Raw genomic sequence first — 57,671 nt, forward strand, 5'->3', positions numbered from 1 at the left:
GAGAACCATTCCAAATCAAGGTCTACAAAACCTTTAGGTGTATATTCCTTCTGGTGCTTATAGGTAGGTATATCCACAATCGCAGTGTTCTTGTTGTCAACGAAAAATCTTCCTTCACCTGATATGTATGCAAGTTGATTGGCTGAGGGAGCCCACTTAAACCAGTCTTTATGCCAAAGCATTTTCCCTATCTCTTGGAATTTTTCTCCTTGTGATGAAAGAACACATAATGTGTTACTATCCATTGCAAAAGAAGCGGTAGGAATCGCTATAAAACTAACCCATTTCCCATCGAAACTCCACTTAAAATAATCCGCATCAATTGCAAACAGATCTGATGTATTCGTTTGTATCGTATAAAATGGCTTCATTTTATCAGCATTGAGATTTGCATCGACCGGAACTTTAAAAAGTGGAATCGGCCCCCATCCCGTAGGGCGTAATGCAGATAGTGAAGAAACAATAAAATCTTTTCCGTTTGGAAACCACTCAAAGCCGCTAACCCCTAATGCAACATTTTCAAATCCATGTGGGCGATCGTTCTTCATTTTCGTGACATTTAATAATCCTTGATCGTTGTAAGCCAATTGATTTTTTATTGGAGACCATTTAAAATCCGACGTTTCCACTCTTATATAAGGCTGGTAGCTTTCATTTTCCTTCGTATCATAAATGAATAAACTTGATTTTTCCCCTTGCTCATCACCATCAATATAAGCAATGAAGCGCCCGTCATAGGACCATTTCGGAGAATAAACATATCGGTTCTTTGTGATTTGTATTTCTTGATCTCCCTTCTTGATCCATAGCTGGTGATCACGGATAAAAGCAGCTGTGAGTGGAACTTCTGCACTAGCCAATGTTGGCAAAAGAAGATAGATAAAGACAAGCAGTAAAAAAATACGAATTCCCACGATTAATCCCTCCTACTTTTAGGTTGTCCTGATTAATCGTGGGAATTCGCTACAATAATTAGTGCTTAACTTTTTTAATTTTTTGTGGAATCCACTGTTTTTTTATATTCTTCGCTGTTGCTTTTCCCGGCTTGGAGTCCTCTATTTTTCCTTTTATTGTTGCTTGAATTTTATCGCCTATCTTATACTTCTCTGACTGTACATTTTCCAAGATGATAAAGTTGAAAATATAAGCATCAAAGTCTATCTCATCTATTTCATCTTTTAGCCATTCATAATCTATTATATTAAGATCTTCACCGATTAACAGAGTATTATCTTTCACTTGAAGCACATATCCTTGAACCGTCACTTCGGGATTTTCATTATGCTTTTTTTCAGATTGTTGAATTATATATTCTGCTATTTCCGTAAATTTGATCCCATCAGAACTTCGATCACAAGTAGACCAACTAAATTCACGGTCGCCTCCGTTTATATAAACCATTAAATTATAGTTCTTCACTTCCTTAGAGGGACACGACGTATTAAAATCTATTTCAGCCAAGTAGTTCGCAAAAACCAATTTTTTATACACTTCTTGTTTAACACTTGCTGGTAGGTTCAAGTCATTTTCCTTTGAGTCCTTTTTTACCGTATTAGTTTTCGTATTAATTTCGTTTTCCTTGTCCATCCCATATTGCAGTTGAAATTCAAATAAATCCTGTTGACTCATGTTGTAACTAATTTTCAAGATCTCGTCCATTCCTTTAAATCCTTTTTTACAGTCGACCGCGATATAGGAGGTGTTGGTAGGATTTACTTCCTCAATCATATTACCACAGCGATCGGTTGTTATTTCCCCGCTTCCAAATGCATCCCGAGTGCTATCATATTTCACTTCAAGATATTCTCCATTATATGCTAGATCTTTAACAATTGGGTCCCCCTCAATTGTGTAATGAACAATTCGCAAATCAGAAGAAACACCATTCTGAATATTGTCATAGAAACCCTTCATTCTTTCCAATCCCTCAATGCTTCCATGGCTATTCAGGACATCTACATTCTTTACTCCTTTGACAGATAGCTTGGTACTATCTTTAAATCCACTCGCTGTACTAGCACTATTCATCTTTTCACCTTTGCTTGTATTACATGCGGCTAAAGTAAAAATTAATAAGATTAGTAGATTAATAAACATCAGATTTTTCATCAATATTTTCACACCATTCAGAGGATATGTACGCTTAAACCCATAGGCTCATACTAAAGCTAGGGTTCGGGTTCTATGTTACAATGCATCTGGCAGATTATATTTATACATTTCAATAGCATTTGTGTTCTTTTCCAAAACAGCAATAGTTTTAGGATTTGGTTCTGTATAAATAATGGGATAATCTTGTTCGTCGAAATTCTTTTGGACCGAAAATGCCAAAATCTCTTCATCGATTGAGAATTCAGCTTGAACTCCGGGCTTATTTCCACGAGCATCTAACCGAACCCATCTATTCAATGAACTAAGAAATACTCCATTTAATGTATGAAGCGAATATCCCTTATCTGGTGTATCGAAAATCATTAATCGTTGATAACAAAAACCTGTAGGTATTCCATGCGACCTTAGTAAAGCAGCCAATAAATTTGATTTTGCGTAACATATACCTTCTCTGTATTTAAGTACGTCGAAGGATTTGCACGTAACTCTTGTACTTTGTATATCCCAGGAATGTGATATTTCGTCTCTTACAAATGTGTAAGCAATCTTAACCTTTTCCATTTCCGACTGTTCCTCGTTAAATAATTCGGTAATAATTTCTTTAATTAGTGGATGAGAAAAGTTAATAATATTTGTTTCTTTCAAATAGTCATTTAGATCTGTTGATTCAGCTAAAAGTTCCAAATAATTGCTCCTTCCTATTCGAAATTGTCATTCGGACTTTTTTATCTTCATCTTTTTAAGGCACTACACCTCATTTTGTCGATTAGGATATTCTCGCATCAAAATCAAGATAAACGCCGCACTCACTCCGGCTAGAATGGCTACTCCATGAATATCACGAAATACTAAAAGGATCAATGCACCCACTAAACAAACTAAACTAGAAATGAAGCTCAACCGGTTATTTCTCCTTGCGAAAATTGAGATTAGGAAAGCTGTGGCTACGTACAGACTTACTGTTACGTATATTTGTCCACTTGCATAACCAACTAAACCAACTACAATGTACAGACCTGCAATAGCAAAGATCGGATGTACGCGCCTTTTCCGGCGAAGCATCGCTACGACCAGACCTCCTAAAAGCCCGCAAAAGCCTACAGATGCTCCGGCCCCATAAGGATCCCAACCAGCATAGCCTATGATTTCCCCCATAACCCCGCCTGCTAGATAAAGCGTAAGAAACTGAATTTTGCCGTATAACCTCTCTACTACAATTCCTAAAAATGCAATGCACACTATATTAAATAAATACTGTATCCATCCATCAGAATGGACTAGCAATGGTGTTATGATTCTCCACCACTCCCCATTTGCAAAATTAATGGGATCGCGACGAAGACTAAATAAAATTTCGGGAAAAACAAACTGAAGAATCGTCATTACAGAAGTAACTGCAATGACACCACTCGTCATTGGAAAGAAATACTTATTGGGTCTAAACATCAAAAATACCTTCTTCCGCATTCAGTTTATGCTGGCCATAAAAAATGCAGCTTGTCCGCATATTCTACTAGCTTCCCGAACTTGTATGTTTACCAAAATGATTTTATGTTCTCCTACATTAATTTAAATAGTTCCAATAATACATTCTGCATATTTGTTCTGATGCCCTCTCTAGCAAAATTCCCGCTTCTCTCAGGGCCATTTCTAGAGACATTGGTTGATTAATAATGCTAAAAACACCTACGACGCCGTATTGATATAGATTTTGTATATTCTCCCCAACTGAACCCGCGAGTATAATAGTAGGTATATTCTCCTTCTGGGATGCCTGAGCAACTCCCATTGGCGTTTTTCCATACACCGTTTGAAAGTCCACTTTTCCTTCGCCTGTGATCACTAAATCTGCTCCATTCAGCGCTTCATCAAATTTAGCATACTCCAAAACAACTTCTATTCCTCTTTTCATATTGGAAGAAAAAAATGCTAAAAAAGCTCCACCTATTCCTCCCGCTGCTCCCGCACCTGGCATGTCATGCAACCTTACTCCAGCTGCTTTTTCTACAAGATTGGCATAGTGTAAAAGATTCTTGTCTAAGATTTTTACCATCTCATCTGTTGCGCCTTTTTGTGGACCAAAAACATAAGAAGCACCTTTTTCACCTACTAAAGGGTTTTCAACATCCGAGGCAATTAGAAATCTGCTTTCTTTTATTCTTTGATCGAAATATTCAGTTGAAATATCGTGAATTTTTCCTAATTCACCGCCGCCAAAACCTATTTCATTTCCATCCTTATCATTAAACCTCATCCCAAGTGCTTGAAGCATGCCTACTCCGCCATCATTCGTTGCCGAACCGCCTATCGCAAGAACAAAATTGCGATAACCTTTATCCAATGCTGATTTAATTAATTCTCCTGTTCCATATGTAGTCGCTAACATTGGATTTCTTTCACAATCTGCAATCAAATTAAGGCCGGAAGCAACAGCCATTTCGATCACACACGTCGTTTGGTCTCCAAGTACTCCGAAATAGGCATCCACCTCTTTTCCATGGGGACCCGTTACTTTTTTATATACCTTTTGACCACTTGTTGAAGTTATTAACGTTTCTAGTGTACCTTCCCCTCCATCTGCTACTGGAATTAACACCGTTTCGGCATTTGGGAAAGCATTTTTTATTCCTTTTTCAATCGCTAAAGCAGCATCCTTCGCGGATAAACTGCCTTTAAACGAATCTGGTGCAATAACAATTTTTATGATGATCATCTCCTTATTTATTTAGGAAGGATTCTTCCTTTAATTAAATTTCATTCAATTATAATCATATTGATTAAAAATTACTTTATCAGTACAATACAATTTAACAAGAAGAAAACACCAAATATTTGTACATATTGACCAAAAATCCGCCTATCTATTCTGTATAATAAGTCGAAAAATGTCACTTTTGCACAAAGGAGAATCAAAATGATTACCCATGAAATGGCTGAAATGCTCGTAAAAGAGACTTCAAAAGTCCTAGACTTAAACATTAACATTATGAACGAAAAAGGAATTATTATCGCCTCTGGAGATTCATCACGACTATATAGTATTCATGAGGGTGCATTAGAGGTCATTAAAAGTGGACAGACATTTGAAATAACTCTAAAAAATAAAAAGCAATTAAGAGGTACAAAGCCGGGAATTAATTTACCTATTACTTTTCAAAATCAAATCGTAGCCGTTATCGGCATAACGGGAAATCCTGAAACAATTGGAAACAGAGCCGGCCTCGTTAAAATGATGGCTGAACTATTGGTGAAGCAATCATACATTGCCTCCCAAACGGAATGGCGACAAAGAATGAAAGAGATGACGATTGAAGAGCTATTAAAACAAGACCCAAATTACGAATACGTGAATCGATGGCTAGGTCTTCTAAACATTCATCTCGAAGGTCCATTCATAATCTCATTGATAGATATTTCCGATCACTCATTTTCCAGCCAAACACTTATAAATGATGCGGAAGATATTATCAAAAAAGGAATGACAGGCTTCATTAATACTAATAAAATGATATTAATCCTCACCGATGGCACATTTACTCAAGGAGAAGAAAAGCTTTCCACGCTATATAAAGATTTGATAAAAAAGAACCTAGGAATTAGGCTTGCTTATAGTTCACAAATTCATAATCTAGAAAATATTGCTAGAGGTTATAAAGAATGTGAGATGGCCCTTTCAATAAGTGATGACTCAACTAAAATCGTTTCCTATACAGACATTGAACCAAAGGCACTTATACATCAAATTGATCGCAAACTTGGTGAACCCTTTTCTAATAGAATCCTACAGGGCAGTATTAAAAATCACCTCGAAACATTACAAGCTTTTTTTGACTGCAATTTTAACATTAAAGAAACAGCGGAAAAACTATTCATTCATCGAAACACATTGATTTATAGACTCAATAAAATAAAAGAGGAAAGCGGCTATGATCCACAAAACTTTAAAGACGCTTTTGCCTTACAAATGGGAATGTGGTTAAGTGATACATAAAAAAATAAAAGGAGGCAACACAAAATGAAATCAGCATTAGTATTAGGAGGAACTCGTTTTTTCGGTAAGGAGCTTGTCCATTCCTTGCTTTCTAAAGGTGTCAATGTGACGATTGCTACTAGAGGTAAAAGTGGAAACCCATTTGGAGATAAAGTAAAACATATTATTGCTGACCGATATGACATGAAATCTTTGCAAACAGCCTGTGAGGGATTATACTTTGATGTTGTTTATGACCAAATTGGATACTCATCAGAAGATATCAATATTGCGTATGAAGCGTTGAAAGATAAAGTAGGTAAGTTTGTTTTCACCTCTTCCATGTCCGTTTATGAATATGGGTATAATCTTTCTGAAGACGCATTCAATCCATATAGATATCCGCTAAATGTCGTTAAAAGCCAAGATGTATCGTATGGAGAAGGAAAAAAGCTTGCCGAAACTTCCCTATTTTCCAAGAAAGAACTTCCCGCTGTAGCAGTGCGCATCCCGATTGTTTTAGGTGAAGAAGATTATACCGAGCGTCTGCTTTTTCATGTAAGGAAAATAAAAAACGGAGAAGAAATCGGGATGCCCAATCCCAACGCCCATCTCAACTTTATTTCTGCCCGCGAAGCTGGTGAGTTTCTTGCATGGATAGGAATACAAGATTTTACAGGACCAGTCAATGCATGTGCAAATGGAGACATTCAATTGGCCGATTTAATGAAGCTAATTGAATCCAAAACAGGAAAAAATGCTGTATTGACGACAAATCTGGTGGATGAAAACCGTTCACCTTATGGAATTGAAAAAACTTGGACAATGGATAATTCAAAAGCCACCGAACTAGGCTACGAGTTTAGTAACTTATCTGACTGGCTTCCTGGATTAATTGAACATTGCAATAAAATAGTTTGAATGAAAAAATACCGTTTTAACAATAAGTAGATCCGTTTTCTTGGAGAAAAATAGTAATACTGCTTTATTGTTCTTAAAGAAAATACACCTAGAATAGAATCGCAAATAGCACCCGAAATAACATTTTGATAATATCTATTGTCATCGTGATAATTCAGGTGCTATTTCAATTGTAACTTTATCTAAAAAGGAAAAAGGATATGGATAAAAATGTTAAAACTATTAAGAATCACTTAAATTACCTTAATTAGAAAGGGCGGTAACATTGAATAAAGTGCTCCTGAAATATATGTCTGATTTTACTTTAATCAGCGAAGATGAACAGCGCGCAATCTCTGAAAGTTTACGAATCGATGAATATAAAAAAGGAAAATACCTTCTTAGACAAGGAGAACTTTCCACCGTTAAATGTTATTTCGTATTAATGGGATGTGTTAAGCAGTTTTTTATAGATGAATTAGGTAATGAGGTTACATCAAATTTTTTTACTGAAGAACAAGCTATTCCAATTATCAATGACCAGACCCATGGTGAATTGTCAAAGTATTCATTAGTGTGTGTCGAAGACTGCCTATTAGTTGTTGGCGATGTTGATTCTGAAAAAACGATGTTTAATAAATACCCACAACTGGAAACAATGATACGCAAAATGATGGAGATAAACCTTGGTGAAATACAAGAGCAATTCGGAGAATTTATCAATTCTTCTCCAGAAGGACGCTACGAATCCGTTTTAAGGAAACGTCCCCAGTTAGTTGACCGTGTACCACAGCATCAATTGGCTAGTTATCTTGGAATTGCTCCCGAGTCATTAAGTAGAATAAAAAAGCGAATTAAAAAAAATAAATTTTAAAATAGATCTTATCCACATTTTGCAATCTTCTAGCCTCTTAGCAGCAACAATTTACCGAAGGCTAACTCACCAAACATCATTGAACTATATTCCACACTTACACTTTTGTAATAACCACCATACAAAAACTCTAAAGTCTCTAGAAATTAACTTAAGTCAATGAAAGGTTTTTATCACCTTGTTATGATTAAAATTAAATCTAGGAGTTGTGAATTTGGAGGGGTTTATATGAAAGCAATAATTTGTGATAAATATGGTTCACCCGATGTACTTGAATTAAAAGAGATCAAAAAACCCTTACCTACCGATAATCAAGTATTGGTAAAGGTTCATACAGCATCCTTAAACTTTGGTAATTTGGTACTTTTGAAGGGCAAACCTTTCTTAGCCCGTTTTGCCTTCGGACTAACGAGACCAAAATACTCTATTCCAGGAGGTGACATAGCTGGTACAGTTGAAGCTGTTGGTAAAGACATTAAGTTATTTCAAGTAGGTGATAAAGTATTTGGCGACCTCTCTTGTTGTGGTTGGGGCGGTTTAGCTGAATATGCAGCAGTTCCCGAACATGCTATAGCCTTAAAGCCAACCAATATCTCCTTTGAGGAAGCTGCCGCAACACCTATGGCAAGCGTGACTGCCTTACAGGGATTACGTGATAAAGGTAAGATTAAATCGGGACAAAAGGTATTAATTTATGGGGCATCTGGTGGTGTCGGTACTTTCGCGGTACAAATCGCCAAATCATTTGGCGCTGAAGTAACAGGTGTATGTAGTACAAGAAATATAAAGATATTACGTTCAATAGGAGTCGACCATATCATTGATTATACAAAAGATGATTTCACCAAAGATGAAGAGCGTTACGATTTGATTCTGGGTGTGAACGGTTCCAATTCCATATCAGCTTATAAACGTGTACTAAAACCAAATGGGCATTTTGTTCACGTAGGAGGTTCCGAATCCCAATATTTTCAAACATTATTTCTTGGACCTTTTATTTCAATAGCCGGAAACAAGAAAATAAGTAATCTGTTACAGAGAGCAAACCAAAAAGACTTAAATCATGTAAAAGAATTACTTGAGACTAGTAAAATAAAACCAATAATTGATAAACGGTATAAGTTAAGTGAAGTACCTGAAGCATTCAAATATTTTCAGGGAGGTCACGCTCAAGGTAAAGTTATAATTACTGTATAACGAAGTGCTTTGAATTAAAGTTTTACCACATTTAAGTCAAAAAGCTTGAAATTTTTCTCAAGCTTTTTTTTTATGTGCTAATTCATATGATTAAACCTGTAATTATAGATTTTTCTCCACGTTATCGAACTACATATCTAACAATCAGGATTTTTCTCACTAATTATTCAAAATTGCTTCTGCAAAAGCAACAGTCTTCACTAAACCCTCGTATTCCTCAGGAGTTGAGCCATCTTCCACACACCAGCAAATCCCCATTGCTGTTTCAACAAACAAGCATTTCCTTATTATTTCATTTGGTATGTCTAGACTTTTTTCTAAGAAATTGATGATATCGTTTATTGTCACATGCAGTTCCGGAGTTATGTCATCACCAAATTCATTTAATATAAAGCGCGGCACATCAAAAATCGGATCCCCTACTACTCCTTTTGGATCAATAATTTTATACTTACCATCTGAACATAGCAAAATATTATCATGGTGAAAATCACCATGAAGCAACATCTTTTGGGTGTATATACTGGACAATGAATGGCATGTATCTTGTGCTTTTTTCATATACACATATAGTTCATGAAAATCTTGACGCTGGCTCATGTAGGCCGCTATTTTATCAACCCACTCTACATAAGTAGGATATATTTCAGGTTTGATAGCTTTAATATGCAAATCTTTATAAAGAGACGAAAATACAGAAAGCCTTTTTTCGAGGGAATCCACATCCCTTAAAGGAATTCCCGGCTTTATCCATTCTTCTAATATGACACCCTTTTCAATATCAGCCTCAAAAACTCTACAAAATCTTTTCCCATCGTATTCATTTAATGCATTGAATTCAGTAAAAATTTCTCTTGCTTGTGGATTACCTAATTTCAATACAACATCTCCAAACTTTTCCGATCGACATGTAAAAACGATGTTCGCAGAGTAGGAAGGAATAAATTGAAAAGTAGTTAACGACCATCTCTTAGAATATACATCTATATTTCTCAAAACTTCTTCGTAAAAAGCTTTTCCAAAATGATTGATGATCTTTTCGATTTCTTCTTGTTTAAACCTATAACTTAACATTTTGCCCCCTAAAAGATTAACTCTACTCGTATTTTTGGTGCTGCTAATTGTATTCGTTATAGATTTTCTTCACTTATAGCCATTTCTCCTCTATTATTACTACATGAATGTGATATTATTTATTTTATTATAGGGGGGAGACGTTTGTTAAATATTAGATATAAAGAAGGTACAAATATTAACGCGGAGGAGCTCTCTCAATTATTTATTTCTTCGGGTATAAAAAGACCAACGAATGATTTAAACCGGCTACAACGGATGATAGATAATTCAGATATTATTTTAACGGCTTGGGATAAAGATAGACTTGTTGGGATTGCTAGAGCTATTACAGATTATAGTTATTGTTGCTATCTATCCGATTTAGCAGTGAGTCAGGATTATCAAAAAAGCGGAATAGGCAATGAGCTTATAAGATTGCTGAAGGAACATATTGGCGAAGAAGTATCCTTATTACTTTTATCCTCACCATCCGCAATGAAATACTATCCAAAAGTTGGTTTTGAAACAGTACAAAATGGATTTAAGATTTCTAGAATGAGATAAGATATTTAATCATTGCTTCAGTTTTTACCATAATTACGGAGTATATCCATTTGTATCATAACTTCGCGATTTGTCCAACAACAACCTTTTGTTGGACAAATGCACTTGCTTTTTCACAATTCTGTCTAACAACGAGTCTTTGATGGACAAAGGAATCTGACTTTTCCTAATTTTGTCCATCATCAATACTTTGTTGGCAAATGCACCTGTTTTTTCGCAATTTGTCACAACTGCAATGCGCATTGGATCCTTATGCTCAATACCCTCATCGGTTGGCACATTTCCTATTTGATCGAGAAGATTCGCTTCATAACTTCTTGAATTATTTAATATACATATTTTAAAATAACAATGATTCATCTCCTACCGACTTACAGTAAGGAAAGATATTTTCGTTGACTATTGTTAAAATTATCTACTTTTTGCAATGATTTTCTATATAATGGATGTAAGTAAGAGCTCTACAGTGTATCTGCTGCGCTCAATGTTTATTGGATAAAAGGATGGAGGAGAAACATTTAATGTCTAATGATCCTGAGGTTTTCTTAAATAAGGACAAAGAAGAAATTCCAAAGACGAAAATAGAAAGAAAAGAAGGAGAACCCACTTCAGCTTTCAAAGGGGCTTCATGGGCGGCGCTGGCGGTGGGTGTTACAGCTTACCTCATCGGATTGTTTAACGCTTCTATGCAACTTAATGAAAAAGGATATTATTTTGCGGTCTTAATATTCGGACTCTATTCAGCGGTATCTTTGCAAAAAGCAGTGAGGGATAAAGATGAGGGAATACCAGTTACTAGTATTTACTATGGGATTAGTTGGGTTGCACTTATTGTTTCTATTTCCTTAATGGCTATTGGTTTATACAATGCTGGAAGTATCATTTTAAGCGAAAAAGGATTTTATGCTATGTCCTTTGTTCTAAGTTTATTTGCAGCCATAACGGTACAGAAAAATATTAGAGATACACAGAGGGCTAGAGAAAAAGATTGAGCTTAGAACTTCAAATTTCTAATCACTTTATTGGGTATCTTATTATGTTAACCCCGTCTTTTAAGAACGGGGTTAACATGTTTTAAAGAAATATCAATAGCTACAGGACCTCTAATTCACTCGCATCCTTGTTCAATGCTTTTTCCCCTGCTTCTAATACTTCTATAATTCGATCTACGTCATAAATACTTCCACGCCAAGTGCCGCCGCTCACCTTTTGCAATGCTGCCCATAATCTTGTATCGTCTGGCAGCCCTTCTGCAGGCTTAATTTCATTGGATTTTCGTTTCGTTAAAATCCGAGCTCCTTCTTCAGGAGAAACCTGATGATCTTTTGTACCTAAAAAATTGACTCGCCCCTCTAAATTCACTGTATCAATTTTCACTTCAACAATATCGCCATCTCGAAGTTTTCCAATCGGTCCATCAGCCAAACCTTCAGGCCCAACATGCCCTATACAAGCACCCGTCGAAACACCTGAGAACCGAGCATCCGTAATCAACGTCACATGTTTTCCAAATGAAAGATGCTTTAACGCAGAAGTTAATTGATACGTCTCTTCCATTCCAGTTCCAAGCGGTCCGCATCCAGAAACGATCATGACATCACCCGCCACGATTTTCCCTTTCCTAATTGCCCTAATTCCATCTCTTTCACTCGTAAAGACTTTCGCTTCACCTTTATGATAAAAAATTCCGTTTTTATCTATTTTTTCTTTGTCAATCGAAGTTGATTTGATGACCGAGCCTTCAGGTGCAATATTTCCGGTTGGAAACGTGATGGTCGAGGTCATGCCTTTCTTTTCAGCTTGTTCCTTTGACATAATAACCTCAAAAGCATCAATACCGTCAGCGATTTTTAAGCGCTCTTTCATTAGCCTTCGGCGCTCAGATTGCTCCCACCAATCTAGGTTCTCTCGGAGAGTTTTCCCTGTTACAGTCATGACATCCTCGTTTAACAACCCTAAATTTCTTAAATGCAGCATTACTTCTGGTACACCGCCTGCAAGATAAGCTCGAATAGTCGGATGGTATTCTGGTCCATTCGGAAGGACGCTCACTAGCCTTGGTGTTTGTCTGTTTACTTTGATCCAATCCCCTACAGCTGGAATTGCACATCCTGCCGCATGCGCAATTGCGGGTATATGTAAAAGCAAATTCGTAGAGCCGCCAAATGCAGCATGTACCACCATTGCATTATGAATAGCTTCATCCGTTACAATATCCTTCGTCGTCATGCGTTTTTGTTCCATTTCAATGACGGCTCGAGCCGAGTTTCTTGCCATTTCCCTCCAAATTTCTTGGCCAGATGGGGCAAGTGCCGAATGGGGCAGAGATAATCCCAGCGCTTCACTCACTACTTGAGCAGTTGCGGCAGTTCCTAAAAATTGGCACCCTCCGCCAGGTGTTGCACATGCCCTGCAGCCTAGTTCCGCTGCTTCTTCAAGTGTAATTTCGTTAGCGGAGTAACGGGCACCAATTGTTTGAATCTTCCCAGCATCTTCGCCGTATTCTGGGGGCAACGTCACTCCCCCTGGAATGACAACGGTCGGAAGATCATGCATGGAAGCGAGTGCCAACATCATCGCCGGTAACCCTTTATCACATGTTCCAATACCAATAACAGCCTTACGTGTCGGAAGGGAACGAATCAACCTGCGATACACAATTGCTGCATCATTTCGGTATGGAAAAGAATCAAACATGCCCGTCGTCCCTTGGGATCTTCCATCACATGGATCACTTACATATGCTGCAAAGGGAATCCCTCCAGCACGATTGATTTCCATCGCCGCTTCCTTCATTAATTGATCAACTTCCCAGTGGCCCGTGTGATAGCCTAAAGCAATGGGAAATCCATCGCTATCTTTCATGCCGCCTTGTGTACTGAGCAATAATACTTCTTTTCCTCGAAGATTATTTGGCGACCAACCCATTCCAACATTTTGAGACAATCCAAATAAATCACCACTCGGTGAGTTCCGCAACATATAATCCGTCAATGGCAGCTTGCCTTCTGGCCCTTTCGCTTTCGTTTGGATATTTTCTATCGTTTCCCGTACTGTCGATAATAAATGATCCATTCCCATCCCCCCTTATTGCGCCGCCACTGGATTTCGCAACAGTCCAATGCCGGAAATCACAATTTCTACTACATCACCATCTTTTAACGTGAAATCATTTGGAGGAACGATACATGTGCCGGTTAATAATACAGTTCCGGGAAAAAGTTCATTATCCCTCTGTAAAAATTCAACTAATTCCTCATATTTTCTTTTTAATTGAGAGGTACTTGCTGCATCTTCAAAAATCTTTTCACCTTCCCGAAAAACGGTGCACTTAATATCAAAAGCATATGGATCCTCAACCGTCTCGGCTAGTAAAATCGCTGGCCCAATTGAACACGAATGTTTCCACATTTTTGCTTGCGGCAAATATAGCGGATTTTCGCCTTCAATATCTCGGCAGCTCATGTCATTTCCTATCGTGTATCCGACAATGTTTCCCAATCCATCTACCACTAACCCTAACTCTGGTTCAGGAATTTGCCATGTTGAATCGGATCGTAAATATAGTGATTCGTTCGGTCCAATCGTTCTTTTATCCGTCGATTTGAGAAAAAGCTCAGGCCGCTCCGCAACGTAAACCTTGTCATAAAATGAAACAGACGGCTCACTCCCTTGTGATTCATAGTTTCGCGCATCTTTGCTTCTTAAATATGTAACACCGCTTGCCCATACTTCTTGGGCATTGATAGGCAGCTCAAGATTCAATTCATCTAGTGATTTTTGAATAGGTTCAGTTCCATTTAACTCTTCATTCACCAAAGTGAGACAGCTCTTTTGTTGTTCATTACATGTTTCCAGTAATTCCTGAAAGTCTTGAAATGGCAATGGATAAATCTTTGAATCTCCTGTTACGGCAGCCAATTGTGTCTTATCTGATTCAGCATAACGAATGATTCTCATGATCTAATCTCCTCTTTTTTAAAATGGCTATATTCTAAACTTTGTTTTGTAAAAATCCAATAAGGAAGTTTAGTCGTTCATATTAAACTGGTAGCTCTTTTCACATTTAAAAATCTTTTTCTCAATATTTAGATTTACATCAAATAGCATCATTGTTTGAGAAAGAATCAATAAAATTAACCTTTCACAAACACTGTTTTAATAGATGTGTAAAATTCAATCGCTGCTTCTCCTTGCTCACGTGAATGGGAACTTGAACTTTTCATCCCTCCAAAAGGAGCTTGAAGTTCGACTCCTGCTGTTTCTGCATTGATTCTAACTAGGCCGGCATCCACTCTGTCAATAAACTTTAACATGGCGGAAACATTTTCCGTATATATCGATGCGCTTAGCCCAAACTGTGTATCATTGGCCAATGTAAAAGCTTCATCCAAATCATCAAATGGAATGATGGCAATGACTGGTCCAAATATTTCTTCCTGAGCAATTTGCATTTTGCTATCAACATCATCAAAAATCGTTGGCTCGACGTAAAATCCTTGATCATATTCTGAACCTGTCAATCGATTGCCGCCAAATAGAAGTTTTGCCCCTTCTTCCTTTCCTTTTTCAATATAAGAAAGGACTGTTTCCATTTGCGCCTCGGACGAACATGGTCCCATCCAAACTCCCTCCTCCAATCCATTTCCGATTTTGATAGATTCGGAGGCTGATAGAAGCTTGTCTACAAAGGCTTGTTTTATATTTCTATGTACGAGTACGCGACTAGTTGCTGTACATTTTTGTCCTGTCGAACGAAATGCACCACTAATCGTACCTTCGACTGCTTTTTCAAGGTCGGCATCTTCAGAGATAATGACAGGATTTTTTCCGCCCATTTCCAGCTGAAACTTCGCACCTCTTTCAACAGCGCCCCTTGCAATTTGTTTTCCGACTACGTCAGATCCAGTAAAAGAAATACCTGCAATTCCTGTATGATTCACGATTCCATTTCCTATGACACTACCGGAACCAGTGACCATGTTGATAACTCCTTTTGGAAGACCTGCTTCATGAAAACACTCTATTACTTTTGCGGCTGTAATAGCGGTTTCAGATGCTGGCTTAATAACAACCGTATTTCCGTAAATGAGAGCCGGGGCCATTTTCCAAATTGGAATCGCCACCGGGAAGTTCCACGGAGTAATGATGCCAACAACTCCTAATGGAACACGCTTCGTAAACATGAATGCTTCACTGTCAGTAGAAGGAATGACGTCTCCTACTTTCCGCATACCCTCGCCGGCATAATAACGTAAAATAGCCACTCCCCTTGCCGTTTCTCCCTTTGCTTCAGGGAATGTTTTTCCCATTTCTCTTGTCATTGTAACTGCGATATCACCCAAGCGAGACTCTAGTAAGTTGGCCACTTTAAATAAATAATCGCCCCTTGCCGCACCTGAAAGACCTGCCCAACTATCTTTTGCCTCGGATGCCGCTTGAACAGCAGCGTCTAAATCCTCTACTGTTGAAGCAGGTGTATGCCCCACGACTTCTTGCGTTGCCGGATTAATAACCTTTTTCGAATTTCCAGAAACTGAAGGTCTCCATTCACCGCTTATGTAATTAGTATACGCTTTCATTTTTGTGTCCTCCTTAGTGTGGTTTAGTATATATATTGATTTATATATTAATGTGAGACAAGATTAGAAGGTAGGCCCTATCCTCCAAATTCCAAAGTCATGTTGCTTCAATATCTCGGCCTTCGTTTTTTTACCCATAGAAACTGAGACGATTTCGTCTAAAATCCGATTCCCAACATCTTGTACTGTTTCTTTTCCCTCTATAATGGTTCCTGCGTTCATATCAATGTTTTCTTCCATTCTTTCAAATATACCTGTATTTGTCGCAATTTTAATAGTTGGTACAATTGGTGAGCCTGTTGGTGTCCCTCTTCCGGTAGTAAATAAAACAATTTGAGCTCCACCAGCAGCCATTCCTGTCAATTGCTCGATATCATGACCGGGAGTATCCATCCAAACTAACCCTTTTTTTGTCGGTGTTTCCGCATAATCAATCAGTTCTTGTAAAGGCCTCGTTCCCGCTTTTGTCGCGGCTCCTAACGATTTTTCTTCTAAAGAACTCAGGCCACCTTTAATATTCCCGGGGCTTGGATTTCCAGTTCTAATATCAACACCCATCTGTATAGCCCGATTTTCCATAACGGAAATCACTTGATACACTTTTTTAGCTACACTGTCATCTACAGCTCGATCAGCAAGTAAATGCTCGGCACCAATTAATTCTGTTGTTTCAGCTAAAATAGCGGTTCCACCTTGATCAACAATCATATCACTCACTGCCCCAACAGCTGGATTCGCAGAAATACCTGAACAAGCGTCAGAACCTCCACACTCCGTACCAATAATCAATTCATCGAATGAAAATGTCACTCTTTGCTGAGCGGAGGCATCCTGGACCATTTTTGCGGCAATTTTTGCACCTTCGGCGATTGCCGTTAATGTCCCACCATAATCTTGGATTGATACTGTTTCTACCGGTTTACCGGTTTTCTTAATTTCATCAGCCACACTTCGAGCTTGATGAGTTTCACATCCAAGTCCCAATACAACGACGCCGTATACGTTAGGATTGCACCCCATACCTACATACGTTCTAAATGTCTGGTCATAATCAATGCCTACTTGAGCGCAACCATGTTGATGTACAAAGGAAACGGTTCCATCTACCAACTGAGTGATTTGCTTTGCAACTTGGACTGCGCAAGTAATGGTAGGCAAAATAAGCACATGATTTCTAATTCCTATCTTTCCGTCCGGTCTTCTAAATCCCAGCAAATTATATTGTTTATCCAACTTGATCACCTCTCCCACGGGTTCCTTCCAGATTGTGCACATGAACATGTTCTCCTACTCCGATATCTCTTGTTGCAGCGCCGATGACCTCTCCATATTTCAAAATTTTCTCTCCCTTTTTTATCGGAACGATTGAAAACTTATGGCCAAAATCAATATCATCTAGCAGTACAACTTTGATCTTTCCATTCTTATGCATCAATTCTACAGTAGAGTTCTTTTCTATATTTTTTAAAGCAACTGCAACTTTATCATTTTCATTCATAGTTACGGCTTGGTAAATATTCATCTATAAAAACACCACCTTTCAAGACTATGTTTTTTGTGGTTCTCCGTTGTAAGTGCCCACAATATTTTTTTCAATATCTTTTTGTAATGATGATTTTCCGATAACCTTATTAGTGGCAAGATTAATTATTTTCCTTGTTTCCCGGCTAAAGACTCTTTCCACAAAAAAAGGAAACAATACTCTACCATGTTAGATTGTTTCTATATTGAAGACTAAAAATCCTTTATTAATCGTTATTAAAAAAGATATATAAAAAATAGGACGCGGCACAGCACGTGCACATGTCCTTTCCTAACCATTTTATTTATTATATTCTTGCAGTTCACGTGCAGTTTTCAACTCTATGTCTTGAAGCTTACTCACCCTTCTTCTAAAATGCTCCTCAATACTGAACTCGGCCTGTAAAAAAGTTGCCACTATTTCTTTTGCAAGGCGCTCCCCTATTATTTGCGCCCCTATACATAAAACATTCACATCATCATGTTCAACACATTGGTGAGCAGAATATGTATCATGTGTAACTGCTGCGCGAATTCCTGCAAATTTATTAGCAGCTATACTAGCACCAACCCCAGTCCCACATATCATCAGACCCCGTTCAACCTCTTTATTACGTACCGCATTGCACACTTTCTCTGCTATATCCGGAAAATCAACGGGCGTTTCGCTATTACTTCCAAAATAGAACACTTCCATATTTAGCTCTTTTAAAAGATTTAAAATATAGTCTTTTAATGGATACCCAGCATGATCATTTCCAACAGCTATCCTCAAAATTACCTTCCTCCCTACTTTTACTAGGAACTCGACTTTCCTTTTTTCAAAAGGGACCTAAGGATTAACCATATTATCATTTGTCTTTCCACTTAAAACATCTACTAAATTAGTTTCAGCGGGTATACTTCCAACGTGAGGAGTTACCACTGCATTGGGCAACTCCAATAATGGATGATATACCGGTAATAGCTCTTCTTCAAATACACCAAATTTGTATATTAACTACTGTTGAGCATGTGCCTCTCCATGACAATCCCACCTCTGGATGTATTGCCTAAGAAGTCTTCTTTATTCACCATTTCAAATCGTTTATCATCTATTGGTTCTTTGTTTCTTAGTTATACAGTGCCAAAATACTAATATATTTTTGGTTTCATCATGTTCAACCCTTGACTCCACCTGTTGTAATCCCCTCTATCAAATAACGTTGAAAAAAGATAAAGACTGCAAACAATGGAACTAGGGATAATGTAGACATAGCAAACATTGAACCCCATGCACTTTTCCCAGAAGAATCAAGAAACATTCTTAAACCAAGCGCAACCGTATATAAATCAATATTACTTATATAAAGAAGCTGTCCAAAAAAATCATTCCATGTCCAAATAAATGTAAAAATCATTGTCGTGACAATCGCAGGCAACGCGAGTGGCATCATTAAATACCAGTAAATTCTAATCGGTCCACAACCATCAATTTTCGCAGCCTGCTCCAGTTCGCTTGGGATCCCCCTCATAAATTGAACAAGAAGGAAGATAAAGAAACCTTCTACTGCAAAAAATCTCGGTAAAGTTAACGGGAGATATGTGTTCACCCATTCTAAATGGTTAAAGATAATGTATTGAGGAATAATCGTAACGTGAAATGGAAGCATTAAAGTCACAAGCATAATCGCAAACCATATTTTTTTCATTGAAAAATTTAGTCTAGCAAAAGCGTAAGCAGTCATGGAGCAGGATAATACATTTCCAATGATTCCTATAAATATGATAAAAAAAGTATTTATGAAAAACCTGCCAAATGTTATACCCGAAAGACCAGCCCAACCGTTTACGTAATTTTCAAATGTTACTTTTGTTGGAAAAAAAGATATACCAGTAAAAATCTCTGTTTGTACCTTAAAAGAACTGCTAACCATCCATAGCAAAGGGTAAAGCATAGCCACCCCAAGTAAAATAATAAAAATATGAATGAGCATATTCCTAAAGTTTTTTTTATTTTTATTGGTTGTTCTCCTCACTAGAGGTTGAGACCTTACTAACGAATCTGTAGTTTTTACGGTATTCAAGAATGTTCACCTCTATTCCTGGTAGTAGACCCATTTTTTTGATGACACAAAAACGAGTGCAGTTACGAAAGCAATAACAACTAATAAAAACCATGCCATTGCTGAAGCAAATCCCATTTGAAAATGTGTAAATCCTTTCTGATAAAGATATAAAGTATAGAAAAGCGTTGAATCTAAAGGTCCTCCACTACCACCACTTACAATGTATGCAGAGGTAAAAGCTTGAAATGCTCCAATAATCCCCATTACTAAATTGAAAAATACAACTGGAGTAATCAAAGGAAGAGTTATCGTAAAGAATTGTTTTACTGGTCCAGCTCCATCTATCGTTGAGGATTCATAAAGTTCAATCGGGACTTGCTTTAATCCCGCTAAAAAAATGACCATAGAAGAACCAAATTGCCATATCATTAAAATGATGAGTGTATATATAGCTGTGTCAGGATTTGAAATCCAATTCAAACCCTTAATTCCGATTGATCCTAATAAGTTGTTGACAAGTCCATCCCCACCGAATATTTGACGCCATAAGATTGCGACAGCCACACTTCCTCCAAATAATGAAGGTACATAATACATTGCTCGATATACGCCCACACCCCTAATTCCTCGTTTTAAAAGAAGGGCTACAGAGAGAGCAAATGTCAGTTGGAGCGGAACACCAAGAAAAACATACTTAAGGGTAACCAACACACTACTTTGCCATTTTTGATCTTTAAACATCGATAAATAGTTTTTTAACCCTATCCATTCTGGAGCAGTAAACATGTCGTATTTAGTGAATGATAGGTATAAAGAAGCCCCCATCGGTATGGCAGTAAATGCTAATATACCAAGCAGCCACGGAGTGAGAAAGAAATACCCCACCCAATTTTTATGCCACCAGGCCTTCATATAATTCATAAAAGCCAACTCCTTATTATAGATTTAACTTGGCAAAAAAATGATGCAATGATGTTTACTTAACTTAAAATCATTGCATCATTGAGTTCCAACTATTTTTTAGTATTTGTTATTGTAAAATAGATTCTGCCTGTTTCATAAAATCCTCAGCTGCTTGTTCCACGGTTTTTTGCCCGTATGCTATAGCTTCAGCATTATCTTCAAAAGCCGTTACTACTTCATTATTTCCAGCTGGTGCATAAGGGGCTGGTCTTCCTAGCGGAACTGTTTTTTGTATGAATTCAACTGCTCTTGCCTCCGCAGGATCAATTAAGTCCATAACTAAAGTAGACATTTTAGTACCTGCAGGAGGACCTTGCTGAACTTTAAATAATTCAACAGCCTTTTCCGAGTTTATGAAGAAGTCAATAAACATAGCTGCTTCTTCAGGGTGCTTGGATTTTTCAGAAATACTTAAATAGGCACCTTCTATATATTCCCCGTTCGGAGCCCCTGCCATTGTTGGAACCCTAACCATCTGAATTTCACCATTATCAAATTGTTCCTGATACAAATTAATTTGATTTGCTGGGAATTGCCCAATCGCAGTTACCCCTGTTACAAACATATTAGCTTCAAGAGGCGCGTTGGCAAATTCATTTCCAGTTGCCGCATCGGGAATTAAGTTCTTTTTGCGAAGATCATCCCACATACTCCACCACGCGACCACATCTTCTTTGTCGTAACCAACCTTTCCGTCTTCAGTGAAAAGATCCTTACCTCTTTGACGGGTAAAATACCGAAATATATTATTATAGGCCCCACTGGAATCGACTAATCCCCATTTTTTTTCGTCACCTATTGCTTGCTTAAGTTCAGCTGCTTTTTCAGCCATGTCTTCCCATGTCCAATCAAATTCTGGATAATCTATACCAAGTTCATCAAATAACGCAGTATTGAAGGCATATCCAGGCATCGTCAATCCTTGCGCCACCATGAAGATATTTCCATCAACTTTTCCACTGTCTACTGCAGATTCTGGAAAATCAGATAAATTAATATTTTGGGAATCTACTAACTGATTTAAATTGTACAAAGCATTTCTCCGTGCATAGTCGGAAACATAAAATTGATGCATGCTTACCACGTCTGGTGCATTTCCACCTGCAATTTGAGTTGCTAGCTTATCCCAATATTCTTCCCAACCTCCAAATTCTCTTTTCACTGTAATGTTAGGGTGTTCTTCTTCGAACCTATCAACAATTTCGTTATATACTTCGTTTCTACTTGTATCTCCCCACCAAGTAAAGCGGATTTCTACCTTTTCATCTTTTGAAGATCCATTTTTTGAGCCATCACTTGAACTACCGCTTGATCCTCCTGAACTATCCTTTGAACACGCTGCCATTATTACTAACATAAATACAGCAATAAGTAACAAAAACGGCTTTTTCAACAGTCTGCTCACCCTTTTTCCTCCTTCTTTTGTTTCGTATATTTTTTAACAGAGATACATCTTTCTTACGAAAGACCCCCTTTGTAAAGGGCAGTAAATATCATTAAGCCTTAACATAAATAGCTTTCGAAGATGTATAAAAATCTTGATTAGAATGACCGATCGAAAATGCACCAAAGCCGGAATTTTTCACACCGCCAAAAGGAATATGTGATTGACTTGCTGTTCCATGATTTACATGAACCATCCCTGCCTCAGCTCGTTCACTGAATTCATTTGAAATTGATAAGCTGTCTGTAAAAACTGATACCGCCAGTCCATATTCACTGCTATTAACTATCTCAATGGCCTCTTCTATGCTTTTCGCTTTTATAACAACTAATACAGGACCAAAAATTTCGTCACGGGCAATTCTCATATCTTTATGGACATTTATAAAAAGCGTTGGGGAAATATAAAATCCTTCTTTGTTATTCTCAATTTTTGCGACAGTTCCGCCTAGAATAATTTCGGCACCCTCACGTTTTCCTAACTCTATATATTCAAGAATATTTTCATGCTGATGCTGATTGATCACTGGCCCCATGCTTGCCTTTTCTTCCCACGCTGGACCAACCTGAATAGCCTCCATATTCGCCTTTAGATGATCTATAAGCCCGTTCGCCTGTTCTTCTAAAACAACCACTCTGCTTATTGCCGTACATCGTTGACCCGAACATGTGAAAGCAGCACTAACGATTTGCTTTGCAGCTGCTTCTAGATCATGATAATTAGCTACAACTGCAGCATTTTTCCCTCCCATTTCCAACTGGGTTTTTATTAATCTAGCAGCAGCTTCACTATTAATCTGAATACCAAGCTTCGTTGAACCTGTAAAACTGATTCCTTTTACTAATGGATGGGTTACTAACGAGTCCCCAACTTTATTTCCCGATCCGTTAATTAAGTTGACTACTCCTTGTGGCAAACCTGCCTCTTGTAGTAATTCTATTAATCTTACTGCAGACCAGGGGGTGTCAGATGATGGTTTTAAAACAACTGTACATCCATAGGCAATGGCAGGTGCAATTTTTCTAACTGGTGTGACTATAGGGAAATTCCAGGGAGATATTGCTGCAATTACACCTAATGGTGGAGATATTACCCGACATGTTATTCCAGGAATCTCTGAGGGAATGGTCATGCCAGTTACTCGATATGCCTCTCCCGCATTAAAACGTGCCTCAGCTGCCGCTCTTTTTACTTCACCTCGTGACTCACTAAGTACTTTTCCTTGTTCGGAAGATAAAATATATGCTAATTCTTCTTCATTACGTTCTAGTAAATTGGCAAAGTCATTTAAAATTTTGGCTCTCCGAGAGGCAGTTGTTTTTTTCCATAGATGAAAAGCATCATGTGCAGCTTGAATGGCATGTTCTACATCATTTTTATTTGATGATGGAAAATAACCTAGAACCTTCTCTGGAAAAGCGGATTCGTATAATGGGAACGTCTGACCACCTTTGCTTTCAACCCATTCACCATTAATAAAATTTTTATAGACTCTCCCTGAATGATCTTCAATCCAGCTCCGCATCGTATTTGCCATTTAGTGATCACCCTTTCATTCCCATGGCTGCCTTGCAAATATTCTTTAAATCATCCAACGAAGTAAGTCTAGGATTAACAGGAACATTTCCCGATTCCATTGCTTCTTTCGCGATTAAATCTAAATCTTGCTCCGTAACTCCAAAATCTGATAAGGTTTCGTGAATACCTATGTCTTGTTTTAATTGACGAACGGCAACAACAGATTGATATGCAGCATCCCTTGGAGACAATCCTTCAACTGGCATATCAAATAATTCAGCTATTTTACGGAACTTTCTGATATTTCCGATCAAGTTAAATTCCATTACTTCAGGTAATAATATTGCATTAACCGTGCCATGAGGTATATGAAAGTAGGCTCCTAAAGGCATCGCCAGTGCATGGGAGAGACCTAGTCTAGTAGAATTAAATGCCATCGCTGCCATTAAACTTGCTAGAAGCATATTATATCTGGCTTTTTTGTTATCTCCTTGTGCAACAGCTGTACGCAGATTTTCGTTTATTAACTTCATTGCTTGTAAAGACATCCCCTCGGAGATTGGCTGAGTCGCTTTGTTAACATATGATTCCAAGGCATGTGTCAAGGCATCCATTCCTGTTGCAGCTGTAACCTTTGCGGGTAATGACAGAGTCAATTCCGGATCACAAAGAGCAAGCTCCGGGCAATTAAACGAACTGCCCACACTCAATTTAACTTTTTGATGCTTATCTGATAACACTGACCATATCGTTAGTTCGCTTCCCGTCCCTGCAGTAGTCGGAATCGCAATTACAGGCCTTCCTTTATTCGGCACCTTGTTAATTCCGACGTAATCCCTAATATGGCCCTCATTCCCTAGCATTAAACCAATAGCTTTTGCTGTATCTAATGAACTGCCACCCCCAAGTCCCAAAATAACATCACAATTCATTTCCAAGGCGAGTTCCTTGCCTTTCATTACTCCTTCGATATTTGGGTCTGGCTCGATTTCATTAAATATGTCATATGGGATTCTTGCTTTTTCTAACACATCACATACAATGCGAGTCACTCCTGCCTTTTCAACTCCTGGATCTGTAACAATTAATGCTCTAGTGCCATTTAAATCCTTTATATGATTTTGCAGAAAGTTTACTGCTCCGTTTCCAAATTCAATTGCCGTTGGGATTTCGTATCTAAATACCCTGTCCATAATCAAATCTGCCACCTTCTTATTCGAATACTTCCTCTGGCTTCAATAAATAATCATTTATATTTACATGGTAAGCTTCTCCCCATTTTCTTAACTCTTCTTCTACCTTAATAGGAAGTTCAATACCATATTGCTTTCGTTCTTCAACATGTCTTTGCTCTATCTCACCGGGAATATAGATTTCTTTAATTCCCGGAGCTTTTGGCTCAGACTTAATTTCCTTAAAATACTGGTCTATTCTCTTTTTAAAATCTTCGATTGGCATGAATTTTTTTATATCAATTCCGATAAAAAAGTGACCTACATTTTGCGTTTCTTCCCAGTTTTCATACATATTATTTACATATTTCCCAAAGCCTGCTCCCGTAAGAACCCCACTCATAATGTCAATAAACATTGAAAGTCCGTATCCTTTTGCACCACCCATAGGGAGTACCGATCCTTCTAATGCATCAGTTGCATCTGTTGTTGGGTTGCCATATTTATCAACTGCCCAGGTGTCAGGAATTTTTTCTCCTTTTTGCGCAGCTACAATAATTTTCCCTCTTGAAACAACACTTGTCGCCATATCTAAAATAAACGGTGGATGATTCCCAGTTGGCACTCCGACGGAAAAAGGATTTGTACCAATGAAAGGGCGAATCCCACCAAGGGGAGGCATCGTTTGAGAGGCATTGGACGTTATAATCATAATCAAATCATGCTGTATGGCTTTCTTTAAAAAATAGGCACATGTCCCAAAATGATTGGAATGTTTGACTCCCACTGCGGAAATACCGAAACGTTTAGTCCTATCGATCGCTAAATCCAATGCTTTTGAACCAACTATAGAACCAAAACGGTTTTTTCCATCTAAAAGAGCTACTGGGCCGTTTGCCTTTATTTCCATCTCAGAGTCAAGGTTTATCATTCCTGCTTTTAAACGACTTAAATATATATCCGTTCTTACCACACCGTGTGAGTCCACACCTCGAAGATCCGCCATTATGAGTGATTCGGCTACTACTTGTGCATCCTTTTTTTGCAACCCTGCTTTTTCAAATAGATGTGTACAATAATTCTGTAATTGTTTCCAATGGTATTTTCGGTTCAAACAAACACACATCCCTTTTTCCGGAGCGTCTCATCTATCCAGCTACGATCTATCGTTTCAAGTTCGATTTGTTCAAATGTAAGTTGTTCCCGCTTTTCTTGCTCAATAGCCAGTTTTAAGATGTGCTCGGCGTGTTGAAGTGGAACTGCTATGACTCCATCCATATCACCAATAATGATGTCTCCAGGGTTAACAATCATATTCCCAATTGTTATAGGCTCATTGATCTCCCCAGGTCCATCTTTATATGGCCCCCTATGTGTAGATCCTTTTGCAAAACAAGGGAAATTAGATTGAATAAAAGCATCTGTATCACGAATAGCTCCATCAATAACAAATCCATTTATCCCTTTTTTTTGCGCAAGTCGCATCATAATTTCTCCTATAATTGCTTGGGTCGTTACACCGCCGGCATCTACAACAATTACATCCCCCGGCTGGGCGATATCTATTGCCTTATGGACCATTAAATTATCTCCTGCTCGAGTTCGAACGGTTAAGGCTGGACCAACAAGCCGACCATTTTTATGCATAGGTTTTAGATTTGCATAAGCCCCTTGAAGGCGGTTCATATTATCACTTAGTAAGGGTGTAGCAATATTTTTATAGCGATTTAGTAAATCTTTGTTTGGTCTCTGACCAAGTGATGAAATGCGAAAACCTATCGTATCCATAGACCGCTTCCCCCTTTTAAAGTATTTTTTTACTTATTGCTGAGAAATCCAACTCTCCATATTCCTTTTCAGCCTCTTGGTAAAAACTTAATGCACTTTGGGTAAACGGAAGATTTAAACCTTTTCCTTCATTAGCAGCTATTTCAACATCTTTTCTCATTAATTTCAACTTGAATCCAGGATTGAAATTACGATTTGATAGACTATCAATCTTATTCATAAACATCCATGATGCTCCTGAGCTATTGCCAATTACTTGCTTCATCATTTCCTTGTCAATCTCTAATTCTTCACCTAAAGCAGCTGCTTCGGAAGCTGCAATCATATGTACGCTTGCTAACATTTGATTGATTGCCTTTATTGCTTTTCCCGCACCTATTGCACCTACCAAATAAATTTGTTTTGCCATCCCCTCAAGAACTGGACGGACTTCATTTAGAGTATTTTCATTTCCTCCCGCCATAACGGTCAATGTTCCTTGTTCAGCCCCGATCGTTCCTCCACTGACAGGAGCATCTAGCACTTGTAAACCTCGTTCAACATACGCTCTATTAACTTCCTTCATCATTGCCGGTGATCCAGAAGTCATCTCAATCAATATGCTATGTTGAGGCAAGTTACCGATAACCTCATCTGATAGAAGGACACTTTCCATTTCTTTATCAGTTGGTAAAATTGCAATTAAAATATCACTATTAATTGCAACATCTCTTAAGGATGAGTGCTCTATCGCACCTTCATTTATCATTTCATCAACAGGTTTACGATTTTTATGAACACTAATATGTAATTCATATCCACTTTTCAAAAGATTTTTTGCCATTGGTAATCCCATTGCACCAAGTCCAATAAATCCTACTTTCTTTACGGTCATTGGTTATAACCTCCATGAATATTCATCTATTCGAGAGAGATTGAATCTCTCTCGAACGACTGATTTCATTAAATACTTTTAGAGAACTGTTTCGTCTGGATCCCATCCAAGTGCTTCATACAGTCTCTTTCTACCAGCCTTATCTCCCTTTAGTTCTTGATGGGCATATTTAGCAACTTCAACTGCTAGTTTTTGTGGAACAACAATAACTCCGTCACCATCAGCAACAACAACATCACCTGGGTAAATTGCCACACCACCAATAGCAATTGGGATATCCTTTTCGTAATAGCGGATGCGTCCTTGGTCCATTCCTTGAGATACAAATTCTGACCAGACAGGAATTCCTTGGTGAATAACTTCATCTGTATCACGAATTCCTCCACCATTTGTTAAATAACCTCTTGCACCTCGTTTCTTATGGTCAAGGGAGTTGTTTGAGCCAATCAAACCAACATCTATTCCACAAACATCAAGACAAATAAAATCTCCTTCTTCCACTTCCTTGCCCCATGGATCCGTACATACATTACCGTAGTACCACTTCACCCATTCTGTATATTCATCGCCTGTCTTATTTGTCATCGGACCTTCAAAAGGTAAGTAACGTGCTGTTCTAGCAATACCCACGACCTTAGTTCTAAATAGTGGGCGGATTTTTTTATCTACAGTTCCATATCCATGCATTCCAACCCAATCCATACCGTCACGAACATCGCAAACTCTTAAATCTTTATATAGTTCTAATAATTCCGCTCTAGTTACTTCTTGTGTTACATTACTCATTTCATCTTCTCCTTTTTATAAATGTGATTTCATTTGCTTAATACTTCGTACCAATCACCTTTCAGAAAAGCACGTCACCTCCTTTAAATACTAGTAAACTCAGAGGCTGTTAATTTTCCACTAGATGTCCTTACAATAAGTTCAGGTTGAAGAATAATAGACTTCGAATTCTGTTTACCATTGATTGTCTGAATTAAATTCTCAGTCGCAATTCGCCCCATCTCATATCCAGGTTGTTTTATCGTTGTTAATGGTGGATCCAGATATTTGGCCCAAATCGTTTCATCGTAACTAACGATGGCAAGATCTTTGGGAATCGATAAACCTAGCTCTCTTATCGCATTGAGAAGTTCAAGAGTTATCATATTGTTCGTTGAAAAAATAGAATCCACATCAGGATGGTCGCGTATGTATTGTTTGATAGCTTCATTTAGCTTTAGACTTTTTTGTTCTAACTTAAGGATTCTTAAATCTTCTGAGGTAAAGCCGTGCAAGAGCATTGCTGATTGATATCCTTTGAGTCGATCCATCCAAGGACTGACATATTCATTATTAAATATAAATACAGCTATTCGTTTACAACCAGATTCAATTAGATGTCTAATCGCAAGATCTGCACCTTTTACATTATCCACAACGACATTCATAGCATGTTGATTTGAAATTCTTCGATTGATGACAACGACTGGCATTTCTTTTATTAGCTGATCATATAAATCATCATTTAACACAGTGGGATTTATGATGATTCCATCCACTTGTCTTCTTTGAAATTCCTTAATATATTCTGCTTCTTTTTCCTGATCTTCATTTGTGTTACAAATCATTAAATGATAGCCCATTCTGTGGCTGGCATCCTCCACCCCTTCTAATACACTTATCCAGAAAGGATTTTTTAAATTAGATAAAATAACGCCTATCACATTAGTACGCATTGACTTTAGGCCCTTTGCCAATGCATTCGGACGGTAATCCAAGTCTCTGATCGCTTTTAAAACTCGATTTTTCGTTTCAAGTGTTGCATGTGCAAAATTGCCATTCAATATACGGGAAACTGTTGTTTTAGAAACTTGGGCTTTTTTAGCGACATCCTCTATCGTCACCTTCACTCTTTTCAGCCCCTTATCTTTTGGAAACCGATACACCATCGATAAAAATATAAATCCAGTATTGGAAATCGATTAACAATTGATGCATTCTTTATGAATTTTTAAGGAAACGAGTATTGAAATTGTGTATACACCTCCCTATAAGGGTTAGAACTTTGATTGTTGGAAGAGTTTCGGAAAACGGTTACATTTAACTTGTAACCAATTATAATCTTTCTACTTATAAGATTCTTTAGTATAAAAGTACAAAATTAATCAATTATTTTGAATATTTTTTGTATATAATAACTAAATATGATGAAACTAAATACGCTATCGAATATTCGATAATTTGCGTAGTATGATTATTGAGCGAAAAAAATCCAGCATGAATTATTCAAGCTGGATTCTATCTATCATTCTTAAAAAATATAAACTTTGCCAATAACGTATTTCTTTATTTCTTTACCCTAGGCACCAAATTAACAGCCTGCCGAATCGCTTCCATCAAACTTCTCTCATCTGCAATTCCTTTTCCTGCTATATCAAAAGCCGTTCCATGATCGACACTTGTTCTAATGATTGGAAGTCCTACTGTAATATTTACACCTGTATCCAATCCAAGGACTTTTACAGGGCCATGTCCTTGATCGTGATACATTGCAACCACTACATCAAAATCGCCGCGTACAGTACGGAAAAATAAAGTATCTGCTGGTAATGGACCGACTACGTCAATCCCTTCAGCTTGTGCTTTTATTACTGCTGGGATCACTTTTACTTCTTCCTCGCCATATCCAAAAAGGCCATTTTCTCCAGCATGAGGATTGATTCCACAAACCGCAATCTTTGGTTTATTCATTCCTGCACGTGTTAAGGTTTCATTTGCTAAGCGGATGACCTCATACACTCTTTGCGGGTTAATCATTTTGATTGCATCAATAATTCCGACATGAGTCGTTACATGGATGACACGCAAATTAGGTGCGGATAGCATCATAGAAAAGTCTTTCGTATTCGTTAAGTGTGCCAGTATCTCGGTATGACCTGGATATGTATGCCCGCCCTTATGTAAGGCTTCTTTATTTAATGGTGCTGTGCAAATGGCAGCAATTTCCTTATTTAGTGCCAGCTCCACTGCCTTTTCCACAAATTTATAAGCAGCATGTCCAGATTCGGCGGAAACTTGCCCGATTAGCAAATTGGGTGGCAGAATATCTAGATCAAAACAATTTATTACATTTGGTGAAAATTCCGCATGATCCAATGTAGAAATTGAATGGATGTCCAAATCAGTATGAATAAACGTTTTCGCACGTTCCAAAATTTTCGCATCTCCGATTACAATTGGGCAGCAAATCTCATGGATTTCCAAATGACCGAAACTTTTTAAAATGATTTCTGGCCCAACCCCTGCAGAGTCGCCCATTGTAATGCCAATAATAGGTTTAATCATCTGTACCACTGTCCTTTAAAAAATGTAATGCATGTTTCAAAGTGTATTTCGTCCCAAATCCCCCTGCTTTCGTCACTGCCCATAAATCTCTTTTGTATCCTAGTAACTTTCCAAATGGTAATCCCGCCTCAATCTCTGTGAATAATATCATTTCATCAATCCCCAGTTTCAAACAAACTGCCTTTGCCGTATCACCACCTGTTAAAAACAGACCGTTGACAGATTCAATATTTTCGCATATTGCCAGCGCCATCTCAGCAATCCCCTCTACTATCCGCTTACTAATCTCTTGATCGTGAGGATATCTTTCATTGGATTCTACATATAATAAGATATGGTCAATGTCAGGATGATTGTGGATTTTATTTAATATCGTATCCATATCAATGGAATGCCTTAATAGTTCAAGCACATCAACTTTAATAGAATATGTTTTTGACATTCTCTCAGCTTCATGAATTTGTTTCTTAGTAACACTTGATAAACTGCCCGAGATCGCTAATGTTTTTCCAATAGAGTATTTAGGCATTTCAATCAGGTGTGAAGTTTCCAACCCTAGACGAGATGGCAAATATTCTATTAAACCCGCAGATCCTGCCCAAACAATCTTTAATCCTGTTTTCAAAAATTTATCAATGATTTCTGTAAAATCGGATTCCTTTTCTACGTCACATACAATCCAATTTTCATGAATGCTTTGTATAAATTCTTCATTTGTTTTTCGTATGATTTCCGAATTAAATACAATCGCCTTTTTCTTTACTTGCTTAAAGAGAAGATCAGGTATATAACTCATATCAACCGGGGTTATTGGATCTTTTGAAAATTCCGTTTCAGTAATGATTTCGCCATTGATATAATGATGACCTTCTTTCGTCATTCGTCCAAGTTTAGGAAAAGCGGGTACGATCACAACAATATCGGGCTCATATACCTTTTCAACAGCTAATAATTCAATTCCTATATTCCCTCTTAATGTAGAGTCAATTTTTTTATAAATATGAGAAACCCCTGAACGAAACATGTATTGGGCAGCCCTTAAAACTCTAGTATAAGCTTCAGAAGACTTTAAGGAGCGACTGTTTGTATCGATCACTAGTACATCATTATTCGCCATTTCCTTATCCACTTCTAAATGGATTCCAACCGAAGTTCGCAAACCCATTTTCGCTAACTGAACTCCTGAATCATTTGATCCCGTAAAATCATCCGCAATGATTCCAATTTTGTTATTCATTATTAACATCCCCTTTAATGAATGAGCCGTAACTAAATTATAATGTTTTTATTACGTTAAAGCGCTGAATCTTTGAGATTTCATTCGATTCATGATACAATAATATTGTTGATGAATCTTATAATGTTGTTCTTTTTTTATAAAAAACCATTCAGGGGTGAAGTACATTTGTTAGGTGATTATCGTTTTCGCGATTATCAGCCCGCGAGCCTTCGCAAGGACTTCATTTCTGGGATAACTGTCGGTATTGTGGCCATTCCTCTTGGGATGGCTTTTGCCATGGCTTCAGGTGTTAAGCCAGAATATGGAATTTATACGACGATTATCGCAGGATTGCTTGTATCTTTGCTCGGCGGTTCTCGTTTTCAAATTGCTGGTCCTACGGGAGCATTTATTCCAATTTTACTTGCAGTCGTGCTTCAATACGGATATGAGAATTTGTTGGTTGCGGGTTTAATGGCGGGAGTCATGCTCGTCATCATGAGTTTTTTTCGACTTGGAAATTTAATTCATTTTATACCAAGGTCTGTAACAATCGGTTTTACAACGGGGATTGCTGTCATTATATTCAGTGGCCAGATAGGAAACTTTTTCGGTCTTACAGGCTTGGAAAAAAAAGAATTTTTTCATGAAAATATGCTGGAGATTTTTAGACATTTTGGCACTTTGAATGGATACAGTATTTTAACAGCCATCATTGGTCTAATTGCAATCATCGCCGTGCCTCGGATATCTCCGAGAATTCCTATTTTACTCGTCGGTCTTATCATACCGACGGTCGTTTCGGTCGTTTTTTATCCAAACCATGTTGAAACAGTCGGCACTGCCTTCGGTGGTATTCCACAATCATTACCAGCTTTTAAGTTTCCTGAGATTACTTTCGGTAAAATTAGTGAACTATTCATACCTGCACTTGTGATTGCGGCCTTAGGTGCAATTGAATCCTTGCTTTCAGCAGTAGTGGGAGATGGTATGACGAATGAAAAACATCATTCTAACCGTGAGCTCTTCGGACAAGGGATTGCCAATATTGTCGCCCCGCTTTTTGGCGGTATTCCTGCAACTGGAGCGATTGCCAGGACGGCTACTAATATAAAATCAGGTGCCGTAAGCAGGCTTTCGGGAGTTATTCATAGTTTGTTCGTGTTAATCACATTGCTGTTATTTGCACCATATGCATCTCACATTCCACTTTCTGCAATGGCGCCACTCTTAATGTTTGTCGCTTGGAATATGGCAGAGTTAAAATCTTTTAAACAACTATTAAAGTTAAAGACGAGCGATTCAGTTGTTCTCCTAGCAACCTTTTTGCTCACCGTTTTTGTTAATCTGACTGTAGCCGTTCAAGCAGGAATTTTACTTGCCATTCTTTCTTTTATTAAAAAGAAAAGCGAAATGCTTCAGATCAATCAGAAACAAGCTGCTTTGGATTTAACATCACACTTTCACTATAAAACCTTCACCATTAAGGGACCATTGTTTTTTGGAACAGCACAGACTTTTGAACATCTCCTTCATTCAACTCTTGAAAGTACACCTAAGGTCATTATTTTAAATATGTCCGAAGTTACTACAATTGACGCAACAGGAGAAGAAAAACTCGCTTCCTTCATTAAAAACTTTAGAAAAGCCGGCGGCACCGTATTGATATATGGGTTGCCGATCTGGGGAATGGAGTTATTTAAAAAAAGCGGATTAGTCGATGCTTTAGGGAACGATGCATTTTATTTAGATGAAGAAAGTGCTATGGGATCAGTTCATCACCATCTAAAAGCGGCGGGGGATTAATCCTCTTTTTTACAGGGAAGTATACAAATCTGACTTTTATTACAAGTATGCAATCAGAATCCGAGAAGAGGAGCAAGTTGTTTAAACGTTGCTCCCTTTTTTCCAATACTGACTTCCATCCAATGTTCTATCCAGCCACTTATTTTCAAACAATTCACGTCTGAGCAGGGCAGAGTCACCAAATAAATGCCATTCATCCAATATGGCATTTACCTCTTTTTCTGAGTATGTACGCCCTTCAGCAAATTTTCCAGCTAAAAAATTAACGGCGATTAATTTTTTACTACGCTTTGCTGGCCATGATTTTAACTGCCCTTTTTCATTGAAAAATCCTTTTATTTCATCTTGTGGATTCGTCACACAAATCTCCTCCCAACGATTTCTATATAACTATCATAATGAACAAAATAATGACTGGAAATAATTGGCTTCCTCATTGGACTTTCTGTATGATTAAAACATGGAAATTGTTTTTAAGGGGTCCTATTTATGAATACTCTTGGAAAATTAACATTTAAGTACAGAAAACCCATTTTAATGATTTGGTCTCTCCTTTTTGTTCTATCCGGAATTTTTGCATTAAAGCTTCCTTCTGTTTTAAGCGGCAGTGGCTTTGAATATGAAGGTTCGTATAAAGAAGTCGAAAAAGTCATGGATGAAGATTTCAATATTCCGGCCTCTTCTTTAATTTTGTTGTTTGAAAAAAGCGATGAGGCAGCAGAAGAAGACTTTAAATCGTACATAGAAAACACAATGACTCGCATTACAAAAGTTAAAAATGTAGAAATCCAACAGTCATCACCTCAAATCAAAGATAACAAGGCTTTTGCCGTACTATCCTTTAACAATAAGGATCAAATGCCAAAAAGTATTGAAAGTGTGCGGGACAAGCTTGAAGATGAAGATTCTTTTTCTGTAGGCTTAACAGGAAGAGCCGTCATTGAAGAGGATATGAATCAAGCGGCACAGGAAGATTTAGTACGAGCAGAACTTATTGGGATTCCCATCGCATTGATTGTGCTGCTATTGGCTTTCCGAGGAGTGATAGCCGCGCTAATACCGCTCATTACTGGTTTTGTCAGTGTTGTTGTTGCAATGGGGATGCTTTATTTTACAGGTCAAAAATTGGATCTTTCAATTTTTGTTTTAAATACTGCCCCGATGATCGGCCTAGCACTTGGGATTGATTTTGCTCTTCTTTTTGTAAATCGCTTCCGTGAAGAATTAAATATAAAAGCGACGGATGAGGCCATTGTAAAAACAGTAGCGACCTCTGGAAGGGCTATTCTATTTTCAGGTTTTTGTGTATTGCTCGGCTTGATCGGAATGTTATTTATTCAAGTTGGAGTTTTTCAATCAGTTGCTTTAGGCGGCATCGCGGTTGTTTTTACTTCTGTACTCGCAGCAAATACATTTTTACCCGCATTCCTATCGATTATGGGTCCACATATAAATAAGTGGATGATTTTAAAAGAAACAAAAGGGAAGGAAAGCAGTTGGCATTCATTTGCTCGTTTTGTAATGAAAAGAACGGTTGTTATGACACTTGCTGCTACACTTTTGCTCATTATAGGTATGATCCCAGTAGGCGGAATGAAACTAGCCATTCCAGAATCGGATGCATTGCCGACATCGTATGAATCGCGGACGGCTTTTGAAAAATATAAAGAAACCTTTGGAGATATAGATCAGACGATTGCTTATATTGTTGCCAGCAGTAACGTCAATATGGTTGATTCATTGCAAAAATTGGAGAATGTTATTAACGATATTCAATCTGATCCGCTTGTTAGTGAAGTAGACTCCATTTTTTCAGCGACAAATATGTCAGCAAATAAATTAATCGCTGCAAAAGAAATCCCAGAACTAAAATCACAACTAGCTCCTGCATTTGAGCGGCTAACTAATAAGAATGAGGCAATTCTTCAAGTGAAATTGAATGCAAAAAATTCATCCAATAAAGCAAAAAAGTGGGTTCGAGAGTGGGAGAAGAAAGAGTTGGATCTCGCCTTAAAAATTGGCGGCGAGTCGAAGTTCCATCAGGAAATTTTCGATGAAATTATGGACAAAGTAGTGTACAGCTTAGCATTCATATTACTCTCAACATACATTGTACTGTTTTTCGCATTCCGTTCTGTATTAATCCCTTTGAAAGCCATTTTAATGAATGTGATTAGTTTAGGATGCACATTTGGAATCATCGTTTGGCTTTTCCAAGAAGGACACCTTGGATTCCATGCATCCGATATCGCTTTAATGATTCCTGTCTTTGCTTTTAGCATCGTCTTTGGACTAAGCATGGATTATGAAGTGTTTCTTATTTCGCGAATATACGAGATTTATCTTGAAACTGGAAATAACGATAAAGCCACTCTGGAAGGCTTAACATCAACAAGTAAAATTATTACTTCCGCAGCTGCCATCATGATTGTCATTACAGGTGCATTTGGATTTACCGGCATTATTCCGGTGCAGCAAATGGGTGTCACTGTAGCATTAGCTATTTTTATCGATGCTACGATTGTGAGAATGGTGTTAGTTCCGTCTTTAATGAAGCTTCTTGGTGATGTAAACTGGTGGTCACCATTTCATAAACAGCGGCGTGTCAGACAGTATGGCTAAAAAAATGGAGTGAGGCGTCTAAGCCCTGCTCCATTTTATATTACAAAAATTCATATACACCATTTGCAAAATACTCATATTCTTCTTCGTTTAAAATGGTTTCCCCATATCCTTCAAAAAAGACCTTCTTATCTTCTTCACTTGTAAAAAAATGTTCATCAGGCTGAATAGCAAGCGCCACGTCAAATCTTGGGTCTCCGTATGCACCTCCGCTCCAGTCGATGACGGCTGAAATTTTCCCATCATGAACGAGGACATTGTCTACGGTAAAATCTCCGTGGATAAGCGTCTGCCCGCTATTTTTTGGTCTTTCTCTTTTCAACTGTTCCAAAAGCTCTGGTGTACCGTCTAATTCATAAAGTTGTAATTCTTTCTCGGCTTTATCAAGTATTTTATCCAGCCAAATAACGTCCGTTTGATAAATTCCTTCTGGACATTTCGTCGAGTGAATTTTCTTCAGTACTCTCCCGAATTGATAAATAAGGCTTCGTTTCTTTTCTGGATCTGTTTCGTTTTGCAACGCTTCTCCCATCGTTTCACCCTGAATAAAATTCATCAACATCCAGGACTCGTTACGCGCGAAATCCTTTTCAAATGCATAAATGACAGGAATGGGCAGATGCGTTTCGCTTAAACTTTTTAAGATAATTGCTTCTCGTTTAAGCCACCCCGCAAACCGATCCCCCTTCGATCGTTTTAAAACAAAAAACCCGTTTTCCCCCTTAATAATCCCTACGTTTGACGTACATCCTTGCTCCGGAAACGTCATTTTCTCTACTTTCCCTATTATCTTTACTAGTTTTTTCGGTATTTCTTGTTCAGCGATAGGAAACACATCGTTACCCCCGATTTACATTATTCCCTTTAATAATCGCTGAACATAATTAAAAGTGCAAGAGGTCCTATCGAATCCCTAGTACATCTTTACCTTCTCTACTAATCATCTCAGGTGACCATTTTGGCTCCCACACAAGATCAATTTCTACATCTTCCGTTTCAAGTTTTTCTTTTAAAACGTACTTCACTCCACCTACAATCGTATCGTGCATCGGACATCCCGGGGTTGTCAAAGTCATTTTTATAAAAATACGTTCATTATGATACTGAATATCGTAAACAAGACCTAGATCAACAATGTTTATGCCAAGTTCAGGATCATATACACCTCTCAATAATTCCTCAATATGTTCCTCCATATCTATATACGCTCCCTTCCTTTAATGTGCAAAGACCCGGCTTATCAAAATCATATAAAGGATTGAAAAAAGTGAGAAGGCCGATCCACCAATAGCAATGAACAATCCCGCATTATAAGCGATTCCTGCAAAAATAAACATAATGAAAAGGGCTACTAAGATTAATCCGTATTCCACTTTCTTTTCATTAAGCAAATCAGCCATTAACGGCGTTCCCGGTTTTCCGGCATGCGGTCCATATTTATGTGTCCACCATAAAAATGGTACTATTTTTGAAGCATAGCAAAGAATCGTAAATGACACCCAACCGCCAAGATAAATCCAGCCTGCTAAAGTAACCGATTTAGATTGAAGTAATTGATCAGGAACAAGTAAAGTGTACAACGTCAAACCAATCGCAAAAACCATAAGTGCTTGGCTAGCATAAACGGACCATTTGATTCCGAGACCCGGATTTTGTTTGACGCGATGCTTTTTGATTTGTAGTAAATGGATATTGTATATGGTGATCGCCATTGTAATAATCAATAGAGAGGCCCATTTCGTCCAAACATTCCCTCCCAAAAGAAAGGACGCCACTCCGGATATAACTCCAATGTTCCATATTATCAATGTTGCTTTTTGTAATTTGATTGGAAAATGGTGAGAAAGATAAAACATTGGCAGCATTTTATAACTAAATCCAGTTATAAGCATTCCAAACCAACCAATCGTTCCTAACCAAATGTGAGCTCCTAGCAATCTTTCGTGAAAGGAAGCCAAATTTCCTGTTATAAAATTTAACCCCATCGCCATTCCGAACATCCCAGTCAGTACTAAATACAAGACTGCACATGCTGCACTGATTGTAATGGCATCCCAGTGCTTCGCTCTAAACAAAGTAACCGCCATATTCCAAGCGAATAACAAAATTCCAATAAAGGCAACTGTGGCAAATCCACCAATCATTAGTACTTTTCCGCTCCAAAAGCCATACAAAAGACCACATAACCCAATCGTAAAAAATGCATAATGAATAAATCCTAGTGTTTCGCTATATATTTTTGATTGGAGAATGACATGGATAAGTTGGTATACCGCACCCATCGCAAGCATCGTCGCCCATCCAAGAATAAATAAGTGGGTATGAAACCAACCGCTTGGTCCACGTAAACCTACATTGATCCACTCATATAGTGAGAAAAGCGATAGGATATGAAAAAGTACAAAACCAACCATTCCCGTAATAATAAATGAAAATGGGAGACGGAACATTTTTCTCGCCCCCTCTTATACTTTTTTGATCTTAACCTTTGCAGATCCGTCTTCTTGTTCTTCTACTTCAAATGGGTAACCGAGGCTATTTAATTCTTCGATTAGAAAAACTGGAACTCGATCATTGTGAATATGAACCTCATCACCAGGAAGACTGCGATCTAATGCTGCAAGAGTTCGCATCATCGGTTGAGGCGGTTCTAACCCTCGATTATCTAATGAATGTGTTTTTGGTGATCCATCCACTGACCTTCTAGAAGTTTGACGAGTTTTTTCCATTAGATCCGACTCATTCAGATCCAATAAATGCTTATTCTTTTTGTTAACAAAGGTTACAATCCAATGGTCTTTTTCAATTTTCTCCACCTTGTTAACAAACCCCCTTACCTTTAAAAGACCTAATAAAGGAGTAGGCTTGAATGTAGCATGAAGAACAAAGATATCGTCTATTTTCAAATCTTTTACGGTGTCCATTATTAATTGAAAAGGCTCAAGCTTTTTTCGTAAGTGAGGTCGAACGTCCAGTTCAACTATATTTCGATTTTCTTTTTCCAAAGCGAAATCACCTCTTAGTCAGCACCTATTTTACGGCCAAGCGCATGCAGCCATCGACTAGCTAACTTCCCCGCCTTTTCTCTTGTGTAGTCCATAGTGAATCCTCTTACCGAACTCATCGTGTTTTCCAAAGGCTTCTGAAGTTTATACGTCGATGGACCGAACGCTTACGCCTTTCTTACTAACGCATCATATTTTTTCGCTTCGGGATACAGACCCGCCATTCCACCATAAAGTGAGTAGAAAAAACTATCGGGAGCATCTAGTGAAAAAGATAAATATTGTTTCGGATCCATTCCGAGCATTTTCTCAAATAACTTCGCACTGTCATACGCATAAAAACAAAAATACGTATATTCGAATTCAGGCATTTTTTCAAAAGTTGTTACGATATCATGTGCATATTCTTCAATGTTTGAAGCTGCTTCTTGAACCATTGAAATCGCGTCTTCAATCGATACAACAATTTTTATCGTTTTTTCATCAATAATTTCTACGTTTGCCATGGCAACCGACCTCCCGGCAATTATAGTCTTTCTATTTTAATTTGAAATGTCTCCGGTCCTCGTTCAATGTATTCCCAATCAAATTCGCCAGGGAACATAGATTCAAATTGAAAATGTAAAGGGACTGGATCATGGTCGTTAACAATAAGCATCGCTTCCGAAGGAGTTAGCTTTTTAAACGTTTCGAAAATCACCTTATGCTTTAAGTGTGGTGGATATTCTGTAACCTTGACTGTTTCTGTTATAGTTGACATTTTTCATTCCTCCTATGATCATTGTTTACATTCTTTAGTTTAGACGGGAATGGAATAAGTTACTGTGATTTACGTCACATAATTGAAAACAATTCTCAATAGGGGATGTGTTCGTCTTTTGGGCTCGATTCTGTAATCGTAGGGCTTTGCCATGTTCATCGTAAATTAGTCTATTATTCTCGACTAAAGCCAGTAGCTTCGTTTTTTCATCGAGAATTAACCTCTTATTCTCGACTAAAACCAGTAGCTCCTTTTTTCATCGAGAATTAACCTCTTATTCTCGACTAAACCCAGCAGCTCTGTTTTTTCATCGAGAATTAACCTTTTATTCTCGACTAAAACCAGCAGCTCCGTTTTTTTATCGAGAATTAACCTCTTATTCTCGACTAAAACCAGTAGCTCCTTTTTTTCATCGAGAATTAACCTCTTATTCTCGACTAAACCCAGCAGCTCTGTTTTTTCATCGAGAATCCCTTATGAGGTCATTCGCAACATCCCGTATAAGTTCTTCACAGAGCAGTTAAATATTCAAAAGTTTCCATCGCTGCTTTTTTCCCATGCTGAATGCAATCTGGGATCCCAACTCCATCGTAGCCAGCACCGCATAAATAGATGCCTGGCCTATTAATTTCTAATTGATTTCTTATTATCTTTAGCTGTTCTTTATGCCCGACGGGATATTGAGGCATGGAATCAAAGCAGCGGGTAATTTCAGTAAAGTATGGCTTCGCCGTGATTCCCATCATATCGTGTAAATCCTTGCTTACAGCAGAAAGCAGCTCTTGGTCCGATAGTTTCAACCATTCCTGGGAACCGGCTCGTCCGACAAATACTCTAAAAAGAACATTTCCAGAAGGTGTGGTATGAAGCCACTTTGATGATAGCCATGTACATGCGGTCATCGTCCTTCCTTCTTTACGAGGAACAAGAAAACCAGAACCATTTAGTGGAAAAGCAACATCTTCTTTTTTGAAGGCCAAAACTATATTTGCAACTGATACATACGGTATTTCCTCTAGCCATTTCACATTAGGAAGTTCTGGCAAAAGCCTCGCTGCCTTTGATGTTGGCATTGCCAAAACTAAACCATCTGCTTGGAGTTCTGTACCATTTTCAAGAATTAGCTTATATCCCTTTTCACATTTCGTTAATTTTTCTATTTCTTGACCTTTCAGAATCTCAATCGGGTGTAAAGCTTCTACGAGGCGATCGATTAATGTAGATAACCCATTTTTATAACTGAGAAACATACTTTTCTTAGCTGCTTCAGGCAAACCTGTTATAGGCTGCGGCGAATGACGACTAGTTACGATTCCTTTTATTAAACTGCGATGTTTTTCCTCCATTAACTTAAATTGAGGAAACGTCGAATCTATACTAAGGAATCGTGCATCACCGGAATAAATGCCGGAGAGAAGGGGCTCTGTAATATTTTCTAATACTTCCTTCCCAAGTCTCCGTTCAATAAAATGCCCTAGTGATTCGTCGCCGCCTTCTTTTCTTTTTGGTAAAACTAAATCCATCGCTGCGCGAATTTTTCCAAGCGGTGATATTAAACCCGTTTTAATAAAAGGAAAGACCTTTGTGGGGATTCCAAAAACTAAACCTGGCGGCATTGGATGAAGTTTTCCTTTATTCAAAATAAAAGTAGACTTCGCTTTTGGGTTTGTTCCCACCAATTCATCTTCAAGGCCCAATTCTTTTGTAAGCTCTATGATTGGCTGCTTCCTTGCTAGAAAGGAATCTGGGCCTTTTTCGATAATGAATCCATCGTGATGGAGTGTTTGAATTTTGCCCCCTAGGCGATCACTTTTTTCTACAATAGTAATATCTACAGGAATTTGCTGCTCCTCAAATATTTTCTTCGTGTAAAATGCAGCACTTAACCCCGTGATACCCCCGCCTACAATGACAACTTTTTTTCGCAAATTCTCCATATTAGACACATCCTTCATGGCTGTTATGAGATTTCCAAGCCTTTGGGATATAGGAACAATATGGTTCACTTTCTAAATAGTCACCCGTAACGGCATATGCTCTTGCTCTGGAGCCTCCGCAAATTTCCTTAAATTCGCAAACGCCGCATTTCCCTTTTAATAATGACTTGTCGCGTAATTGCTTCATGACAGGAGAGTTGCGATAAATATCGATTAACGATTGTTCCCTGACATTCCCGCAAACAACTGGAAGAAATCCACTCGGATACACATCACCAATATGACTAATGAAAACGAAGCCATCTCCATCATTTACACTTTTATGTGCACGCCCCAGGAAATCAGGCCGCTTTAATTCCGTATTAGACAAACCTAAACGCTCTTTCTCTTGCATAAATACTCTTCGATAATGTGGAGCTTCAGTTGTTTTTACTCCAAATGGCATTTTTTGCTGTACTTGATACAACCATTTCATGACCTCCTCATGCTTTTCGGGAGTAATGATATCTTTTTGCATTCCTCTTCCTGTTGGTACGAGGAAAAACAAGCTCCACAACACCGCTCCCATTTCTTTAACCTTTTCAGCAATCGCTTCTAGATCATGAAGATTATAATTAGATACAGTCGTATTCACTTGAATAGGAATTTGAAGTTCTTTTAAATATTCAATCCCTCTCATCGTCATATCGTAGGAACCTCTCGTTCCTCTAAAATGATCGTGAATTTCTGCACAAGAACCATCAAGACTGAAAGCCCATCTCGACAATCCAACCTCTTTTGCTTTCTCAATCGCCTTTTTCGTTACTCTTGGCGTAGCACTAGGTGTCATGGAAACAGGCAATTTTTTCTCCTCAATCGCATATTTAGCTAATTCATATAAATCTGGACGCATCAAAGGATCTCCACCAGTAAAAACAAATAAAGGGCGATCCATTTTTGCGATATCATCAATTAACCTTTTGCCTTCTTCAAAGGAAAGCTGCCGAGGATCTGCTTTATATTGCGCTTCTGCACGGCAGTGTAAGCATTTCAAAGCACAAGCTCTTGTCACTTCCCAAATAACGATAAAAGGATTTTCGTTATAATCTCTTTCATTCAATAAAGGTATCATATATAGATCTCCTTTCTTGCGGATAAAACCGCTAAACATAGGCTACTAAAAAAATAGTAATCATTCTGTGAGGAAAATCACACAAACCTATATTTTTATTTAGGAGATTTAATAACGAAATACCTTAAACAATTCCGCTATGTAGATCATAACGCAACCTACAGCAAGGATTTGTCCTAAAACTGCAACGATCGTTAATTGAAAAATAAATCCAAAAATAAGTGTCGAAATGCCAAATAAATACACGCAAAGTTCCCAAGTCATGCGATCCCCTGGCAACATTTCATACAAAAGCACAGCGGTTTTTCGATCTTCTTTCGTCCGATAACGATATGGCCACCATAAAAAAGGAATAATTTTATACAAATAACTTAAGATGGATGCTGAGAACCACCCTAAAATAAGTATAATGATAAATTCCTCCTGCATTCGCTCTATTAAATTTGAAACTAAAAATAAAAAGTAGATGATGGGAATGAGATAAAAAGCGACCCTAACTGTTCCAATCGGCAATCTCCCTCTTCTGTATTTGCGAACTTGAAACATATATAGTACAAACCAGCCTAAAGCAACGATCATGATAAATTTCCCGACAATGGCGAGCCAATTAAATGAAAGCCAAAATGAGAAGACGTGTAACCATAAGCCGATATGAAAAAGCCCGACGATCCAATAAGACGATGTAGTTGCTTTTTTTGTCGACACATAAAACATTGGAAGCAGCTTGAAACTATATACCATAATTAATCCAGACAACCAACCGGCAATCCCCATCCACAAATGACTTTTAAAAACAGCCTCGTATTTTTCAATAATCATACCGTATCCATAACCAAGGCCCATCATCGTTCCAAGGAAAATCGTCATTAAGAAAGCCGCAAGCGAAAGACATACCCCAAAAACAAATACATTCCATATCCTTTTTCGAATAAATGTCATACAGAGATTAAAAACGTAAAGAAGTCCCCCAATAACAATGAAGCATCCTCCTAAAACAACGAGTTTCATATTGATAAAAAAGCCGCTCACTAGTCCAAGGAATCCTACGAGATAAAAGAAAAAATGGATATACCCAATCGCTCTGCTATACAGTGAGGTTACCAAAACAATTTGCGTAATTTGGTAGCTTGCCCCCATCGCAACCATTGTTGCCCATCCCAACAAAAAAATGTGGGCTAAAAACCATCCTTTTGGATTTCGAAATGATTCTAACTGAATAAGATCAGGTATAAACCAGACGGTTGCAATCATCCCAATAACAAAGAGCGCCATGCCGGTCGAAAAAAAAGAAAAGGTTAACTTTAAAATATGTAAATGTGGTGGAATTTTCCTTGTTTTTGAAATCATTTCCTCACCTCTCTATCAGTTTTTCTGATTACGTTTAACATGTCAAATCAAAAGTAAATGTGAGTTCTATCACAGTATTTCTAAAAAAAGAAATGTAAAGTTAAATAAAAATAAGAAAGAGGCGATTCAAGTGGTTATAAAAATGGATAAACAACCAGTTTATGAATATATGGAAGAACTTTGTGCTGCTTTATTAGAGCAAGAGGCATACACAGATTTGAAGGATATGATTAATCATTTTTACGAAGATGAGAATGCCATTAAGCAATACGAGCATTTTAAAGAGAAGCAGGGATATCTCTACGACAAAGAGCAACAAGGGATTGAATTAACTGAAGAAGAAATTAGTGATTATAACGAGGAAGAGCTTGAACTATTTAACAATGATCGTATCCGCCAATTCTTATATGCGCAGAGAGAATTTAATGATCTCCAAAGTATCATTAACCAATATTTTCAAAAGACAGTTGAACTTGGCACACTTCCGAAACGAAGGGAAATAAAAAAAGGGGGCTGCGGATGCGGTGGAAGCTGCGGCGGCCATTAATTTATACAATAACAAAAAACGGTATGCTTTAGCTGCCGTTTTTTGTTGTTCATAAAGTCTTACTGGAAAAAAGAGAAAAAATACATAAGCTGCGTTATAATTAAAAAGAGAATATAAGGAAGTTGGGATTTAATGAAAAAAAACAATACGACTGCATCTCTAAAAAATGTTTCTCTGTTTCATGATTTAACCCAACTGGAAATTGAGAAAGTAGAAGAAATTACAATTTCTCGATTTCTATCGAAGAAATCCATTGTCTTTTCTGAAGGCAGTGAGAAGGAAGCCGTATATTTTATTAAACAAGGTTTAGTAAAAACATATAAAACAGATGAAAATGGGCATGAACAAATTGTTTCTTTTTTAAAGGCTGGCGACATGTTTCCCCACACCGGATTTTTCAATCAAAACCCATATCCCGCAACAGCTGAAACAATTGTAGATACAGAGCTTCTAGCAATCCCACTGCAAATGTTCGAACACTTAATGATGAATACTCCTTCAATCGGCATTAAAATGATGCGTGTTATGGGAGACATTATTATGGAGCTTCAGCAAAGGCTACAAGTGTTGTCTGGAAAAGATGTTAAACAAAGAGCACTCTCCTTTCTTCTAAAACTTGCTGAGCAGCATGGAATTGAGAAGAATGAAAATACGATTATTATCAATGTACCCATGACTCACCAAGAATTTGCCAATTCAGTCGGCACGACAAGAGAAACGATCAATCGACTTTTAAACCAGCTTGGGAAAGACGATATTTTGAAAGTGGATCGAAACCGTATTGTCATAACAGATGTTGAAGCATTGAAGGAACAAATGGAATTCAAATAATCAATAAAGAGGAATGAATTTTTCATTCCCCTCTTCTGGACGATAGACCTGCATTATGCGGGACTATCGTTTTTTTTCGATTTTTCCATTGAATTGAGAACACTCATATTGCGATTTAAAGGAATTTACCGGTGAATTTGGGAACCATTAACTCGATTGGTGACCTTCGCAAGAGTTTTAACAACATCTTTGGAAACCATTAGCTCGATTCGTGATCTTCGTAAGAATTTTAACAATAACTTCGGAAACCATTAGTTCGATTGGTGACCTTCGCAAGAGTTTTAACAACAACTTTGGGTACCATTTGCTCGATTGGTGACCTTCGCAAGAGTTTTAACAACATCTTTGGAAACCATTAACTCGATTGGTGACCTTCGCAAGAGTTTTAACATCAACTTTGGAAACCATTTGCTCGATTCGTGACCTCCGCAAGAGTTTTAACATCAACTTTGGATACCATTAACTCGATTGGTGACCTTCGCAAGAGTTTTAACATCAACTTTGGAAACCATTTGCTCGATTGGTGACCTTCGCAAGAGTTTTAACAACATCTTTGGAAACCATTTGCTCGATTGGTGACCTTCGCAAGAGTTTTAACAACATCTTTGGAAACCATTAACCCCATTCGTGACCTCCGCAAGAATTTTATTAGTGACTATAGGCACGTGTGGCAACCTTCGTTTCGGTTTACTTCGCTTCGGTTCATTAAAATGTGATGTGAGTCACAATATGATTTATATTAATCTGTTAAAGTAACCTCTATTAGGAAAACTAAATTTTCTGCATATTTCCCTTAGGAGTGATGACAGACAATGTATGGGGCGCAAATATTAATACAATCTTTAATAGAACAAGAGGTCGATACTATTTTTGGATATCCTGGTGGTGCAGTGTTGCCAATCTATGATGCTTTATTTGACTGCAATAATATTAATCACATTCTTGTAAGGCATGAACAAGCTGCCGTCCATGCAGCTGATGGATATGCGCGAGTAACAGGGAAACCAGGGGTAGCCCTTGTAACAAGTGGTCCCGGCGCGACCAATGCCGTAACGGGTATTGCCACTGCCTATATGGATTCCGTTCCGATGGTTATTATGACAGGTCAAGTTTCTACGAATTTACTCGGCTTAGATAGCTTTCAAGAAGTCGATATTTATGGGATGACGATGAATATAACAAAACATAATTATATGGTTATGGACATCGCTGATCTTCCACGGATTATAAAGGATGCTTTCCATATTGCAAATACGGGGCGTCCCGGTCCGGTTCTTATTGATTTTCCAAAAAATATTATGACAAATAAAATGGATTTAGCTTTGGATGAACTAAAAGGCCCCATTCACATACAAGGATATGAACCGTGCACATCCATTTCCTATAGAGAATTCGATGAAATTGTGGAAAAAATAGAAAGTGCACACAGTCCAGTGCTCGTAGCAGGGGGCGGTTGTTTAGCGGGGGATGGCCCATCCTTATTATTTGAACTGGCGACTCGGTGCGATATTCCAGTAACCTCCACTTTAATGGGCATTGGGTCCTTTCCAGTCGATCATCCATTGTATTTAGGGATGGTTGGAATGCATGGAACTGTTGCTGCTAATCGCGCTGTCCAAGGCGCTGACGTTTTAATTTGCTTAGGAATGCGGTTTAGTGATCGAGTAACAGGAAATAAAAAGTCATTCTCACCTAAGTCATTTAAGATTCAAGTAGATATCGATCCTGCAGAACTAAACAAAAATGTCCATGTTGACCTAGCCGTTTCAGGTGCTGTAGATGATGCACTGCGTGGAATTCTGCTACGTGTCCCTCCAAATAAACATTTAGCATGGCACGAAAAACTGGATGGCTGGTCCAAACAGGCACCTTCTTTTAAATATAAAAAAGACAATTCCTTAACACCACAAGAAGTGATCCACTATATCGATGCTGCAACGGCCGAAAATGCAATCATTTCTACTGACGTAGGGCAGCATCAAATATGGACTGCACATCATTACACTTTTACAAAACCTCGCTCCTTTTTAACTTCAGGTGGCCTTGGAACGATGGGATATGGATTTCCAGCGGCCATAGGAGCAGCAGTTGCTAATCCCGATCGTCAAGTAGTTTGCATTAGTGGGGATGGAAGTTTTCAAATGAATATGCAAGAAATTATGACGGCTGTAGACTTAAGGATAAATGTAAAGGTTGCGATTCTCAAAAATGGCTACCTTGGAATGGTGAGACAATGGCAGCAATTGTTTTTAAACAATAGATATTCTGCGGTCCGAATTAGTTCACCTGACTTCGCTTCATTAGCGAAATCCTTTGGAGCACATGGGTTTACAGCAAGAACAATCGATGAGGCACGTAATATTATTGATCTTGCTATTAATACAGAGGGTCCGGTTATCATGGAATTCTATGTAAATGAAGAAGCAAATGTATACCCAATTGTCCCGCCAGGTGCAAGTAATCAAGATATGATAGAGGATTGAAAAGTCGCATGCATGTAACTTTTTATCTTTATACATATGAAGGCTGTTCCATGTAAGGAACAGTCTCATTTTCAATGACAGGTTTATCTTTTATTAATGCATCCCTAACCTTTTAAACTGTTTCATAAAGAGATATGTAGATTAACAGTTACTGAAATATAACGGTTCGATGATGAGGTTTCAGTTGAAAGAAATTACTACACCCGTATCTACAGTAGTGACATCAACTGAACGTGAATTTACTATGACAAGCCTTTGCTGGTTTGTCTGCATGATTTGAGCCCGTTCAAATAGCCCTTGAGTAACTTTTTCAGCAAGTGCACTATCAGCGATAAAGAAATTTACCACAATTGCAATGGCTGATTGCAAGGAAACTGCTGCTTGCAGGTCAGTAGTGCTTACTGTAATATCACAGGAATCCAGGATCTCAATCGTTTCGCTGGATGATTGTTCAGTTTTTGATACCAGGCCAGCTTTATTAAGAATAGGCTCTCCACCTCTTGGATTACAAGGATGCTTTGTTTCTTCAAGTGCCTTCCAAATTAATTCTGGTTTTGGTTTTGGTTTCTTTCCCATTTTACTAGCCCCCTCTCTGCACTATTAAATGCAAATGATGCATTTTCGTTTGGATAACCCCCGGTGAAAAGGTACATTTTAGTTCTTTTTAAAAAGCCGTTCTCTCAAGGGGCTTTCTAGCTGTACAGTAGGTTGATCCTTTTCAGCAACCGTTTTTTATTTGTTTATCGAGATATCCTTCTACTTTTTCCTTTAATTTATTTGCTGTTGTTTTGAGTTTTTCTCGTTGTTCCTCTGAAAGTCTTCCCTAAGTCATCCTTATCTAACTTATCCTTCGACAACAGATCGGCTATAAACACAAGTATATTTGATGGTTGTATAGTTCTTTTCGATTCTTATTAGCAAAATGGTTTCCCTTACGACTGTTACTATATATATTCAAGAAAAAAAGGAGGGAAAGGGCATACAACATAACTAAAAAATTTTTAAGTGGTGAGGGACTAGGTTAAATAGACTCCAAAGCATTATTTGTTCTTAACATCATTTTTTCATGAAACGGTCTAACTAGATTTATCTATTAACAAGTCAATGTGAGATTGCCCGTATATATCAGGATTAATTAATTTATAGATAGTACCTTTTTTGAAAAAAGGCGGAATGGCAATCATTGTCCCTTCTTTTTCTTTGCAAATATATTGATGCTGAAACTAATTATTATGGATAAGTGAGCATTAATTCGTTCAGTCAATGATAGTAGACAATTTAAAATATGCTTAAGGCAAGAATATCATTTCTTACACCATTTTCTTTGAACTTACTATAAATAATATTAAGAAATTAAAATATGACAGAGATTATGAAAAGATTCGGCTTTTAAAGCTTGAAAAAGGTGGTGATGTATGTGGGAATATATGATCTTTTTAATCTAGCTGGTAAAACAGCTATTGTTACAGGCGGCGGAAAGGGGTTAGGTGCAGAAATGGCTAGTGCACTTGCCAAAGCTGGAGCAAATGTTGTTGTAGGTTCAAGAGATTTAGAAGCGTGTCAAATAGTCGCTGACCAGTTAAAAAAATGTGGTGTAGGCTCTCTAGCTTTTAAATGCGATGTAACTAACCAAGAAGAAATAGAAAATGTAGTCAGAGAAACGAGCAGGGAGTTTGGAAACATAGATATTTTAATTAACAATAGTGGAACATCGTGGATTGGGCCAGCCTTAGAGTTGCCTAAAGACAAATGGGACAGGGTCATGGATGTCAATGTAAAGGGAGTATTTCTTTTTAGTCAGGCCGTAGCAAAGAAAATGATAAAACAAGGCAGCGGAAAAATTATTAATATCTCCTCTGTTACTGGATTTGGCGGCACACAACCGGAATTATTAGATACGATAGCCTACAATACGAGTAAAGGTGCCGTTATGATATTCACAAAGGATTTGGCCGTTAAATTAGCACGTTATAATATTCAAGTAAATTCCATCGCACCCGGATTCTTTCCTACTAAAATGAGTCAAAAAGTAATAGATAAATCTACCTCATCTATTCTACGTCAAATACCGTCAAGAAGATTGGGAAAAGTGGAGGACTTACACGGGGCGGCTGTCTTCTTAGCCTCGAGAGCATCAGATTATATGATAGGACATGTTTTAGTGATAGATGGAGGAATAAGTAGTTTAGTCTAGTATGAAAGGAGAAAGGGATGTGGTGAATAAAGAGCGAGTGGAACTCTATAAGGCAATAAAAATAACGAGCTCTATAGTTGAGCAAGAAGTAAATAATTGGATTAAAGATCAGATTAATCACAAGAAAGTTGTTCAAGGAACAAATATAGCCGGCAAGTACTATGTTCATGTAATGAAATGTGTTCAAAATAGTATGGGGCATTTGTTCTCTCATTTAAATATGCCCTCAAAAAAAGAAGTTACTAATATAGGGAAAATGGTGTTACAAGTGGAAGAGAAAATAGATAAGGTGGAAGATCAGGTGATTTCACTTCAGCAAAAAGTGGAGAGGTTAAAAAAATAGGTAGGACACTACTTATTTTTATAATAAAGGAGATGGAATAACCTGTGAAGAAAAAGAATGATCATCTAAATAGCTTGAAATCAGGAACAACTGATTTTGAAATTGCAAATATAAATGTAACGAAAGAATATTTAAGGTGGAAAGGTTTTTTCAGCCATTGGACAGACAATGAATTAATATTAATGCAACAACATACACAAAGGGAGGCAATTTGGAAGAAAAACAAGGCTACATTATGGCACTATCCTACCTCACAGAAGAAATATAAAACTCCATTATTTTTAATCTATTCCCTCGTTAACCAACCATTTATACTAGATTTATTATCTGGTGAGAGTGTTATACAATCATTTGTTGAAAATGGCTTTGATGTTTATCTAATGGATTTTGGAATTCCTAGAGATGAGGATAGTGATATCACTGTCGATCATTATATTGTAGATTACATCCAGCGAGGGGTAATTAGGGCACTTCATCATTCTAAAGCTAAAAAAATAAGTATTGTTGGCTATTGTCTTGGGGGAACTTTTGCAGCGGTATATACGGCAATAAGTAACGAACCGATCGAAAATTTAATCTTAATGGTTACTCCTATTGATTTTCAGTATTTTCCTTCGTATAACCAATGGGTTAAAGCGATAAGAACAGGTTCTTTAAATGTAGATGATTTTATCGATGCTTATGGAATCATCCCGGCGGAATTTGTAAAGTTTGGGGTAAGATTACTTACATCACCAGTTTATGTAAGCCAGTACCTATCTTTATTAAATCGATCTTATGATCCAAACTATGTACTTAGGTGGAGACTTTTTAATAAGTGGACAAACGAACATATTCCGTTTGCTGGGGGTGCAATGAAACAATTAATCAATGATTTTGTTAAGGATAATAAGTTGATCAAAGGGGAACTTATGGTACGTGATAAAAAGGTTGATTTAAGAGATATTAAGGCTAACCTTCTCGTGGTTTCCTCCAATTTAGATTATCTTGTCCCTAAAGAACAAAGCATGCCTATTCTAGACCTCGTTTCAAGTCAGGATAAATCGTATAAACTTCTACAAGGCGGTCACACTACTTTAAATGTAAAAGATAACAAACTTCCAGATTATCTGGAAGAATGGTTGCCTCAACGTGCAGATCCACTTTGATCATAGTAATTGAAAAACTATTACAATCCACTAAACTCACTCATATTAGCAGTGAATAAAGGAGTTAATCTCTCAAGAGGGAAAATAATGAAAGATAGGAGAGAATTATATGTATATACTTTATTCAAGTAAGTGGATAAATATGGATCCATATATCGATTATTTAGGATTTGCTAGCCTTGTTTATCGCGATTTTTTCATAAATCAACAACAATGATACAATGTTCTAATCTCTACTCCATTTCCATCAGCGGATTGGAGTTTTTCTAATATATTAATATTTTTCTAACATTTAGCGCTAACTTTTTAAGCTTTATTTCACCGTGCACATTCCCCTTATTTCCAGCTTTCCTTTTTAACTATATTTGCCAAGTTAGGGCTATTTAGGGGCAGGGGAGATCCTGCAGGCGCCTAGGCCCTAAGGAAACTCCCGTATCGCCCGTGGAAAGCAAACACCTGCAGCGGAAAACCACATTCCCGGTCAACAAAGCTAAAACATAAAAAAGGGCTTCCCAAAAGGAAATGATCATGACTTTTGGGACACCCTCTCGATTATTATTATTCTACAATTAATTTTCCAACCATATCAGTATGACCGGCACCGCAGAAAATAGAACACTCATATTTAAACTCTCCTGCCTTATCTGCTACAAAGGAAATCGTTTTGTCTCCTTGAACTTCTTTGTTATACCCATCAAATTTCACTGCATGGTTTCCTTCCGAGTTTTTAAGTGTTACTTTTACAGTATCGCCTTTGTTTACTTTGATTTCTTTTAAATCAAATTCAAAGTTTGTTGCATCTATCGTAAATTCTTTTACCTCTCCATTGCCTTCTGCACCACTATCTTTACTTCCACAAGCACCTAATAATAGGGCGGATAAAATCACTAAACAGAAAGCAAACATCATTTTTTTCATAACATTGACTCCTCCTTAAACTTTTATAATTTAAGTTTAGAAGGAAAATGGCACTCTAACTATGATTTAAATCACACTTAGAAGGAAATGTTAACAACATAACTTAATAGTGGAAATTCCCTTTAACCCCTTGGTATTATTGGGGTTAGCTACTAATAAAGCTATAAAATGCAGCCTTGTTCACAAAATTGTTATAAAAAAACGCAAGGCGAAGGAAGACTAAAGGCGCAATGTCCTGTTGAAGGATCACGCAGCAACGTCCTTCCTGTCGCTTCGGCTGCACTAGTCATCCATGTACGTCGCAATGCCTTCCTGACCGCATCCTGCAGGTATCCGACAAGCAAATGTTCTGAGGCGAAAAAAGTCCCTATTTTGACTTTATTGCAGCTGTTTTATGACCTTTAGGGGCTGGCGACTGCAGCTAGACAAAAAAGTCCCAAAAGTATCACTCTTTGGGACAAACGTTCTAATTATCTTTTTTCGGTATAAATGGCCACCAATTTGCTTTCCCAAGCATGTTGATCAGGACTGGGACAAATAATGGCAATATGATCAACGCATAAAATAACAATCCACTTAATACAAGCGTCGCGATTTGCAGCATCGACAAGACGCCTGATGGCAGCATAGCTGCAAAAGTGCCTGCTAAAATAACGGCTGCACTCATAATGACAGTACCCATATTTTTCATCGCTAACATGATGCCTGTCTTCACATCTAATTCCTTATATTCTGAGAAACGATCCATCAAGAATATCGAGTAATCAACCCCAAGAGCAATCAAGATCACGAATCCAAAGAATGGTGTAACCCAGTTGATTCCAGGATAGCCTAGAATATTTACGAAAATGACTTCTGTCATCGCAATGGAAGAATAATAAGTTAATAGAAGCGATGCAATAATATAAATCGGCATAACGAGAGATCTGAGTAAAATAATCAGGATAAGAACAATCCCAATCATCATGAACGTAACTGTTTTCGTATAATCAGAATTGGACATTGCCTCAAGATCGTGATTTATACTCGTAACCCCGCCTATCCCTATATTTGCTTGCTCGAGTTTAGTATTTTTCGTTGCATCTTTCACCGCTTTTTCAACTTCCGATATCATCTCCATCGATTGTTTTGCATATGGATTTGAATCAAGCACAACATCCATCGTCGTCATTTTACCGTCTTTTGACATATACGTATCGAATACTCTTTGAAACTCTTCGTCTTCTAAAAGTTCATCAGGTATATAAATACCGGACTGTTGCAAGTCTGTATCTCTAGCTAAATCAGCTAAATAACTCTCCGCTTCCCCAAATCCGTCTTCAATTTTACCAAGTCCTTCGCTGCTTTGAGAAAGACCATCACTTAATTCATCCAGCTGACCCCCCATATCGCCGAAGCCTGTTTTTAACTGTTCCTGTCCTTTTGCAATATCACCAAGACCAGATGTAATCGAAGGGATTTGTTTGACAACTTGATGCTGTCCATTTGTTGCTTGGCCTAAGCCAGATTCAAGCTTCTCCAAACCATTTGCAATCTCATTTAAACCTTTAGAAAATTCACCTAATCCGCCACCGATTTTGCTTAAATTTGTATTGGCTTCTTTCAGTCCGTCATTCACCTTTTGTAATTCTGCATTCAATGCTGAAACTGTTCCACCTGCAATGGCAACTTGCTTCGTTGCATCACCTATGATGGATTGGATTTCACCTAGATTCGGATCCTGGGCTATTTCCGGATGATTTTGAACGAGCTTCGTGAACGGTTCTTCAAGTGACATCAATTTACTTTGTGCCTCTTGCAATGTAGAAGGTACTTTTTCGTATTCACTAATTAGCTTCGCAAGACCCCCTTGAGCCTGTTCATAGCCCTCCAATAATTTTACAGTGCCAGCCTGAAGCTCACGAGCTTTTTTACTAGCTTCCGAAGCTCCTTTTTTCAAATCGCCTGCACCTGTTTTCCCCTGACGAATTCCATTTTCAATGGAGCTTAATGCAGTTTGCAGTTCCCCGACACCTGACTGCAACTTTTTCGTTCCATCATTTAGCTCGCCAATCCCTGACGTTGCTTTTTCAATTTCAGGCTTAGAATCTTTAATGGATGTTGCCGCTTCATTGAGACCATCTTTAATTGTCGCGATCCCTTCAGTTCCTTCTCCAATTCCTTTCCCGAGTTGGTCCGCCTGATTCTTTACATATAGTTCATCAATTTTATCACCTGTTGGGCGCGTAACACTGCGTACTTTATTTACGTGGTCCAGGTTTTCTAATCTATTACTAATCGATTCAATTAAAGTGACATACTCTTTCGTCTTCATCGAATCATCGTTTTCAAGCACCACTTGAATCGGCATAATTTCCCCTGGACCGAAATTTTCTGCGACGAGATTAAAGCCTTTTACAGAATCATAATCATCGCCAATTTCATCAAGTGAATTAAAGGATAGATCCCCATCATAGCTAATAAGAAGAGGCACGGTAAACATCGCAACTATTCCAAGTGCAATGAGCGGCCTTGTAATAGCGAGATTTCCCATCCTTCCCCAAAGGCCGCTTTCAGAATGGGAAATATTCTTTTTAACTGGCCAGAAAAGGGCTGTTTTCAATGTAGCCATAAAAAATGGAACGATCGTAAAGAGTGCTATCATTAAGACGAAAACACCAACTGCAACACCAACTGCTGATTGATAAAGTTTAAAAGTAGCAAAGCCGATGGATGCAAATCCAATCATGACTGCTAATGCACTGAAAATAACCGTTTTCCCAGCAGTTTTATAAGTGGTGACAATGGCAGACTGAATATCCTGACCATTCGAAAGTTCTTCTTTATAACGGCTAAGCAGTAAAATACAATAGTCGGTGCCAATACCGAATAAAACCGCCACCATGAAGGTTTGCGTAAAATTAGAAACCGGAAAATTAAGTGTATCCACTAAAAATGCGACAACCGCTTGGCTTACCAAATACGTCATTCCTACTGTAAGGAGTGGAATGAATGGAGCCACAGCTGAGCGGAACACAAGTAAGAGGATTACCATGATAAAGATGACAGTAATCACTTCCGTCTTGGCCAGACCCTTTTCAGAACTGATGATGACATCCTCCGTAATTAACGCATTCCCGGTCAAATAAGTGTCCACATCTTTTGTGGCAACAGCCTTATCCAGTTGATCTCTTACATCCCTTATTTCTTTATCGCCCATTTTCACATCTAGCAAAGCGATGATCGTGTTCCCATCTTTTGAAACGAGTTGATCCTTAAGGGCTTCATCATTAAAATGTGTCGTAACATTACTTATCCCTAGTTTTGATTTATCCTTTTCTAGGGTTTTCATTGTCGTTTCTATTTCAGAAAGCTGCGACTCGGAAAATTTTTTATTATTGTGAAAAACAGCGATAAAGGCACTCGTCCCTTTTTCCTTTGTAGAATGCTTTTCAATAATTTCTGAAGCGATCGTAGATGGATAGCCATCCGCAACTTCAAGCTGGCCTTTATCTCTGATCAATTGAGCCATATTGGGAGAATTCACCATAAGGACGATTGCTGAAATAATCCAAATCGCAAGTATCGCCCATCTAAATCTTAATACCGATCTCATTCTTCTTCCCCCTTGTAGTTCTCTATATAGTCAGCTATTTTCACATATACATTAAGAAAACTTTCCATCTCATCTTCCGGTATTTTTTTTACGATGGCCTCTACAAATTCATTCACTTTACTTTCAATAGACTTATAAAGTTCTGCGCCTTCTTTTGTCAGGCTCAAGTAAATATTTCTGCGGTCTTTCTCATCCCTTTTCCGCTCAACTAATCCCCTTTTAACAAGTTTATCCACTCTCACCGTAATCGCACTTTTATGTACAAGCTGCTTTTCTGCAAGCTCAGAAGCACGGACCGGTCCTTTCATGTAAAGCAAGCGCACTAGTGAAAACTGCTCTAGCGACAGTTCTTCCATTAATTGTACTGACATTAATGTTGAAATACTCTTCGTTCCGTGCATGAAAATATCCATGTAACGATCGAATATAAGTTGGACTCTCTCTTTATTCAAATTAGTTCACCTCATCAATAGTTGACCCATTAAACTATATAACAATACATATGTAGGGTCAATGGCGAAAATGTGAAAAATGAACAAAAGTGCAAGCTCCTGATTAGCGACGATCAGGCCTACTGGACGTCGCGATTTTGTCGACGTTCCTTTTCCAGACTCAGACTTGTAATAAAGAAAATACGGCGAGTTAAGAAAAGCGGAGGTGCACGAAGAGTTTGGAAGACTAAGAGAGCAACGTCCTGTCGCTTCGCCTGCACGAAACATATCCATGTACTTCTCAACGCTGTCCTGTCCTGCATCCTGGGACAATAGAACTTTTGACCTTGAGGGGGCTGCTATCGGCCTGTATCTGGGTATAAAAGAAGATCTGATAATGGCTTATAGTAAGTATAAAGCGAAAGTTTGCTAGGAACTGGAGCTAAGCGGAAGCTTCTTCC

At 37.9% G+C, this 57,671-nt stretch carries 53 protein-coding genes and 1 pseudogene (1 of these 54 only partly in view); 15 read left to right on the plus strand and 39 right to left on the minus strand.

The window, feature by feature from the left end:
* From KHA96_RS14320 to KHA96_RS14340, 5 genes are all read right to left on the minus strand, one after another.
* Positions 1 to 914, minus strand: partial view of a translocation protein TolB gene (locus KHA96_RS14320; RefSeq protein ID WP_213130023.1) — the 5' portion only. It extends 301 nt beyond the left edge of the window; only the first 914 of its 1,215 coding nucleotides appear in the window; its start codon is at positions 912 to 914; its stop codon lies beyond the left edge, outside the window.
* Positions 915 to 972: 58 nt separating this feature from the next.
* Complete coding sequence (locus KHA96_RS14325; RefSeq protein WP_213130024.1) at positions 973 to 2,109, minus strand: DUF4362 domain-containing protein; 1,137 nt, start codon at positions 2,107 to 2,109, stop codon at positions 973 to 975.
* 78 nt (positions 2,110 to 2,187) lie between these two features.
* Complete coding sequence (locus KHA96_RS14330; protein WP_213130025.1) at positions 2,188 to 2,796, minus strand: transglutaminase-like domain-containing protein; 609 nt, start codon at positions 2,794 to 2,796, stop codon at positions 2,188 to 2,190.
* Between the two features lie 63 nt (positions 2,797 to 2,859).
* Positions 2,860 to 3,558: a rhomboid family intramembrane serine protease gene (locus tag KHA96_RS14335; RefSeq protein WP_213130026.1), complete on the minus strand. Its 699-nt coding sequence runs from the start codon at positions 3,556 to 3,558 to the stop codon at positions 2,860 to 2,862.
* A 118-nt stretch (positions 3,559 to 3,676) separates the two neighbouring features.
* Positions 3,677 to 4,816, minus strand: coding sequence for a glycerate kinase (locus KHA96_RS14340; protein WP_213130611.1), 1,140 nt, complete (start codon positions 4,814 to 4,816; stop codon positions 3,677 to 3,679).
* A 210-nt stretch (positions 4,817 to 5,026) separates the two neighbouring features.
* Here KHA96_RS14340 and KHA96_RS14345 point away from each other — a divergent pair, with 210 nt between their 5' ends.
* The 4 genes from KHA96_RS14345 (at position 5,027) to KHA96_RS14360 (ending at position 9,053) form a co-directional block, all read left to right on the plus strand.
* Complete coding sequence (locus KHA96_RS14345; protein ID WP_213130027.1) at positions 5,027 to 6,103, plus strand: CdaR family transcriptional regulator; 1,077 nt, start codon at positions 5,027 to 5,029, stop codon at positions 6,101 to 6,103.
* A 24-nt stretch (positions 6,104 to 6,127) separates the two neighbouring features.
* Positions 6,128 to 7,003, plus strand: a complete 876-nt coding sequence (locus KHA96_RS14350; RefSeq protein WP_213130028.1) for an NAD-dependent epimerase/dehydratase family protein — start codon at positions 6,128 to 6,130, stop codon at positions 7,001 to 7,003.
* Between the two features lie 265 nt (positions 7,004 to 7,268).
* Positions 7,269 to 7,856, plus strand: a complete 588-nt coding sequence (locus KHA96_RS14355; protein WP_213130029.1) for a Crp/Fnr family transcriptional regulator — start codon at positions 7,269 to 7,271, stop codon at positions 7,854 to 7,856.
* A gap of 228 nt (positions 7,857 to 8,084) precedes the next feature.
* Complete coding sequence (locus KHA96_RS14360) at positions 8,085 to 9,053, plus strand: NAD(P)-dependent alcohol dehydrogenase (protein WP_213130030.1); 969 nt, start codon at positions 8,085 to 8,087, stop codon at positions 9,051 to 9,053.
* Between the two features lie 159 nt (positions 9,054 to 9,212).
* Here KHA96_RS14360 and KHA96_RS14365 read toward each other — a convergent pair whose 3' ends face one another.
* The gene (locus KHA96_RS14365) at positions 9,213 to 10,127 is read right to left on the minus strand and encodes an aminoglycoside phosphotransferase family protein (protein WP_213130031.1); all 915 of its coding nucleotides are present in this window, start codon (positions 10,125 to 10,127) and stop codon (positions 9,213 to 9,215) included.
* Between the two features lie 144 nt (positions 10,128 to 10,271).
* On the opposite strand from KHA96_RS14365, the gene KHA96_RS14370 reads away from it, so the two are divergent.
* On the plus strand, positions 10,272 to 10,673 hold the full coding sequence (locus tag KHA96_RS14370) for a GNAT family N-acetyltransferase (protein WP_249315625.1): 402 nt from the start codon (positions 10,272 to 10,274) through the stop codon (positions 10,671 to 10,673).
* Positions 10,674 to 10,706: 33 nt separating this feature from the next.
* On the opposite strand, the gene KHA96_RS14375 is transcribed toward KHA96_RS14370, so the two are convergent.
* Entirely contained in the window at positions 10,707 to 11,033 is a 327-nt protein-coding gene (locus KHA96_RS14375; protein WP_213130032.1) for a hypothetical protein, read from the minus strand.
* A 161-nt stretch (positions 11,034 to 11,194) separates the two neighbouring features.
* Here KHA96_RS14375 and yiaA point away from each other — a divergent pair, with 161 nt between their 5' ends.
* A complete protein-coding gene (yiaA, locus tag KHA96_RS14380) occupies positions 11,195 to 11,665 on the plus strand; it encodes an inner membrane protein YiaA (protein ID WP_213130033.1) in 471 nt (156 codons plus the stop codon).
* A gap of 100 nt (positions 11,666 to 11,765) precedes the next feature.
* On the opposite strand, the gene KHA96_RS14385 is transcribed toward yiaA, so the two are convergent.
* The 18 genes from KHA96_RS14385 to KHA96_RS14470 form a co-directional block, all read right to left on the minus strand.
* Positions 11,766 to 13,748 (minus strand): YjhG/YagF family D-xylonate dehydratase, encoded by a 1,983-nt coding sequence (locus tag KHA96_RS14385; RefSeq protein ID WP_481748245.1) that lies wholly within the window; start codon positions 13,746 to 13,748, stop codon positions 11,766 to 11,768.
* Between the two features lie 12 nt (positions 13,749 to 13,760).
* Complete coding sequence (locus tag KHA96_RS14390; RefSeq protein WP_213130035.1) at positions 13,761 to 14,633, minus strand: fumarylacetoacetate hydrolase family protein; 873 nt, start codon at positions 14,631 to 14,633, stop codon at positions 13,761 to 13,763.
* Between the two features lie 176 nt (positions 14,634 to 14,809).
* Entirely contained in the window at positions 14,810 to 16,255 is a 1,446-nt protein-coding gene (gene gucD, locus KHA96_RS14395; RefSeq protein WP_213130036.1) for an alpha-ketoglutaric semialdehyde dehydrogenase GucD, read from the minus strand.
* 63 nt (positions 16,256 to 16,318) lie between these two features.
* Complete coding sequence (locus KHA96_RS14400; RefSeq protein WP_249315627.1) at positions 16,319 to 17,488, minus strand: UxaA family hydrolase; 1,170 nt, start codon at positions 17,486 to 17,488, stop codon at positions 16,319 to 16,321.
* A complete protein-coding gene (locus KHA96_RS14405) occupies positions 17,481 to 17,777 on the minus strand; it encodes a UxaA family hydrolase (RefSeq protein WP_213130038.1) in 297 nt (98 codons plus the stop codon). Before KHA96_RS14405 ends, KHA96_RS14400 begins: the two co-directional genes overlap by 8 nt.
* 300 nt (positions 17,778 to 18,077) lie before the next feature.
* Entirely contained in the window at positions 18,078 to 18,551 is a 474-nt protein-coding gene (rpiB, locus tag KHA96_RS14410; protein ID WP_213130039.1) for a ribose 5-phosphate isomerase B, read from the minus strand.
* Positions 18,552 to 18,936: 385 nt separating this feature from the next.
* Positions 18,937 to 19,752 (minus strand): carbohydrate ABC transporter permease, encoded by an 816-nt coding sequence (locus tag KHA96_RS14415; protein WP_213130613.1) that lies wholly within the window; start codon positions 19,750 to 19,752, stop codon positions 18,937 to 18,939.
* A gap of 102 nt (positions 19,753 to 19,854) precedes the next feature.
* The gene (locus KHA96_RS14420; protein WP_213130040.1) at positions 19,855 to 20,745 is read right to left on the minus strand and encodes a carbohydrate ABC transporter permease; all 891 of its coding nucleotides are present in this window, start codon (positions 20,743 to 20,745) and stop codon (positions 19,855 to 19,857) included.
* A gap of 109 nt (positions 20,746 to 20,854) precedes the next feature.
* On the minus strand, positions 20,855 to 22,192 hold the full coding sequence (locus KHA96_RS14425; RefSeq protein ID WP_349305763.1) for an ABC transporter substrate-binding protein: 1,338 nt from the start codon (positions 22,190 to 22,192) through the stop codon (positions 20,855 to 20,857).
* A 91-nt stretch (positions 22,193 to 22,283) separates the two neighbouring features.
* Positions 22,284 to 23,768, minus strand: a complete 1,485-nt coding sequence (locus tag KHA96_RS14430) for an aldehyde dehydrogenase family protein (protein WP_213130041.1) — start codon at positions 23,766 to 23,768, stop codon at positions 22,284 to 22,286.
* Between the two features lie 7 nt (positions 23,769 to 23,775).
* Positions 23,776 to 24,942: an iron-containing alcohol dehydrogenase gene (locus KHA96_RS14435; RefSeq protein ID WP_249315629.1), complete on the minus strand. Its 1,167-nt coding sequence runs from the start codon at positions 24,940 to 24,942 to the stop codon at positions 23,776 to 23,778.
* Between the two features lie 19 nt (positions 24,943 to 24,961).
* The gene (locus KHA96_RS14440) at positions 24,962 to 26,035 is read right to left on the minus strand and encodes an Ldh family oxidoreductase (protein ID WP_213130043.1); all 1,074 of its coding nucleotides are present in this window, start codon (positions 26,033 to 26,035) and stop codon (positions 24,962 to 24,964) included.
* Positions 26,032 to 26,709, minus strand: a complete 678-nt coding sequence (locus KHA96_RS14445; RefSeq protein ID WP_213130044.1) for an RraA family protein — start codon at positions 26,707 to 26,709, stop codon at positions 26,032 to 26,034. Before KHA96_RS14445 ends, KHA96_RS14440 begins: the two co-directional genes overlap by 4 nt.
* A 16-nt stretch (positions 26,710 to 26,725) precedes the next feature.
* Positions 26,726 to 27,583 carry an NAD(P)-dependent oxidoreductase gene (locus KHA96_RS14450; protein WP_213130045.1) on the minus strand — a complete coding sequence of 286 codons (858 nt, stop codon included), beginning with the start codon at positions 27,581 to 27,583 and terminating at the stop codon, positions 26,726 to 26,728.
* A 78-nt stretch (positions 27,584 to 27,661) separates the two neighbouring features.
* On the minus strand, positions 27,662 to 28,369 hold the full coding sequence (locus KHA96_RS14455) for an RraA family protein (RefSeq protein ID WP_213130046.1): 708 nt from the start codon (positions 28,367 to 28,369) through the stop codon (positions 27,662 to 27,664).
* Between the two features lie 83 nt (positions 28,370 to 28,452).
* On the minus strand, positions 28,453 to 29,478 hold the full coding sequence (locus KHA96_RS14460; protein WP_213130047.1) for a LacI family DNA-binding transcriptional regulator: 1,026 nt from the start codon (positions 29,476 to 29,478) through the stop codon (positions 28,453 to 28,455).
* A 436-nt stretch (positions 29,479 to 29,914) separates the two neighbouring features.
* Positions 29,915 to 30,913 (minus strand): 4-hydroxythreonine-4-phosphate dehydrogenase PdxA, encoded by a 999-nt coding sequence (pdxA, locus tag KHA96_RS14465; protein WP_249315631.1) that lies wholly within the window; start codon positions 30,911 to 30,913, stop codon positions 29,915 to 29,917.
* Complete coding sequence (locus KHA96_RS14470) at positions 30,906 to 32,150, minus strand: four-carbon acid sugar kinase family protein (RefSeq protein ID WP_213130048.1); 1,245 nt, start codon at positions 32,148 to 32,150, stop codon at positions 30,906 to 30,908. Before KHA96_RS14470 ends, pdxA begins: the two co-directional genes overlap by 8 nt.
* Positions 32,151 to 32,318: 168 nt before the next feature.
* Here KHA96_RS14470 and KHA96_RS14475 point away from each other — a divergent pair, with 168 nt between their 5' ends.
* Positions 32,319 to 33,938, plus strand: coding sequence for a SulP family inorganic anion transporter (locus KHA96_RS14475; protein WP_249315632.1), 1,620 nt, complete (start codon positions 32,319 to 32,321; stop codon positions 33,936 to 33,938).
* Positions 33,939 to 34,019: 81 nt separating this feature from the next.
* Here the strand turns inward: KHA96_RS14475 and KHA96_RS23085 are convergent, their stop codons facing one another.
* Complete coding sequence (locus KHA96_RS23085; RefSeq protein ID WP_213130049.1) at positions 34,020 to 34,298, minus strand: DUF2087 domain-containing protein; 279 nt, start codon at positions 34,296 to 34,298, stop codon at positions 34,020 to 34,022.
* A gap of 129 nt (positions 34,299 to 34,427) precedes the next feature.
* Here KHA96_RS23085 and KHA96_RS14485 point away from each other — a divergent pair, with 129 nt between their 5' ends.
* Complete coding sequence (locus KHA96_RS14485; protein WP_213130050.1) at positions 34,428 to 36,560, plus strand: MMPL family transporter; 2,133 nt, start codon at positions 34,428 to 34,430, stop codon at positions 36,558 to 36,560.
* Positions 36,561 to 36,600: 40 nt separating this feature from the next.
* Here the strand turns inward: KHA96_RS14485 and KHA96_RS14490 are convergent, their stop codons facing one another.
* From KHA96_RS14490 to KHA96_RS14530, 9 genes are all read right to left on the minus strand, one after another.
* Complete coding sequence (locus KHA96_RS14490; RefSeq protein ID WP_349305764.1) at positions 36,601 to 37,395, minus strand: phosphotransferase family protein; 795 nt, start codon at positions 37,393 to 37,395, stop codon at positions 36,601 to 36,603.
* A 67-nt stretch (positions 37,396 to 37,462) separates the two neighbouring features.
* Positions 37,463 to 37,762 carry a metal-sulfur cluster assembly factor gene (locus tag KHA96_RS14495; protein WP_213130619.1) on the minus strand — a complete coding sequence of 100 codons (300 nt, stop codon included), beginning with the start codon at positions 37,760 to 37,762 and terminating at the stop codon, positions 37,463 to 37,465.
* Between the two features lie 15 nt (positions 37,763 to 37,777).
* The gene (locus KHA96_RS14500) at positions 37,778 to 39,010 is read right to left on the minus strand and encodes a hypothetical protein (protein ID WP_213130051.1); all 1,233 of its coding nucleotides are present in this window, start codon (positions 39,008 to 39,010) and stop codon (positions 37,778 to 37,780) included.
* A 15-nt stretch (positions 39,011 to 39,025) separates the two neighbouring features.
* On the minus strand, positions 39,026 to 39,565 hold the full coding sequence (locus tag KHA96_RS14505; RefSeq protein ID WP_213130052.1) for a DUF2249 domain-containing protein: 540 nt from the start codon (positions 39,563 to 39,565) through the stop codon (positions 39,026 to 39,028).
* A 167-nt stretch (positions 39,566 to 39,732) separates the two neighbouring features.
* On the minus strand, positions 39,733 to 40,071 hold the full coding sequence (locus tag KHA96_RS14510) for a hypothetical protein (protein ID WP_213130053.1): 339 nt from the start codon (positions 40,069 to 40,071) through the stop codon (positions 39,733 to 39,735).
* A gap of 20 nt (positions 40,072 to 40,091) precedes the next feature.
* Entirely contained in the window at positions 40,092 to 40,325 is a 234-nt protein-coding gene (locus KHA96_RS14515) for a DUF2249 domain-containing protein (protein ID WP_213130054.1), read from the minus strand.
* Between the two features lie 509 nt (positions 40,326 to 40,834).
* Entirely contained in the window at positions 40,835 to 42,262 is a 1,428-nt protein-coding gene (gene hemY, locus KHA96_RS14520; protein WP_213130055.1) for a protoporphyrinogen oxidase, read from the minus strand.
* A 1-nt stretch (position 42,263) separates the two neighbouring features.
* The gene (locus KHA96_RS14525; protein ID WP_213130056.1) at positions 42,264 to 43,373 is read right to left on the minus strand and encodes a TIGR04053 family radical SAM/SPASM domain-containing protein; all 1,110 of its coding nucleotides are present in this window, start codon (positions 43,371 to 43,373) and stop codon (positions 42,264 to 42,266) included.
* Between the two features lie 108 nt (positions 43,374 to 43,481).
* Complete coding sequence (locus tag KHA96_RS14530) at positions 43,482 to 44,720, minus strand: hypothetical protein (protein ID WP_213130057.1); 1,239 nt, start codon at positions 44,718 to 44,720, stop codon at positions 43,482 to 43,484.
* 142 nt (positions 44,721 to 44,862) lie between these two features.
* On the opposite strand from KHA96_RS14530, the gene KHA96_RS14535 reads away from it, so the two are divergent.
* From KHA96_RS14535 to ilvB, 3 genes are all read left to right on the plus strand, one after another.
* Positions 44,863 to 45,267 (plus strand): YlbF/YmcA family competence regulator, encoded by a 405-nt coding sequence (locus KHA96_RS14535; protein WP_213130058.1) that lies wholly within the window; start codon positions 44,863 to 44,865, stop codon positions 45,265 to 45,267.
* A gap of 132 nt (positions 45,268 to 45,399) precedes the next feature.
* A complete protein-coding gene (locus KHA96_RS14540; RefSeq protein WP_213130059.1) occupies positions 45,400 to 46,098 on the plus strand; it encodes a Crp/Fnr family transcriptional regulator in 699 nt (232 codons plus the stop codon).
* Between the two features lie 812 nt (positions 46,099 to 46,910).
* Complete coding sequence (ilvB, locus tag KHA96_RS14545; RefSeq protein ID WP_213130060.1) at positions 46,911 to 48,581, plus strand: biosynthetic-type acetolactate synthase large subunit; 1,671 nt, start codon at positions 46,911 to 46,913, stop codon at positions 48,579 to 48,581.
* A gap of 180 nt (positions 48,582 to 48,761) precedes the next feature.
* Here ilvB and KHA96_RS14550 read toward each other — a convergent pair whose 3' ends face one another.
* Positions 48,762 to 49,157 (minus strand): spore coat protein, encoded by a 396-nt coding sequence (locus tag KHA96_RS14550; RefSeq protein WP_213130061.1) that lies wholly within the window; start codon positions 49,155 to 49,157, stop codon positions 48,762 to 48,764.
* 841 nt (positions 49,158 to 49,998) lie between these two features.
* Here KHA96_RS14550 and KHA96_RS14555 point away from each other — a divergent pair.
* From KHA96_RS14555 to KHA96_RS23090, 4 genes and pseudogenes are all read left to right on the plus strand, one after another.
* Positions 49,999 to 50,775: an SDR family oxidoreductase gene (locus KHA96_RS14555; RefSeq protein WP_213130062.1), complete on the plus strand. Its 777-nt coding sequence runs from the start codon at positions 49,999 to 50,001 to the stop codon at positions 50,773 to 50,775.
* Between the two features lie 19 nt (positions 50,776 to 50,794).
* Entirely contained in the window at positions 50,795 to 51,118 is a 324-nt protein-coding gene (locus KHA96_RS14560) for a hypothetical protein (RefSeq protein WP_213130063.1), read from the plus strand.
* A 44-nt stretch (positions 51,119 to 51,162) separates the two neighbouring features.
* The gene (locus tag KHA96_RS14565; protein WP_349305765.1) at positions 51,163 to 52,266 is read left to right on the plus strand and encodes an alpha/beta fold hydrolase; all 1,104 of its coding nucleotides are present in this window, start codon (positions 51,163 to 51,165) and stop codon (positions 52,264 to 52,266) included.
* 273 nt (positions 52,267 to 52,539) lie between these two features.
* Positions 52,540 to 52,641, plus strand: a pseudogene (locus tag KHA96_RS23090) (cytochrome c biogenesis protein CcdA); the annotation flags it as partial.
* Between the two features lie 183 nt (positions 52,642 to 52,824).
* On the opposite strand, the gene KHA96_RS14570 reads toward KHA96_RS23090, so the two are convergent.
* From KHA96_RS14570 to KHA96_RS14580, 3 genes are all read right to left on the minus strand, one after another.
* On the minus strand, positions 52,825 to 53,184 hold the full coding sequence (locus KHA96_RS14570; RefSeq protein WP_213130064.1) for a cupredoxin domain-containing protein: 360 nt from the start codon (positions 53,182 to 53,184) through the stop codon (positions 52,825 to 52,827).
* 466 nt (positions 53,185 to 53,650) lie between these two features.
* The gene (locus tag KHA96_RS14575) at positions 53,651 to 56,779 is read right to left on the minus strand and encodes an MMPL family transporter (RefSeq protein WP_213130065.1); all 3,129 of its coding nucleotides are present in this window, start codon (positions 56,777 to 56,779) and stop codon (positions 53,651 to 53,653) included.
* A complete protein-coding gene (locus tag KHA96_RS14580; protein ID WP_213130066.1) occupies positions 56,776 to 57,231 on the minus strand; it encodes a MarR family winged helix-turn-helix transcriptional regulator in 456 nt (151 codons plus the stop codon). The genes KHA96_RS14575 and KHA96_RS14580 overlap by 4 nt, the downstream gene beginning before the upstream one ends.
* Between the last annotated feature and the right edge of the window lie 440 nt (positions 57,232 to 57,671).

Source organism: Bacillus sp. FJAT-49711, assembly GCF_018343715.1.
GTDB lineage: Bacteria > Bacillota > Bacilli > Bacillales > Bacillaceae_C > Lederbergia.

Coding starts and splice junctions, on each gene's coding strand:
- KHA96_RS14325 (WP_213130024.1), bottom strand. CDS start 2,109: ATGAAAAATCTGATGTTTATTAATCTACTAATCTTATTAATTTTTACT.
- KHA96_RS14335 (WP_213130026.1), bottom strand. CDS start 3,558: ATGTTTAGACCCAATAAGTATTTCTTTCCAATGACGAGTGGTGTCATT.
- KHA96_RS14345 (WP_213130027.1), top strand. CDS start 5,027: ATGATTACCCATGAAATGGCTGAAATGCTCGTAAAAGAGACTTCAAAA.
- KHA96_RS14350 (WP_213130028.1), top strand. CDS start 6,128: ATGAAATCAGCATTAGTATTAGGAGGAACTCGTTTTTTCGGTAAGGAG.
- KHA96_RS14360 (WP_213130030.1), top strand. CDS start 8,085: ATGAAAGCAATAATTTGTGATAAATATGGTTCACCCGATGTACTTGAA.
- KHA96_RS14365 (WP_213130031.1), bottom strand. CDS start 10,127: ATGTTAAGTTATAGGTTTAAACAAGAAGAAATCGAAAAGATCATCAAT.
- KHA96_RS14375 (WP_213130032.1), bottom strand. CDS start 11,033: ATGAATCATTGTTATTTTAAAATATGTATATTAAATAATTCAAGAAGT.
- yiaA (WP_213130033.1), top strand. CDS start 11,195: ATGTCTAATGATCCTGAGGTTTTCTTAAATAAGGACAAAGAAGAAATT.
- KHA96_RS14385 (WP_481748245.1), bottom strand. CDS start 13,748: ATGGATCATTTATTATCGACAGTACGGGAAACGATAGAAAATATCCAA.
- KHA96_RS14390 (WP_213130035.1), bottom strand. CDS start 14,633: ATGAGAATCATTCGTTATGCTGAATCAGATAAGACACAATTGGCTGCC.
- gucD (WP_213130036.1), bottom strand. CDS start 16,255: ATGAAAGCGTATACTAATTACATAAGCGGTGAATGGAGACCTTCAGTT.
- KHA96_RS14405 (WP_213130038.1), bottom strand. CDS start 17,777: ATGAATATTTACCAAGCCGTAACTATGAATGAAAATGATAAAGTTGCA.
- KHA96_RS14415 (WP_213130613.1), bottom strand. CDS start 19,752: ATGCTCATTCATATTTTTATTATTTTACTTGGGGTGGCTATGCTTTAC.
- KHA96_RS14420 (WP_213130040.1), bottom strand. CDS start 20,745: ATGAATTATATGAAGGCCTGGTGGCATAAAAATTGGGTGGGGTATTTC.
- KHA96_RS14430 (WP_213130041.1), bottom strand. CDS start 23,768: ATGGCAAATACGATGCGGAGCTGGATTGAAGATCATTCAGGGAGAGTC.
- KHA96_RS14435 (WP_249315629.1), bottom strand. CDS start 24,942: ATGGACAGGGTATTTAGATACGAAATCCCAACGGCAATTGAATTTGGA.
- KHA96_RS14445 (WP_213130044.1), bottom strand. CDS start 26,709: ATGGATACGATAGGTTTTCGCATTTCATCACTTGGTCAGAGACCAAAC.
- KHA96_RS14450 (WP_213130045.1), bottom strand. CDS start 27,583: ATGACCGTAAAGAAAGTAGGATTTATTGGACTTGGTGCAATGGGATTA.
- KHA96_RS14455 (WP_213130046.1), bottom strand. CDS start 28,369: ATGAGTAATGTAACACAAGAAGTAACTAGAGCGGAATTATTAGAACTA.
- pdxA (WP_249315631.1), bottom strand. CDS start 30,913: ATGATTAAACCTATTATTGGCATTACAATGGGCGACTCTGCAGGGGTT.
- KHA96_RS14470 (WP_213130048.1), bottom strand. CDS start 32,150: ATGAATAACAAAATTGGAATCATTGCGGATGATTTTACGGGATCAAAT.
- KHA96_RS14485 (WP_213130050.1), top strand. CDS start 34,428: ATGAATACTCTTGGAAAATTAACATTTAAGTACAGAAAACCCATTTTA.
- KHA96_RS14500 (WP_213130051.1), bottom strand. CDS start 39,010: ATGTTCCGTCTCCCATTTTCATTTATTATTACGGGAATGGTTGGTTTT.
- KHA96_RS14510 (WP_213130053.1), bottom strand. CDS start 40,071: ATGGCAAACGTAGAAATTATTGATGAAAAAACGATAAAAATTGTTGTA.
- KHA96_RS14515 (WP_213130054.1), bottom strand. CDS start 40,325: ATGTCAACTATAACAGAAACAGTCAAGGTTACAGAATATCCACCACAC.
- hemY (WP_213130055.1), bottom strand. CDS start 42,262: ATGGAGAATTTGCGAAAAAAAGTTGTCATTGTAGGCGGGGGTATCACG.
- KHA96_RS14525 (WP_213130056.1), bottom strand. CDS start 43,373: ATGATACCTTTATTGAATGAAAGAGATTATAACGAAAATCCTTTTATC.
- KHA96_RS14530 (WP_213130057.1), bottom strand. CDS start 44,720: ATGATTTCAAAAACAAGGAAAATTCCACCACATTTACATATTTTAAAG.
- KHA96_RS14535 (WP_213130058.1), top strand. CDS start 44,863: ATGGATAAACAACCAGTTTATGAATATATGGAAGAACTTTGTGCTGCT.
- KHA96_RS14540 (WP_213130059.1), top strand. CDS start 45,400: ATGAAAAAAAACAATACGACTGCATCTCTAAAAAATGTTTCTCTGTTT.
- ilvB (WP_213130060.1), top strand. CDS start 46,911: ATGTATGGGGCGCAAATATTAATACAATCTTTAATAGAACAAGAGGTC.
- KHA96_RS14550 (WP_213130061.1), bottom strand. CDS start 49,157: ATGGGAAAGAAACCAAAACCAAAACCAGAATTAATTTGGAAGGCACTT.
- KHA96_RS14570 (WP_213130064.1), bottom strand. CDS start 53,184: ATGAAAAAAATGATGTTTGCTTTCTGTTTAGTGATTTTATCCGCCCTA.
- KHA96_RS14575 (WP_213130065.1), bottom strand. CDS start 56,779: ATGAGATCGGTATTAAGATTTAGATGGGCGATACTTGCGATTTGGATT.